Below are 55,924 nucleotides of genomic sequence, written 5' to 3' on the forward strand. Positions count from 1 at the left end.
AGCTCACGGCGGTCGACGATCATGTCCACTGCGCCCTTGTCCTGCAGGAATTCGGCGCGCTGGAAGCCTTCGGGCAGCTTCACGCGCACGGTGGTTTCGATCACGCGAGGGCCGGCAAAGCCGATCAGGGCCTTGGGCTCGGCGATCACGATATCGCCCACGAAGGCGAAGCCAGCGGACACACCGCCCATGGTCGGGTCGGTCAGCACGGAGATATAGGGCAGACCCTTCTTGGCCAGACGTGTCAGCGCAGCATTGGTCTTGGCCATTTGCATCAGCGACAGCAGACCTTCCTGCATGCGGGCACCACCGGTGGCGGTGAAGCAGATGAAAGGCACCTTCTGCTCGATGGCGGTTTCCACGCCGCGCACAAAGCGTTCGCCGACCACGGAGCCCATGGAGCCGCCCATGAAGTCGAACTCGAAGCAGGCCACGACCACATTGATGCTCTTGACGGAGCCGCCCATGACGATCAGTGCGTCGGTCTCGCCGGTGTTCTCCAGCGCTTCCTTCAGACGCTCGGGGTACTTGCGGCTGTCCTTGAATTTCAGCGGGTCGACAGGAATGACTTCCTGTGCGATTTCATAGCGGCCTTCGGCGTCGAGGAAATGGTTCAGACGTGCGCGCGCACCGATGCGGTGGTGGTGGCCGCAGGTCGGGCAGACGTTCTGGTTCTTTTCCAGATCGGTCTTGTACAGAACGGTTTCGCAGCTGGGGCACTTGATCCACAGACCTTCGGGAATCTGCTGGTGGCGTTCCGTCGGATTGGTCTGCTGGATTTTTGCAGGCAGAAGTTTTTCAAGCCAAGACATGGTGTTTCCTTTTCAGTTTCCACTGCACTGCACGCTACTCGCAACCCGTGAGAGCAGCGTGGTACAGGCACTGGCGCAATCTCATCAGAGACAGCGATCAAGGGCCACCCCGCCGCGAAGCTGTCGTCCCCCTTCAAGGGGGACGCGGCGCAGCCGCTCAGGGGGTGGCTAATTTCTAGGGGTGCATTATGCGTCGAGAGCCTTTCGCACACCACGCAGAAAGTCTATTGCCAGAGGCACGATCTTCTCGTGGGGCTGGTTGTCGAGCAGGTCAATGATGCGGCTGCCGATGATGACGGCGTCGGCCACCTGGCCCACGGTCTGTGCGGTCTGGGCATCGCGAATGCCGAAACCCACGCCCACGGGCACGCTGACATGCTGGCGAATGCGCGGCAGCATGGCCTCCACGGCCGAGGTGTCCAGAGCGCCCGAACCGGTCACGCCCTTGAGCGAGACATAGTAGACATAGCCGCTGGCCACGCGGGCCACCTGTTGCATGCGCTCGTCCGTGCTGGTGGGAGCCAGCAGGAAGATCAGGTCCATGTCGCGGGCCTTGAGCTTGGCTGCAAACTCTTCGCATTCCTCGGGCGGATAGTCCACGATCAGCACGCCATCGACGCCGGCTGCGGCGGCATGGTTGACGAAGGCATCTTCGCCATGGATCTGATCGTAGCGCTCCACGGGGTTGGCATAGCCCATGAGCACCACGGGCGTGGTCTGGTCCTTTTTGCGGAACTCGGCCACATAGGCCAGCACCTGGCTCAGGCCCACGCCGTTGGCAATGGCCTTGTCGCCTGCACGCTGGATGGTGGGGCCGTCGGCCATGGGGTCCGAGAAGGGCACGCCCAGCTCGATCACGTCGGCACCGGCTTCCACCATGCCGTGCATGAGAGGAGGGGTGATGGCAGCGAACGGGAAGCCTGCTGTCACATAGGGAATCAAGGCCTTGCGGCCTTCTTCCTTGAGCTTGTTGAAGGTGGCGGTAATTCGGCTCATAACTTGTTGCCCCCTGCGGCAGCCTTGGCTGCATCATGTCCGGGAGCGCCCTTGACGGTGAGGCCGCGCATGGAAGGGCGGTCGAAGTATTCGGCACCCGACAGGTCGGCCACGGTGCCGATGTCCTTGTCGCCGCGGCCGGAGAGGCTGACGAGAATGGACTGGTCGGCGCGCATGGTCTTGGCCAGCTTCATGGCATAGGCCACGGCGTGGCTGGACTCCAGAGCCGGGATGATGCCTTCGGCGCGGCACAGGTAGTGGAAGGCGTCCAGTGCTTCCTGGTCGGTAATGCCTACGTACTGGGCGCGACCGATTTCCTGCAGCCAGGCATGTTCAGGGCCCACGCCGGGGTAATCCAGGCCGGCGCTCACCGAGTGGGTCTCGGTGATCTGGCCGTTTTCGTCCTGCAGGATGAAGGTGCGGTTGCCATGCAGCACGCCCGAGCTGCCTTTTTGCAGCGAAGCCGAGTGTTTGCCGGATTCCAGACCCTCGCCCGCCGCTTCCACGCCGAACAGTTTAGTGTTCTCGTAGGGGATATAGGGGTAGAAGATGCCCATGGCATTGCTGCCGCCGCCCACGCAGGCGACCACGGCATCGGGCTGTGTGTCGGCGCCCAGGAACTCGGGCATCTGCGTCAGGCACTCGTCGCCGATGACCTTCTGGAAGTCGCGCACCATCATGGGGTAGGGATGGGGGCCGGCCACGGTACCGATGATGTAGAAGGTGTTGTCCACATTGGCCACCCAGTCACGCATGGCTTCGTTGAGCGCATCCTTGAGCGTTCTGGAGCCGGACTCCACGGGCACCACGGTCGCACCCAGCAGCTTCATGCGGTAGACATTGGGGCTTTGGCGCTTCACGTCCTCGGCACCCATGTAGACGATGCACTCGAGGCCGTAACGCGCGCAGATGGTGGCCGTTGCCACGCCGTGCTGGCCGGCGCCTGTCTCGGCAATGATGCGCGGCTTGCCCATGCGCTTGGCGAGCATGGCCTGGCCGATCACATTGTTGATCTTGTGTGCACCTGTGTGGTTGAGGTCCTCGCGCTTCAGATAGATCTGCGCGCCGCCCATTTCGCGGCTCATGCGCGAGGCGTGATAGACGGGCGAGGGACGGCCTACATAGTGGGCCAGCTCGGACTGGAATTCGGCGATGAATTCGGGGTCGTTCTGATACTTTGCGTAGGCCTCACGCAGCTCGGTAAGGGCGTGTGTCAGGGTTTCGCTGGCGAAGCTGCCGCCGTAGCGGCCGAAATGGCCGTGGACGTCGGGATACTGGTATTCAAACATGTGTCAGTCTGCAAAATTTGGGCATCAGCTGCGCGTACGGCAGCAATGAAGCGGTGAATCTTGTGGGCATCCTTGATGCCTTTGAGGGGCTTGCCGTCGGGACCTTCGGCCTCGACACCAGAGCTCACATCAACGGCCAGAGACAACCCGCGAGGGCGCACTTGCAAGATGCCATCGGTCACGTTTGCAGGCGTGAGTCCACCAGACAAAACGAGGTGAGAGTCGACGCTTGTTGGCAGAAGTGACCAATTGAATGCCTTGCCGCCGCCACCATAACCATCGACATGGGCGTCGAGCAGGATGGCTTGGGCCTTTGAATAACGTTGGGCATATTCTACGAGGTCAAACCGGGCCGCATCGTCTCCAAGGGGTATGCGCGCCGCGCGCAACCAGGGCTGGACGCCCCGGGTGGAGGCTTCGCAATCCGCCGCCGATTCATCACCGTGAAATTGCACGCAGGCGTTTGGTATTAGGTCGCAGGCAGCTATCACATTGGTAGCTGTTTCATTCACAAAGAGCAAAACAGGTGTGACAAAGGGCGGCAGTCGCCGGGCCAGCTCGGCCGCGCGCTGCAGCGTCACGGCACGCGGGCTTGGCGCATAGAGCACGAAGCCGATGGCGTCGGCGCCGGCGGCCACCGCGGTGTCGACATCCTGCTCGCGGGTCAGGCCGCAGATCTTGATGCGGGTGCGGGAGGCAATGGAAGGCATGACTAATCCCTGGCGTTGCAGCAATCGTTGGCGGGTGGCCGCTCAGGGCAGCCAGGCAAACGGAGGGGTGTCGGCAGGCAGACCCCAGCGTGTATCGTAAATGGGGCCGAGAAAGTACAGGCCGTCAGGGGAGAAGGTGGGTGCGGCCACCTCGCGCGAGCGTGCCTCCAGCACCTGCTGCATCCATTCCACGGGCTTGGAGCCCTGGCCCACGTAGATCAGGCAGCCCATGATGTTGCGGATCATGTGATGCAGAAAAGCGCTGCCCTCGAACTCGAAGCGCCAGTAGCCGCATTCCATCTGCGCGTCGCGCATGGGGGCCTGGCCGGCGGGGCGGTAGTGGATGTCAATGCGGCGCAGGGTCTTGACCGGGCTCTTGGCTTGGCAGCCCGCGGCGCGAAAGGACGAAAAATCATGCTCGCCCAGCAGCAGATCGGCGGCTGCGCGCATGCGCTGCGCATCCAGCGTCTGAAACACCCAGCCGACCCGGCCCTGGTCTACGCTGGGGCGCACGGGAGACTGCAGCAGCACATAGGCATAGCGACGTGCGGTGGCACAGGCGCGGGAATGGAAGCCATCCGGGCCGTCGGCCACCTCGGCCGCCCATTGCACGGCAATGTCCTTGGGCAGAAAGGTGTTGGTGCCGCGCACCCAGGAGTTGGGCGCACGCTGCAGCTCGGTGTCAAAGTGCACGACCTGCATCAGGCCGTGCACACCCGAATCGGTGCGACCGGCACAGATGGTGGAGACTTCTTGAGCAGCAAAGCGGCCCAGGGCCGCTTCGAGTTTGTCTTGTACGGTGTTGCCATCGGGTTGGCTTTGCCAGCCGCGATAGGCCTGACCGTTGTAGCTGACGCCGAGAGCTATGCGCATGGCATGGCTCCCGGCGCGGGGTCTGAATGCATCAAATCAATCAACCAATCTGAGAGAGAAGGCTGTGAGCCTTGGCCTTGAGATCGCCATGTGCCTCGGCGATCACTTCCTCGATCAGTGTACGCGCTCCGTCGCTGTCGCCGATGGCATTGAACTCTTCGGCCAGGGCCAGCTTGGTGGCCAGCGGGTCCTCGGGCTCGGAAGGCGCCGGCACGGCATCGATGGTTGCGGTGTCGTCGGAGGTTCCCAGATCCAACGACAGGCCGCTGAGGTCGAAAGTCACCTCGGGCTGTGCAGGGGCGGCGGCGGGGCTGTCGCTCTCCTCGGCAGGCTGCTGCAAGGTCAGCGCTTCGATATCCTGCTCTGCGCCAGGGCCCTCCTGGCTGGAGGAGAGCTCCAGCGGGGTCGTTTCCTGTCCGCTTTCCGGCTCGGGCTGGGACTGCAAGGGCAGGGCGAAGCTGTCGAGGTCGAACTCGAGGGCATTCAGGGTGCCTGGCTCGGCGGGGGCCGGGGCAGTGACGGGAGCCGGAGCCTGAGAAGCCGTGGCGGGCAGGTTGAACGAAGCCAGATCGTCGAGGTTCAGGTTCAGGCCATTGTCTGCTGCGGGTGCCGGCTCGGACGCGGTGACAGGGGTGTCCCACTGTGCCAGTGCCGCGAAATCCTGCTCGTTGGGCAAGGAAACGGGCTCGGAGGCCACGGGCGCTGCGCTGGCTGCTGTGTCGGGCAGGCCTGCTGGCAGTTCCAGATCCATGTCGAAGTCCATGCCGGCAGGCTCCGTGGGAGGGCCTTCGCGGCTGGCCGCCGCTTCGGCGGCCTGTGCAGCAGCCAATGCCGAGCCGAAGCCTACGGCGGCGGCGACGCCGCCTTGCAGCGCGGTCGATGGATCGGTGGGGCTGAAGGCGTTGGGCGCAGCCGCTGCGCCTGCCTGGAGCTGGGGAGCGCCGCCCAGCTGGTAGGTCAGATTGTCGGGATCCAGGATGCGGCCCTGATCGGCCAGTCGCTGCCATTCGGGGCCCTTGCCCTGGGTCAGCGCAAAGACGTTGTTGGCAACCGAGGCGTAGGCCATGCGGTCATGGCGCTTGGCATAGATTTCAGCCAGCTTCTGGTGCAGCACCAGGCGGTTGGGGTCGGTGCGCAGTGCTTCCTTGAGGATTTCCTCGGCCTGCAGGTCGCGGCCGTAGGCCAGGTACACATCGGCTTCGGCCAGCGGGTCCACATCGCCGGCGTCGAGCTGGCTGGGAGAGTACTGCATGGACTGGCCCGACATCTGGCTGCTGCTGGTCGTGGTGTCCACGCGCTGGCCGCCGCTGGCGCCGAAGAAGGAGTCCGCCGACAGCTGGCTGTCGCCCAGCGTGCTGTCCGCGCTTGCCGCAGCGGCCTTGCGACGCTGAGAAACACGGTAGCCGCCATAGCCCAGCAGCAGGGCCAGCAGTGCCGCACCTGCCAGCGGGATGGTGGGGTCTTCCATCAGGCTGTCGATAAAGCTGGGCTCTTCGGGAATGGGGGCAGGTGCCGCCACAGGCTTGGGAGGGGCAATCGGTGCAGGCGCTGCAGGCTCGGCTGCGGCTTGCGCCTCTGGTGCGGGCGCGGCGTCGCCAGGCTTGCCGGCCTCGGCTGGTGCCGCTCCGGCTGCCGCAGCTGTGGCTGTCACAGCATCGGCTGCCACGGCCGGCGCCAGGGCTGGTGCTGCAGGTGTTGCAGCGGCATCGGCAACCGGAGCAGGAGCTGCCACATTGGCGGCACCGGTCGCGGGCACGGCGACGCCGGGGCCTGCCGCAGGCGCAGCGGCTGCCGGTGTGCCAGCCGCGGGAGCTGCAGCCGTTCCGGCAGGTTTGGTGGCGGCCGCAATCTGGCTCAGCTCGGCCATGTTGCGCTTGAGTTCATCGGCGCGCGCAGACTGGTCGGCAGCCTGCTTTTGCTGGGCCATCTGCTCGTCGGCTGCAACGCCCTTGACGGAACCCTTGGACAGGGTCAGCTTGTCGGGGGCGGCGGTAGCGGCCTTGGCATCTGCGACATGGGCCTGAACCTGGCCGGAGGCACTGCGCGATGCGGCTTCCACGGTGGCCACAGGTGCCACGCCTGCAAGTTGACGGCGGAACTGGTTGAAATCCTGAGACTGGGCCGCCATGATCTGGCGTGCTTCCTTGGCCGAGGTTGCCTGGGCCGCAGCCTGATCGGGCATCTGAACCACGACGCCGCTGCGCATGCGGTTGATGTTGCCATTGACAAAGGCCTGGGGGTTGCTGCGCAGCATGGCCACCAGCATCTGGTCGAGAGAGACGCCTGCGGGCTTGTGCGCCGCAGCAAGGCGTCCGGCGGTGTCGCCGGTTCTGACGCGAACTTCGTCACCACTGCCAGCAGGTGCTGCAGCGGCGGCCTGCCGCTTGCGCAGCGGCTTCGCCGCGGCTTCGTCCTGGTCGCGGTCATTGCGCAGGTCCCGGCCAGTGGTGCCGACAGGGCTGGAGGCAGTCCGTGTGGTCACGGCGGCACGTGCTGGCGCAGGTGCAGGCACTGCGGCAGGCGTGGCCTGAGCCGCAGTGGTGGGCACAGGAGCAGGGCGGCGCGTTGCCGGGGGGTCAAGCAGCAAGGTGTAGTTGCGCTGCAGCTTGCCCGATGCCCAGTTGGCATCGATCACCAGATCGACGAAGGGATCGTTGACCGGCTGAAAGCTGCTGAGCTTGAGCACGGCCGTGCCGTTGGCGCGCTTTTGCACCTGCACGCGCACCGAATTGGCCGTGCCTGTGAATTCCATGCCCTGGGCGCGGAAGGCGGCTGGCGATGCAATGGCCGCCTGCAGGCTGTCGGCTTCGGCAGCGCTGAGCTGAGGGATTTCAACCTCGGCACGCAGAGGCTCACCCAGAGCCGACTGCACCGTGATGCGCCCCAATGCCAATGCCCATGCATCGGTGGCCGAGAGGCTTGACAGTGCGAGGGTGGCTGCGGCTAGCGCAGAGAGTTTCCAGCGTTGCATAGGGCTCAGACTTGATTCGTGCAGCCTACAGCCCTCTTGTTCTTGATCGGGTTTGTGGCTGCGGTGCACATAAAAAATTGGAAATTCCAGCAGGCGGCAAAGGTCTCTCGGGCCGGCGGACACAGTTTGCATTGTCAACGACGCTATTGCAATGTGAGCAAAAGCATGGCTGGCAAGGCGCTGAATTGTTGTCGATTGGCAACGAGATGAAACCTAATGTAGCTTGGCTGACGGTTTGCATTCGCCCGAATAAGCGGGCAATTGTCGCCCAAGCCCGGAGCCCGGGGATGAAAAAAGCGCCAGTCATCACGCGGATGACCGGCGCTTTGCTGCGCTGGATCAAGCCGTCAGGCGGCTTGATGGCGGCCGGTATCAGGCTGCCAGCAGGATGCGCAGCATGCGGCGCAGGGGCTCGGCAGCACCCCACAGCAGCTGGTCGCCGATCACGAAGGCCGAGACGTACTCGGGGCCCATGTTCAGCTTGCGCACGCGGCCCACAGCCACTTCCAGACCGCCGGTGGTGGCAGCAGGAGTCAGCTCCTTGACGGTCTCGGCGCGGTCGTTGGCCACGAACTTGACCCAGGGATTGCCGGCCTTGATCAGGGCTTCGATCTCTTCCAGGGGCAGGTCCTTCTTCAGCTTCAGGGTCAGAGCCAGGCTGTGGCAGCGCATGGCGCCAATGCGCACGCACAGGCCGTCGACGGGGATGGTGGCTTCGGTGCCGAGAATCTTGTTGACTTCGGCCTGGCCCTTCCATTCTTCCTTGGACTGGCCGTTGGGCAGCTGCGCGTCGATCCAGGGGATCAGGCCGCCGGCCAGAGGTGCGCCGAAGAATTCGGTGGGCACATCGTCACGGATGGTCTGGGCCACCTTGCGGTCGATTTCCAGAATCGCCGAAGCAGGCGTCGCCAGCTCGTCGGCGACGGCGGCGTGCACCACGCCCATGCCCTTGAGCAGCTCGCGCATATGGTTGGCGCCACCGCCCGATGCGGCCTGGTAGGTCATGGAGGAGACCCATTCCACCAGACCGGCCTTGAACAGACCGCCCAGACCCATCAGCAGGATGGAGTTGGTGCAGTTGCCACCGATCCAGTTCTTGCCACCGGCAGCCAGCTTCTGCTGGATCAGGTCGTCGTTGACGGGGTCCAGCACGATGACGGCGTCGCTTTCCATGCGCAGCGAGGAGGCGGCGTCAATCCAGTGACCGTTCCAGCCGGCGGCGCGGATCTTGGGGAAGACTTCCTTGGTGTAGTCGCCACCCTGGCAGGTGATGATGATGTCGCACTTGGACAGCTCGGCGATGTCGTTGGCGTCCTTCAGCTCGGTGTGCACCGTGGCCATGGCCGGAGCCTTGCCACCTGCATTGGAGGTGGAGAAGAACACGGGCTCGATCAGCGCGAAGTCGCCTTCGGCCTGCATACGATCCATCAGCACGGAGCCGACCATGCCGCGCCAGCCCACCAAACCTACCAATTGCTTGCTCATTTGAAACGCCCTTTCAGTTTTGAAAACAGTAGCTTGAGACTGCTTCGGCCGGCTCGTCAGGGCCGGAAGGGGCGCGCGACGAACCGGGCTGGGTCAGCCTGTAATCGTCTTAATGGTGATTGCGCGCGCATTCACACCGGCAGTCTTTGCGGGTGTGACGATTTCGGGAGCGAAGGTGCGTGCGGCAAACATAAGAGTTGTCATTCTAGCGACTAGAGAAAAAGCTTGAAGAACTAAAAGTGCTTGAAACTCTAGTCAAAACGTCGAAATAAATGATTTATTTTTGACGTTTTGTTTTATTTGGTGCCGAAATTTGCGTCAAACCCAAAGCCGCCGCTTGCGGGCGGCGGCTGGGCTTCAGCGGTTTCGGTGCCTCAGACGCCGGCCAGCGCCTTGACCACGGCATCACCCATTTCACGGGTGCTGACCTTGGTCGTGCCTTCGCTGTAGATGTCGGCAGTGCGCAGGCCGTCGGCCAGCACTTTTTGCACGGCAGCTTCGATCTTCTGGGCGGCTGCTTCCTGGCCCAGGCTGAAGCGCAGCATCATGGCGGCCGAGAGAATGGTGGCCAGGGGGTTGGCGATGCCCTTGCCGGCGATGTCGGGAGCCGAGCCGTGGCTGGGTTCGTACAGGCCTTGCTTCTTATCGTTCAGGCTGGCGCTGGGCAGCATGCCGATGGAGCCGGTCAGCATGGAGGCTTCGTCGGAGAGGATGTCACCGAACATATTGCCGGTCACCACCACGTCGAAGCGCTTGGGTTCCTTGACCAGCTGCATGGCGGCGTTGTCCACATACATATGGTCCAGGGCCACATCGGGGTACTGCTTGGCGACTTCGCTGACCACGTCCTTCCACAGCTGGAAGGTTTCCAGCACATTGGCCTTGTCCACGCTGGTCACGCGCTTGCTGCGCTTCTGGGCGGCCTGGAAAGCGACATGGGCGATACGCTCGATCTCGGGACGGGTGTAGCGCATAGTGTCGAAGGCTTCCTCGGCACCGGGGAAATGGCCGTCGGGAGCCACACGGCGGCCGCGCGGCTGGCCGAAGTAGATGTCGCCGGTCAGCTCGCGGATGATGAGGATGTCCAGGCCTGCCACCAGCTCGGGCTTGAGGCTGGAGGCGTGGGTCAGTTCCTTGTAGCAGATGGCGGGACGGAAGTTGGCGAACAGGCCCAGGGCCTTGCGCAGGCCCAGAATGGCCTGCTCGGGACGCAGGGGGCGGTCCAGCGTGTCGTACTTCCAGTCGCCCACGGCACCGAACAGGATCGCATCGGCTTCCTGGGCCAGCTTCAGCGTGGCGGGAGGCAGGGGGTGGCCGGCAGCTTCGTAGCCGGCACCGCCCACGGGAGCGGTTTCCATCTCCAGGCCCAGATTCAGGGCCTCGAGCACCTTGACGGCTTCCGCGACGATTTCGGGACCGATGCCATCACCGGGCAAAACTGCAATCTTCATGATGTTCCTTTGATTAATTTGATAGCTGTTAGCGCTCGTTATTCATAGATTTCAGATTGAATTAATGCTGATGTTCATGAATAGAAGGCGCAAGCAGCTCATTTATGGGTAGCAACCTAAAAACAAGCACGCCCCAAACAAGGGGCATCAAGCAAGGGCCGCCCCGCAGCGAAGATGCCGTCCCCCTTCCGATGCAACGCATCGAGAAAGGGGGAAGCCGCGCAGCGGCTCAGGGGGTTACTTCTGAATCAACGTATGCGCCAGCCAGGGCTTTTGCGCCAGGCGCTCGGCTTCGAAGGCCTTGATCTTGTCGGCGTGGCGCATGGTCAGGCCGATATCGTCGAAGCCGTTGAGCAGGCAGTACTTGCGAAAGGCGATGACGTCGAAGGCGATCTCTTCGCCCTGCGGGCGGACGATCACCTGGCGCTCCAGGTCGATGGTCAGCTCGTAGCCGGGGAAGGCCGCGACGTCGTTGAACAGCTGGTCGATCGTGGCCTCGGGCAGCACGATGGGCAGCAGACCGTTCTTGAAGCTGTTGTTGAAGAAGATGTCGGCAAAGCTGGGGGCCAGGATGGCGCGGAAGCCGTACTGGTCCAGGGCCCAGGGCGCGTGCTCGCGGCTGGAGCCGCAGCCGAAGTTCTTGCGCGCGATCAGGATGCTGGCACCCTTGAAACGGGGCTGGTTGAGCACGAAGTCGGGGTTGGGCTTGCGGTCGGCCTCGGGCACGCCGGGTTGGCCGGGCTGGTCCAGATAGCGCCACTCGTCAAACAGGTTGGGGCCGAAGCCGGTCTTCTTGATGGACTTCAGGAACTGCTTGGGAATGATGGCGTCGGTGTCGACGTTCTCGCGGTCCATGGGGGCGACAAGGCCCTTGTGCACGGTGAATTTTTGCATGGCGTGAATTCCAGGGATCAAGGGTTCAGCGAGCGGCTCGTTCGATGGCGCTGCCCGCACTTTGCACGTCCTGGCCCAGGCCCTTGACGGTGTTGCAGGCGGCCATGGTGAAGGCCAGGCCGATCAGGAGAATCGTGACGGAAGGCTTCATGCTCTGTCTCGCTGAAGAAATGGTTTAGGAGAACTTGCGGATGTCGACAAAGTGGCCGTGGATGGCTGCCGCAGCGGCCATGGCGGGGCTGACGAGGTGGGTGCGGCCACCGGCGCCCTGACGGCCTTCGAAATTGCGGTTCGAGGTCGACGCGCAGCGCTCGCCGGGCTCCAGGCGGTCGGCATTCATGGCCAGGCACATGGAGCAGCCGGGTTCGCGCCATTCAAAGCCGGCGGCCTTGAAGATCTGGTCCAGGCCTTCGCGCTCGGCCTGTTCCTTGACCAGACCGGAGCCGGGCACCACCATGGCCAGCTTGATGTTCTTGGCGACCTTCTGGCCCAGGTTCTTGACCACGGCCGCGGCTTCGCGCATGTCTTCGATGCGGCTGTTGGTGCAGGAGCCGATGAACACCTTGTCGACAAAGATGTCGTTGATGGGCTTGCCGGGTTCCAGTGCCATATAGGTCAGCGCACGTTCGATGGCGCCGCGCTTGTTGGAGTCCTTTTCCTTGTCGGGATCGGGAACGGCGGCATCGATGCCCAGCACCATCTCGGGGCTGGTGCCCCAGGTCACCTGCGGCACGATGTCGGCGGCGTTCAGCTCCACCACACGGTCGAACTTCGCGTCGGCGTCGGAATGCAGTGTCTTCCAGTAAGTGACGGCGGCATCCCATTCGCCACCCGTGGGCGCCAGGGGGCGGCCCTTGATGTAGTTGATGGTCTTGTCGTCCACGGCGACGAGACCTGCGCGAGCGCCGCCTTCGATGGCCATGTTGCAGACCGTCATGCGGCCTTCCACGCTCAGGTCGCGGATGGCTTCGCCGGCAAACTCGATGGTGTAGCCCGTGCCGCCGGCGGTGCCGATCTTGCCGATGATGGCCAGCACGATGTCCTTGGCGGTGATGCCGGGTGCGACCTTGCCGTTGACCTGCACCAGCATGTTCTTGGCCTTCTTGGCCAGCAGGGTCTGGGTGGCCATCACGTGCTCGACCTCGGAGGTGCCGATGCCGTGGGCCAGCGCGCCGAAAGCGCCATGGGTGGAGGTGTGGCTGTCGCCGCAGACCACGGTCATGCCGGGCAGGGTCGCGCCTTGCTCGGGGCCCATGACGTGAACAATGCCCTGGCCCTTGTCCATGAAGGGAAAGAAGGCCGCCGAACCGAACTCGGCGATGTTGCTGTTCAGCGTGGTGATCTGTTCCTTGCTGATGGGGTCGGCAATGCCGTCATAGCCGCGCTCCCAGCCGTCGGTGGGCGTGTTGTGGTCGGCCGTGGCCACGACCGAGCTGACGCGCCACAGCTTGCGGCCGGCCATGCGCAGGCCTTCAAAGGCCTGGGGGCTGGTGACTTCGTGCACCAGATGGCGGTCGATATAGAGGACGGAGGTGCCGTCTTCCTCGGTGTGAACGACGTGCTCGTCAAAAATCTTGTCGTAGAGGGTGCGTCCCATGGTGGTCTCGTGAGGTTGGTTTGTTGGGAGGATTCTGTGTTCTGTGGCGGACCTGAGCAGTGCTTCAAGCCTTGGCGCTGGCGGGGCAGAGGTGATCGACCAGCAGACGGGTGGTCACCGGCAGCGCTTCAAAGTCGCGCGCCACCACGCAGAGTTCGCGGTGCGCCCAGTCGTCGGTGAGCCGCACGGCGCGCAGATGGCCCACGCCATGCATCAGCTCGAATGCGCGGTCGGGCAGCAGACCCAGTCCCAGTCCGTTGTCGATCATGCGGCACATGGCGTCCAGGCTGGTGACCTGGATGCGCTGGTGCAGCGGGTGGCCGGCCTGAGCCGCGGCAGAGCGCATGGCCAGGCTGATGGAGGAGCCCGCATGCAGGCCGACGATGTCCCATTCCAGCACTTCCGTGAAGGCCACGCTCTCGCGATCGGCCAGGGCATGGCGCTCGGGCACGACGACGACCAGCCTGTCTTCGCGATAGCTGCGGTATTGCAGCGGCACATTGCCCTGGCTCAGTTGCACGGTGGCCTGCTGGCCTTCGCTGCTTCTGATATTGCCCAGCGTGCAGATGCCGATATCGGCCGTGCCCTCGGCCACCGCACTCAGCACGTCGGGGCTCAGGTGTTCCTGCAGGTCGATCTTGATCTGGCTGTGCTCGCGTGCAAACGCCCCCAGGTCCTCGGGCAGAAACTGCACGATGGCCGACATATTGGCATGCATGCGCACATGGCCGCGGACGCCGTCGGCGTATTCGGAGAGCTCGCCCTGCATGCGCTCCAGCCCGTACAGCACATTGCGGGCATGGTGCAGCAGGCTTTCGCCAGCCGGCGTCAGCGTCACGCCGCGGCTGTGGCGATAGAGCAGGGCGGTATCCACCGTCGCTTCCAGGTCGGACAGGCGCTTGCTGACGGCCGAGGCCGCAATGAACTCGCGTTCAGCGGCGCGGCCAATGCTGCCCAGTTCGCACACGGCGACGAACAGCTGAAGCGAGGTGAGATCGATGCGGCGCGCAAAACTGCGCTCTGAATTCTTCATGGGGTAGGCTCAAGTCTTCTCGTTTCGAGAAGTTTTCAGCATTTTTACCGATTAATTCATGTGAATCCATCTTTGAATGAGATGTCTTGGTTGGCGATGGGTAAATTTTGGCGATGGGTGATTTCTTGTTTTGCGATGGTTGGGCGTGAGCTGGAGCAGCAATGTTGCATTTGCCGGTTTCGCGTACTTGCATTTTCATAGCGCAGGCTCTAGATACTGGAATCGTGCAAGCCCGATCCGGCCATGGGGCGCGGGAGGTCTTCCCGGCGTCAGGGCCCCGCATTTTTTACAAAGTAAATCGTCAGTAAAGCAGTCTGGAAGCGCCGCTATTCGCTGCAAAAATGTGAGTTATGAGAGTTCCGAACCATCCGATGTCCGATAGTGAGCCTTCCGAGTTGCCAGCCCTGGCTTCGGCCGGGGCACCCCTCTTGAACCGCAGCCGCTGCTGGAGCCATGCCTGCCTGCTGGCGGCGGCCCTGGCTCTGGGTGGTGGCATGGCCTTGCCGGCTGCCGCCAAGGGCAAGACCCCGGCCAAGTCCAGCGCGGCCGCGCCAGCCAAATCGTCCAAGTCCGCCAAGAGCACGACTTCAGGCGCTGCCAAATCTTCAGCAGCCAAGGCCGGCAAGAAAGGCCGTGCCGGTCGCCATGCGGCAGCGGCCGGGGCTGCGGCAGCCGGTGCTGCAGCGGCCGCTCCGCTGGGCCGCGAGCATTGGACGCCGGATGCCAGAAACAATCAGGCCGAGGATGCCAAGGAGCTGGCCGCCATGCGTGCCGAAGCCCAGACGGGCGATGCCAAGGCCCAGTATCTGCTGGGCTCGCGCTATCGTTTCGGCAAGGGCGTGAACCAGGATCTGGCCCAGGCCGTGCACTGGTATCGCCAGTCGGCCGAGCAGGGCTATGCGCCTGCGCAATCCGATCTGGGGGTGCTCTACGCCAATGGGCGGGGTGTGACGCTGGACGAGGCGCAGGCTGTGAGCTGGTACCGCAAGGCGGCAGATCAGGGTGACGGCATTGCGCAGAACAATCTGGGGCTGATGTATGCCGAGGGGCGTGGCGTGGCCGCAGACGATGCGCAGGCCGTGAAATGGTTCGAGCGCTCGGCCAAAAGCGGCGAGGCTGCTGGCCAGTACAGTCTGGGCGTGATGCTCTCCAGCGGCCGCGGCGTCAAGGAAGACGGGCGTGCCGCCCTGCAATGGTTTGAGCAGGCGGCCGAGAAAGGCCATGCCGATGCCCAGTACAACGCCGGCATGATCTATGCCGTGGGTGCCCTGGTGCCCCAGGATCTGACGCGCGCTGCACGCTGGCTGGAGAAGTCTGCCGGCCAGGGCAATGCGGCGGCGCAGTCGTCTCTGGGTTTTCTCTATGCCAACGGCCAGGGCGTGGCGCAGGATGCAGGCCAGGCGGCGCGCTGGTTCGATCGCGCGGCCAAGCAGGGCTACACGCTGGCGCAGTCGAATCTGGCGGCCATGTATGCCAGCGGCCAGGGCGTGCAGAAGGACATGGGCAGGGCCTATTTCTGGCTGACCATCGCCCAGGTCAAGGATCCTTCGCTGCAAAGCCGCATGCAGACGGCGGAGCAGGCATTGAGCCCGTCGGAGCGGTTGAAGGTACAGCGCGAGGTGCGTAGCTGGAAGCCGGGCAAGGAGTGATTTCCGCCCTCTGAAAAAAAGCCCATCAGGCGCATGGCCGATGGGCTTTTTTGTTGAGCGTCAGTGCTTAGCTGAAGAAGCTTTTCAGGCGATCCGTCCAGCTCTCGCCGCTGGGCGAATGCTTGGAGCCGCCCTTCTTGAGCGATTCATCCAGATCCTTGAGCAGCTTGCGCTGGTACTCGGTGAGCTTGACCGGGGTCTCCACCACGATGTGGCAGTAGAGATCGCCTGGGTAGCTGGAACGAATGCCCTTGATGCCCTTGCCGCGCAGGCGGAACTGCTTGCCGGCCTGCGTGCCTTCGGGGATGTCGATCGCCGCTTTGCCCTGCAGCGTGGGCACTTCGATCTCGCCACCCAGGGCAGCGGTGATGAAGCTCACGGGGACATTGCAGTGCAGATCGTCGCCGTCGCGCTCGAAGATGTCGTGATCCTTGACGCGAATCTCGATATAGAGGTCGCCTGCCGGGCCGCCATTGGTGCCGGGCTCGCCGTTGCCGGCCGAGCGGATGCGCATGCCGTCGTCGATGCCGGCGGGAATCTTCACTTCCAGCGTCTTCTGGCGCTTGACCTTGCCCTGGCCGCCGCAGGAGGTGCAGGGCTCGGGAATGATCTTGCCCGTGCCACGGCAGTGCGGGCAGGTCTGCTGCACGCTGAAAAAGCCCTGGCGCATCTGCACCGTGCCCATGCCGTTGCAGGTGGAGCAGGTCTTGGTGCTGGTGCCGGGCTTGGCGCCGCTGCCGCTGCAGGTGTCGCAGCTGTCCCAGCTCGGAATGCGGATCTGGGCATCCTTGCCCTTGGCGGCTTCTTCCAGGGTGATTTCCATGGAATAGCTGAGGTCGTTGCCACGGTAGACCTGACGGCCGCCGCGACCGCCGCGGCCGCCGCCGCCGTTGAACATATCGCCAAAGATGTCGCCAAAGGCCTCGGCAAAGCCGCCGAAGCCCTCGCCGCCGCCCATGCCACGGTTGGGGTCCACGCCGGCATGGCCGTACTGGTCGTAGGCCGCGCGTTTCTGGCTGTCGGAAAGCATCTCGTAGGCCTCTTTGACCTCCTTGAACTTTTCCTCGGCTTCCTTGGCCTTGTCGCCCTGATTGCGGTCAGGGTGGAACTTCATCGCCAGCTTGCGATAGGCCTTCTTGATGTCATCGTCCGAGGCGCTTTTGGCAACGCCCAGAACTTCATAGTAGTCACGTTTGGACATGTGAGTTTTCGGTCGGATGGAACAGGAACGCCGCGCCAGCTCCTGAGAGCCCGGCGCGGCGGCAAGCGGTCAATGGTTTGAGGCCAGGACCTGCCCGCGCTTAGTCCTTCTTGACTTCCTTGACTTCGGCGTCAACCACGTTGTCGTCAGCGGCAGCCGAGGCGCCGGCACCGGCGGAGGCACCTGCTGCGGCAGCAGCGGCTTCGGCACCGCCAGCGGCCTGTGCGTCGGCGTACATCTTCTCGCCCAGCTTCTGGCTGGCAGTCATCAGGGCCGTGGTCTTGGCGTCGATGGCGTCCTTGTCCTCGCCCTTGAGCGCTTCTTCCAGTTCCTTGACGGCGGCTTCGATGGCGCCCTTTTCGGCAGCATCCAGCTTGTCGCCATGTTCGGCCAGGCTCTTGTTGACGCTGTGAACAGCAGCTTCGCCCTGGTTCTTGGCAGTCACCAGTTCCAGCTTCTTCTTGTCATCGGCGGCGTTCAGTTCCGCATCCTTGACCATGTTCTGGATTTCTTCTTCCGACAGGCCCGAGTTCGCCTTGATGGTGATCTTGTTTTCCTTGCCGGAAGCCTTGTCCTTGGCCGACACGTTCAGGATGCCGTTGGCGTCGATGTCGAAGGTCACTTCGATCTGGGGCACGCCACGACCTGCGGGCGGAATGCCTTCCAGGTTGAACTCGCCCAGCATCTTGTTGGCGCTGGCAATCTCGCGCTCGCCCTGGAACACCTTGATGGTCACGGCAGGCTGGTTGTCTTCAGCCGTGGAGAAAGTCTGCGCGAACTTGGTCGGGATGGTCGTGTTCTTGCTGATCATCTTGGTCATGACGCCGCCCAGGGTTTCGATACCCAGGGACAGGGGAGTCACGTCCAGCAGCAGCACGTCGGAGCGCTCGCCACCCAGCACCTGGCCCTGCACGGCAGCACCCACGGCCACGGCTTCGTCGGGGTTCACGTCCTTGCGGGGATCCTTGCCGAAGAATTCCTTGACCTTTTCCTGCACCTTGGGCATGCGGCTCATGCCGCCGACCAGGATCACGTCGTGGATGTCGGACACCGAGATGCCTGCATCCTTGATGGCGGTGCGGCAAGGCGCAATCGTGCGCTCGATCAGATCGTCCACCAGCGACTCCAGCTTGGCGCGGGTCAGCTTGATGTTCAGGTGCTTGGGACCTGTGGCATCGGCGGTGATGTAGGGCAGGTTGATGTCGGTCTGTGCGGAGTTCGACAGCTCGATCTTGGCCTTTTCAGCGGCTTCCTTCAGGCGCTGCAGAGCCAGCACGTCCTTGGACAGATCAACGCCTTGTTCCTTCTTGAACTCGTCGATGATGTAGTTGATGATGCGCTGGTCGAAGTCTTCGCCGCCCAGGAAGGTGTCGCCGTTGGTCGACAGCACTTCGAACTGCTTTTCGCCGTCCACGTCGGCGATTTCGATGATGGAGACGTCAAAAGTGCCGCCACCCAGGTCATACACGGCCACCTTGCGGTCGCCCTTGCCCACCTTGTCCAGGCCGAAGGCCAGGGCAGCAGCGGTAGGTTCGTTGATGATGCGCTTGACTTCCAGGCCGGCGATGCGGCCGGCATCCTTGGTGGCCTGACGCTGGGCGTCGTTGAAGTAGGCGGGCACGGTGATGACGGCCTCGGTCACGGGCTCGCCCAGGAAGTCCTCGGCGGTCTTCTTCATCTTGCGCAGCACTTCGGCGCTGATCTGGGGGGGAGCCAGCTTCTGGTCGCGCACTTGCACCCAGGCGTCGCCGTTGTCGGCCTTGACGATCTGGAAGGGCATCAGGTCGATGTCCTTTTGCACCTCGGCTTCGGCGAACTTGCGGCCGATCAGGCGCTTGGCAGCGTAAATGGTGTTCTTGGGGTTGGTGACGGCTTGGCGCTTGGCGGATGCGCCCACCAGGATTTCGCCGTCTTCTTGATAGGCGACGATGGAGGGGGTGGTACGGGCGCCTTCGCTGTTTTCGATCACGCGGGTGTTGTTACCCTCCATGATGGCGACGCAGCTGTTGGTGGTGCCCAGGTCAATACCGATGATTTTTCCCATAATTCTCTCCGTAATCTGTTGAATGTTTGCTTGATTCGTCACTTGTGGGCACTGCGGCTGGCTTCAAGAGCCATCACTCACAATTTTTGCCCTGACGGTGGGGTTATTGGTGTCTTTGCAGCTCAGCCCTGGGCCACGGTCACCAGCGCGGGGCGCAGGATGCGGTCGGCGATCACATAGCCCTTTTGCAGCACGGCCACCACGGTGTTGGCGGGTTGGTCGGCGGGAACCATGGAGATGGCCTGGTGATGGTGAGGATCGAACTTCTCGCCCGCAGCCGGGTTGATGGCCTGCACCTTGTTGCGTTCCAGGGCCGAAGTCAGCTGGCGCAGCGTGGCGTCCGAGCCTTCGCGCAGCTGCTCGGGCGTGGCGTTCTGGATGGCCAGGGCGGCATCCAGGCTGTCGATCACGGGCAGCAGGCTTTCGGCAAAGCTCTCGATGCCGAACTTGCGGGCCTTGGTCACTTCTTCTTCGGCGCGGCGGCGCATGTTCTCGGCGTCGGCCTTGGCACGCAGGTATTGATCGGCCAGTTCGGCGCTCTTGGCCTTGAGTTCTTCCAGCTCGGCCTGCAGACGACCCAGTTCGTCCGACGCATTGGCTGCCAGGGCCGCTTCCAGTTCCTCGGGGCTGGCGTCGTTGATGGTGTTGGGGTTTTGGTTCTCGGTCATAGTTGGTGAAGGTTTCTCAAAACTTAAGACAATCTGTCTTCCAGATGCGCTCCGGCAGGTCTATTTCAAGACCTGTGCCGCCCGACAAGGGCGAAGGGCGCAGCGGCTGAAGTGAGCCTGCAGGATTTGCGGAGCATTCTAGGAGAGTAAGTGCTTGTGATTTCAGTACCTCTCGCCTTGATTGACCAATGCTAATCGCAGGTTTATAGGCCCCAGAGTGTACAGATAGTCTGCCACTCGGCTAGAATCTAACGTTTTGCCTTGCCGCACCGCTACAGACGCAGTGGGCGGCGTTTACCCAAAAGGAGTCGTTATGCGTCATTACGAAATCATTTTGTTGATCCATCCGGATCAAAGCGAACAAGTTCCCGCGATGCTGGAGCGCTACAAGGGCATGATTGCTGCTGGTGGCGGCAAGGTGCACCGCGAAGAAGATTGGGGCCGTCGTCAGCTGGCTTACATGATCAACAAGCTCGCTAAGGCTCACTACCTGTGCCTGAACATCGAAGCCGACCAGGCTGTGATGGCTGAACTGGAACACGCCTTCAAGTTCAATGATGCCGTGCTGCGTCACCTGACTGTGCAGAAGAAGAAGGCTGATACAGCTGCTTCCGCCATGATGAAGAGCGTTGAGCGCGAAGAAGCCCGCAAGGCCAACCAGGCTGAGCACGCTTAATAGCATCAGACACTGAAGGAGTGGAAAACCGCGTTGTATTGACGGGCCTTCTCGCAGAGCAAGCTGCTTTGCGCTACACGCCCGCCGGATTGCCGGCCCTGGATTTGCGAATTGAACACAGTTCGCAGCAACAAGAGCTGGGCAGTGCGCGCAACGTGAATGCATCTGTCAAGGCTGTTGCCTTTGGCGCCCTGGCTGAAAAGCTGGCCCGCCAAGCACCCGGTAGCCAATGGACCTTTCAAGGTTTTCTGGCCACGCCGCGCAATAGCAAGATGCTGGTTTTACACATTCAGGATATTCAACAAAATTAATTTTCAAGAGGTCCAGCAATGGCCACGTTCAAGAAATTCAACAAGGACAAGCGTCCTAAGCGCAACACCCAGTCGCTGCTGTTCAAGCGCAAGCGTTTCTGCCGCTTCACAGTCGCCGGCGTCGAAGAAATCGACTACAAGGATGTCGACACCCTGCGTGACTTCATCGCCGAAAACGGCAAGATTGTGCCCGCACGCCTGACCGGCACGCGCGCCATCTATCAGCGTCAGCTGAACACAGCCATCAAGCGCGCTCGCTTCCTGGCTATGCTGCCCTACTCTGACCAGCACAAGATCTAAGGAGCACGACTATGCAAATCATTCTGCTCGAAAAGGTTGTGAACCTGGGTAACCTGGGCGATATCGTCAAGGTCAAGGACGGTTACGCTCGTAACTTCCTGATCCCCTCCGGCGCTGCACGTCGTGCAACAGCTGCTGCCAAGGCTGAATTCGAAGCCAAGCGCGCTGAGCTGGAAAAGGCTGCTGCCGAGAAGCTGGCTGCCGCTCAAGAACTGAGCGAAAAGCTGAACGGCGCCAACGTGAAGATCACTCAGAAGGCCGGCGTTGACGGTCGTCTGTTCGGCTCCATCACCAACGCCGACATCGCTGAAGAACTGGTCAAGGCCGGTTTCGCAGTGAACAAGTCGCAAGTGCGCATGCCCAACGGCCCCATCAAGACCGTTGGCGACGCCACTGTGGTGGTGGCTCTGCACACCGACGTGGCTGCAGAAGTGGCTGTCTCCGTGTACGGCGACCACTCCTAATTCAGGATCTGTTCTGAATTGGCAAAAAGCCGCCTTCGGGCGGTTTTTTGTTTTCCGGTAATTGTTTGTCTCGCCAGCGTTTTTCTCGTCGCCCGCCGTGACGTTGCCACCGCCTCCCGCTACGATGGAGGACTTGTCTCTAGGAGTCTCATGTCGTCAGTAATGCCCCCGCTTGATCTGCAAGATGATGCATTCGCCCCGGTTCCCACTGCTGATCAGCAGGTGGCGCAACTGCGTGTGCCGCCGCACTCCATGGAGTCGGAATCTTCGGTGCTCGGTGGTCTGCTGCTGGACAACAATGCCTGGGAGCGCGTGGGCGACCTGCTGAACGACGGCGACTTCTATCGGCACGAGCACAAGCTGATCTTCGAAGCCATCGGCAAGCTGATCAATGCCAGCAAGCCGGCCGACGTGATCACGGTCTACGAGCATCTGCAGGGCATGGGCAAGGCCGAGGAAGTCGGCGGCCTGATGTATTTGAATCAGCTGGCGCAGTATGTGCCCAGTGCCAGCAATATCCGCCGCTATGCGGAAATCGTGCGTGAGCGTGCCATCTTGCGCAAGCTGGTCACGGCCAGCGACGACATCGCGACCAATGCCTTCAATCCTCAGGGCAAGACCGTGGAGCGCATCCTCGACGAGGCCGAGCAGAAGATCATGGCGATCGGCGAGGAGGGGGCGCGCAACAAGCAGGGCTTCCAGTCGCTGGACACGCTGGTGGTGGATCTGCTGGACCGGGTCCAGGAGATGGCCGACAACCCCATGGATGTGACCGGCGTCCCCACGGGCTTTGTCGATCTGGATCGAATGACCTCGGGCCTGCAGGCCGGCGACATGGTGGTGCTGGCGGCGCGTCCCTCGATGGGCAAGACCTCGTTTGCCGTGAATATTGCCGAGCATGTGGCGCTCAATGAAGGCTTGCCGGTCGCCATCTTCTCCATGGAAATGGGCGCGGCCCAGCTGGCGGTTCGTATCGTCGGCTCCATCGGCCGCGTCAACCAGGGCAATCTGCGTACCGGCAAGCTCAGCGACGACGAGTGGCCGCGTCTGACCGAGGCCATCGAGCGCCTGCGCACGGTGTCGCTGCATATCGACGAAACGCCGGGCCTGTCTCCAACCGAGCTGCGTGCCAATGCACGTCGTCTGGCGCGCCAGTGCGGCAAGCTGGGCCTGATCGTGGTCGACTACCTGCAGCTGATGAGCGGCTCTGGATCGGCCGCCAGTTCCGACAACCGCGCGACCGAGCTGGGCGAAATCTCGCGGGGCTTGAAGATGCTGGCCAAGGAGCTGCAATGCCCGGTGATTGCGCTGTCCCAGCTCAACCGCTCGGTGGAGCAGCGTACCGACAAGCGCCCCATGATGTCCGACCTGCGTGAATCGGGCGCCATCGAGCAGGACGCGGACATCATCATGTTCATCTACCGCGACGACTACTACAACAAAGAGAGCAAGGAGCCCAATATTGCCGAGGTCATCATCGGTAAGCAGCGTAACGGGCCGACGGGCACGGTGAAGCTCTTCTTCCAGAAGAACCAGACGCGTTTCGAGAATCTGGCGCAAGGCTACGGTACGGACGAATACTAAAAAGCATAGCTTCTAGCGCTTGTAGCGTATGGATTTCAGAACTCTATGAATATGAAATCTATGAATAACGGGCGCTAGCAGCTATCAAATTGAATGTGGATATAAGAAAAGCCCGCAAGGCACAGACCTTGCGGGCTTTGTTTTTGAGTGATTGCGGCGCTAGCGTGTGAACAGGTAGATGCCAAGACCGATCACGCACAGTCCCAGCACGCCGCAGGCCCAGGCCAGGCGCTGTGCGCCTATGCGCAGCGCCCCCACGGTCGCGACGATCTGGGCATTTTGCTGGGCCAGCTTCTCGATGATCTCCAGCGACTGGCGTTGCGACTGCTCCAGCTGGGCGATGCGCTCTTCCTGTTGCTGGATCAGCAGCAGCGCCTGCTCGCCGGCGGAAGCCGGTGGCGAAATGCGCTGCCTGGCGCTGTCCGCGCTGGCATCCTGCTCGCGCGCTTCTGCCTGGGCCTCTTTCTTCTTGAGCATGCCCTGGGCAGCCTTCACCACCTGGGGCGTGGCCTTGATGACCTCGCCCCAGGGCACGAGCTTGAGCGCCGCGATCCAGCTGGTCACTTACAGCACCTCGCTGGCGAAGTCCGCCAGGCGCGAGCGTTCGCCGCGCGCCAGCGTGATGTGGCCGCTGTGTGGCCAGCCCTTGAAGCGGTCCACCACATAGGTCAGACCCGAGCTGCCTTCGGTCAGGTAGGGTGTGTCGATCTGGGCCAGATTGCCCATGCAGATGATCTTGGTGCCGGGGCCGGCACGGGTGATCAGGGTCTTCATCTGCTTGGGCGTCAGATTCTGGGCCTCGTCGATGATGACGTACTTGTTCAGGAAGGTACGACCGCGCATGAAGTTCATGCTCTTGATCTTGATGCGGCTGCGGATCAGCTCATTGGTGGCGGCGCGCCCCCATTCGCCGGCATTTCCGCCGTCGCCCTTGGCCAGGAACTCCAGGTTGTCGTCCAGAGCGCCCATCCAGGGACCCATTTTTTCCTCTTCGGTGCCGGGCAGGAAGCCGATATCCTCGCCCACGCTCACCGTGGCGCGGGTCATGATGATCTCGGTGTAACGGCGCTCGTCCAGTACCTGGGCCAGGCCGGCGGCCAGGGCCAGCAGGGTCTTGCCGGTGCCGGCCGTACCGGTCAGCGTGACAAAGTCGACTTCGGGGTTGACCAGCAGGTTCATCGCGAAGTTCTGTTCGCGATTGCGTGTGGAAACGCCCCAGACGGCATTCTTGGGATTGCCGAAGTCGCGCAGCGTCTTGAGCACGGCCGTCTTGTCGCGGATCTCGGTCACGCGCATGTAGAGGCTGGGTTCACCCGGCGCCTCGTAGTAGACGAACTGGTTGATCATCAGCTGGTCGACGATGACGCCGCTGACGCGGTAGTAGGTGATGGCGCCTTCCTGCCAGCTCTCCACATTCTTGCCGGCCTTGGTCCAGAAGTCGTGGGGCAGGGCGAGGGCGCCCGAGTACAGCAGATCGCCGTCTTCCAGCACCTTGTCGTTCTGGTAGTCCTCGGCAGCCAGGCCCAGTGCGCGCGCCTTGACGCGCATATTGATGTCCTTGGACACCAGCACCACTTCACGGGCCTTGTGCTGCTCGCGCAAGGCGGCGACCACGCCCAGAATCTGGTTGTCGGCCTTGCCCTGGGGCAGGCTCTCGGGCAGGGATGCATCCAGAGGGTTGGTCTGGAAGTACAGCGTGCCGGTGGCGCTGCGCTGACCCGTGGCATTGAGCGGCAGGCCTTTTTCCAGACCGTCGGCGGGCTGGGAGGCAACCAGGGAGTCCAGCGTGCGGCTGACCTGGCGGCCGTTGCGCGCCACTTCGGTCATGCCCTTCTTGTGGTTGTCCAGTTCTTCCAGCACCACCATGGGCAGGAAGATGTCATGTTCCTCGAAGCGGAACAGGCTGCTGGGGTCGTGCAGCAGCACATTGGTGTCCAGCACGAACAGTGTGGTCGGGCCGGTACGCGTATTGCGGGCGCGGCGGGCAGGCTTGGCAGCCGCTTCGGCGGGTTTGGCGGAGGCTGCGGCAGCTGGTCCTGTCTTGGCTGCGGCAGCCGTTGCTGCGCCAGCCGATGCTGCCGCAGTGGGTGTTGCAGCAGCAGTTGTCGTGGCGGTCTTGCGCGGCTTGGCGGAGGCGGCGGGCTTGCTGGTGCTGCGGCGCGGCTTGGTGGCAGCGGGAGCGGTCTCTGGAGCTGCGCTCAGGGCGGCTCCGGTGGAGGGGTTCAGATCCTCGTCAAGCTCTGCAGTCTTGGCAGACTTGCGGATGGACGAAAAGGCTTCTGCGGGGAGCTTTGCGGCGCGGTGGCCGGGTGCGGGGGGCAGGGGCATAGTGGACGAACCGTTCTCAACAAGATTCAAAAAGCACAAAGCCGCCTGGAAACCGAGGCGGCTTTGGTGGGGTGAACAGAGAATACTGCGTAGCACTGAGGCATGCCCCATTATGCATAGGCCGCGAGGGCCTGAACGCAGTATTTCCTGTTTTGCCTTGTTTAAAGACTTTGAAATACTTTGCGTGTAGATAATTGCAAGGTTTTCAGTCCCGGGTGGGGCTCAGGCCACCTTCTTGTCCTGAGTCTTCAGGCTTTTGACGGCCTTGAGCACTTCGTCCACGTGGCCGGGAACCTTCAGGCCGCGCCATTCCTGCATCAGGATGCCGTCGGCGCCGATCAGGAAGGTGGAGCGCTCGATGCCCTTGACCTTCTTGCCGTACATGATCTTGTTCTTGACCACGCCAAACATGTGGCACATCTTCTCTTCGGTGTCGGCAATCAGCTCGAACGGCAGTTCCAGCTTTTCCTTGAAGTCGTTGTGCGAGTTCATGTTGTCGCGCGACACACCGAACACGGTGGCGCCAGCCTTCACGAAATCCTTGTACTTATCGCGGAATTGCATTGCTTCCGTGGTACAACCCGGCGTGTTGTCCTTGGGGTAGAAATACAGGATCAGAATCTGGCCGTTGTGCGAGGTGTTGGACACCTTGACGCCGCCGGTGGCGTTGGCTTCAAATTCTGGGAGTGGTTTGTTGACAACGATCGCCATGCGCTTGTATCTCTCGGGTGTGTTCGTTGAAATGCCGAGGGCGTCGGTGGTATTTTTGTTTTTATCAATCGATCGCCCCCAACCGCAACCTGCGATTTTACCCTGAAATACGTATTTCTCTCAATGTAAGCTCAGAAGTCTATGCTAGCAGCAGGGCTGCGACCACGTTACGGCCTTCGCTGGCCAGGACGTTATAGGTGCGGCAGGCCGAAGCAGTGTCCATGCTCTCCAGGCCAATGCGTTTGGCGATCAGCGGCTTGAGCCAGGCCACAGGCGGAAAGCGGTTCTTGCTGCCGCTGCCGAAGAGCACGACTTCCGCATCCAGCTTGGCAAGTTCCTCGAAATGCTCGGCCGTCAGGTCTTCGAAGCGGGGGCAGTTCCACTCGGTCAGCAGGCCGCGGGCCCCGACCAGCAGACTGGTTTCATGGTTTTGCTTGTCAACGGCGATCCAGCCCGGGCCATAGCCGGTGATGGTTTGCGCATCGGATTTGTCTGCATGAAATTTCATGATGAAGAGTGTGCGTAATCGGCGCACTGGACGGGTGCGATGGCTGCTGTCTCCATACAGAGAGGGTGGGGACATTGCTGCAGCGCGGAACTGTGCTTAAATTATAGGTTTCACCATGGCACTTAATGCGCCCTGGCGTGCCTGAAATCCTTTTGTATTGATTCGCATGAAAACCGTTCAAAAATCCGCCAAATTAGCAAACGTCTGTTACGACATCCGCGGGCCGATCATGGACGCGGCGAAGAAGATGGAGGACGACGGCCAGAAGATCATCAAGCTCAACATCGGCAATCTGGCCGTGTTCGGCTTCGACGCTCCCGAGGAAGTGCAGCAGGACATGATCCGCAACCTGCCCAACTCGGCAGGCTACTCCGACAGCAAGGGCATCTTCGCGGCGCGCAAGGCCGTGATGCACGAAACCCAGCGCCAGGGCATCAAGGGCGTGACACTGGACGATATCTATCTGGGCAACGGTGCTTCGGAGCTGATCAGCCTGGCCACCAACGCGCTGCTGGACAACGGCGACGAGATGCTGCTGCCTGCGCCCGACTATCCGCTGTGGACGGCTGCCACCAGCCTGTCCGGCGGCACGCCCGTGCATTACATGTGTGATGAGTCCAATGGCTGGATGCCCAATATGGACGACATCCGCGCCAAGATCACGCCGCGTACCAAGGGCATCGTCGTCATCAATCCCAACAACCCCACGGGTGCGCTGTACTCCAAGGAGCTGCTGCTGCAGATCGTGGAGCTGGCGCGCGAGCATGGTTTGGTCATCTTCGCGGACGAGGTCTACGACAAGGTGCTGTACGAGGATGCCAAGCACACGCCGCTGGGCAGCCTGTCCATCGATGTGCTGACCATCACCTTCAATTCCCTGTCCAAGGCCTACCGCTCCTGCGGCTACCGTGCCGGATGGATGGTGATCTCGGGTGACAAAAAGCCCGCCAAGGATTACATCGAGGGCCTGAACATGCTCTCCAACATGCGCCTGTGCGCCAATGTGCCCGGCCAATGGGCGGTGCAGACGGCACTGGGCGGTCACCAGAGCATTGATGCTCTGGTCCAGGAGGGCGGTCGCCTGCGCGTGCAGCGCGATCTGGCCTGGGAGCTGATCAACGCCATTCCCGGCGTGAGCTGCGTCAAGCCTCAGGGCGCGCTGTACATGTTCCCGCGCCTTGATCCCGTCGTCTACCCGATCCAGGACGACCAGGAATTCTTCCTCGAAGTGCTGCAGGAAACCAAGGTCATGCTGGTGCAGGGCACGGGTTTCAACTGGCCCGAGCCTGATCATTTCCGCATCGTGTTCCTGCCTCATGAGGCAGATCTGCGCGAGGCCATCAACCGGCTGGCAGCCTTCCTCGAGAAGTACCGGAAGCGCCATGGCACGGACAAGCCCAAGGCAGTGCCGGCAGAAAAGGCACTCAAGCCTGCCAAGGCTGAGAAAGCCGCGTAACTCATCTTTTTGATAGCTGGTGGCGCTTGATTTTCAAGCGCTTCAGCGCTTTTTTGACCTTAGAACTTATGAAACCCATCCAAGTAGGCCTGTTGGGCATTGGCACCGTAGGCAGCGGTACTTTCAATGTGCTGGAACGCAATCAAGACGAGATTCGCCGTCGTGCGGGTCGCGGCATTGAAATTACCATGGTCGCCGACTTGGATACCGAACGCGCCAAGAGCGTGGTGGGTGACAAGGTCAAGGTGGTCGGCGACGCACGTGAAGTCATCGCCAACCCCGATATCGATGTGGTGGTCGAGCTGATCGGCGGCTACGGCATTGCCAAGGCCCTGGTGCTGGAAGCCATCGCGGCCGGCAAGCATGTGGTGACCGCCAACAAGGCCCTGCTGGCAGTGCACGGCACGGAAATCTTCAAGGCTGCGGCCGAGAAGGGCGTGATGGTGGCCTATGAAGCCGCCGTGGCCGGTGGCATTCCCATCATCAAGGCCCTGCGCGAAGGCCTGACCGCCAACTCCATCCAGTGGGTGGCCGGCATCATCAACGGCACGACCAACTTCATCCTGTCCGAAATGCGCGACAAGGGCCTGGACTTCGACGTGGTGCTCAAGGAAGCACAGCGTCTGGGCTACGCCGAAGCCGACCCCACCTTCGACATCGAGGGTGTGGACGCTGCCCACAAGGCCACGCTGATGAGCGCGATTGCCTTCGGCATTCCCGTGCAGTTCGACAAGGCCTATGTGGAAGGCATCACCAAGCTGGCCGGTGCCGATATCCGTTACGCCGAGCAACTGGGCTACCGCATCAAGCTGCTGGGCATCACCAAGCGCACGGACAAGGGCATCGAGCTGCGTGTGCACCCCTCGCTGGTGCCTTCCAAGCGTTTGATCGCCAATGTGGAAGGCGCGATGAACGCCGTGGTGGTGAACGGCGATGCCGTGGGCACCACGCTGTACTACGGCAAGGGCGCCGGGTCCGAGCCCACCGCTTCCGCCGTGGTGGCCGACCTGGTGGATATCGCCCGCATGGACGGCTCCGATCCTGCCCACCGCGTGCCTGCCCTGGCCTTCCAGAGCAGCAGCCTGGCTGCCGCTGGCAGCGAGCTGCCCGTGCTGCCCATGGCCGAGGTCGTGACCAGCTACTACCTGCGTATCCGCGTGGCTGACGAAGCCGGAGTGCTGGCCAAGATCACCGGCCTGCTGGCCGGTGCCGGCATCAGCATCGATGCGGTGCTGCAGCGCGAGGCCGACGAAGTGGGCGGCGAAGGCTCGACCCAGACCGACCTGATCATCCTCACGCACGACACGCGCGAAGGGGATATGGACAAGGCTCTGGCGGAAATCCAGGGCCTGCCCACGGTGCTGGCTCCCATCACCCGCATCCGCAAGGAAGAGCTGAACTAAGGACTTGAGCATGTACCGTCGCACTCAAACCGGTTTATTCCCTGTTCAGTGCGATGTCGGTATTGCAAACTCCTTCAAAGGCTGGCGCCCTATGGCGCTAGCCTTTTTGCTTTGGGTGGCAGCGGGTGCGCAAGCGGCGCCCGTCGATGTCTATCGTGGCACGCTGGGTGGCTCGGCGGTGGTGATGGAGCTGGGCCAGCCGGGTGGGGATGGTGAACGCCAGGGGCGCTATTTCTATCTGCGGCATGGAGTGGATATTCCGCTCCGGGGCGCGCTGAATGCGCTGTCTGAGGCACGTCCTTTGAATAACGACTGGGCGCGTGAAAGCGGTGGCGAGCCTCCCGTGTTGACCGACTCCCAACAGCGCCGCATCGTTTGGCAACTGCGCCAGCAAGGCAGTGCTTTGGCTGGTGAGTGGGTGGATGATATTCATGGAAAAAAACTGCCGCTAGCCCTTACCCATATTGCGCAGTACGACCCTGAAAAGATAGCGCCATTCGGTGTGGAGGCCGTGACGTTGGCGATTGTGCAAGGTGCGGGCAGCGGTATTGCATCGGGCGTTGCCATCTCGGCACAGGCCACGCCCTACGACTATCTGAAAGTGGCCGAGCAAAAGCTGGAGCAGGGCAAGGAAGTGGTGGTCAGCCCCAATCTGGCCTGGAGGCCGGTGCGTGACGCGCGTACCCAGTTCTGGTATCCGCGCCTCACGCGCCATCCGGATAGCAAAATTCTGGCTCAGACCAATACCGTTCTGGAGCAGCGCCATTGGGGCATGAGCCTGGAGGCGCTGGCCTGTGTGGGTTCGATCTACCAGAACGCTGGCCCGGCGGCAGGCTCATTGGGGGACTTCAATAACGAGTCGATCAAGGTGACTTACCTCTCAAGCGCCTTGATGAGTGTGGTGGAGTCCGGTTCAACCGGTTGTGGCGGCGCGCACCCCAACAATCATTACGACCCCTTTGTGCTGGATTTGCTGCGGGGCGGCTATATGGACTTCACCCGCCTGCTCAAGGACGCGAAATATGGCGAGTACAAGCTGGAATACGGTGATCGGCTTTCGCGTTTTCTGAGCAAGGCAGTGAGCCGGTATTCCGAGGATGACAAGGAGTGCACCGAGCTCCTGCCTCAGTACATGGCGCTGATGTTCGACAATCCCGACAAGATGAGTTTTGTGATTTCAGGCATAGGCCATGCCATGGGAGTGTGCCTGGGCAGTGGAGTCAGTGTCCCGTTCAAGGAGCTGAAGCCCTATATCAAGCCGGGGGCGCAGCGCTATTTCCAACCCTGAGTCCCCGTTCAGGGCGATATGAGGCAATGGCGTTGGCCGGTCTCTGCATTCGCGCGCAGTCAAATCGGGCTTGCTGACCGATAATGGTCGGCTTGGCGGCACGACTTCTGTCCGTTTGGCTGCTGGTTCCGAATTTTAGTTTTTGGCGAGTTTGAGATGCTGTATCTGTCCACCCGCGGCCATGCTGACCGCAAGCGTTTTTGCGACATTTTGCTCGAAGGTCTGGCTCCCGATGGCGGCCTGTACCTGCCCGTCGAGTATCCCCGGATCGACGATGCCAAGCTGAGCCAGCTGCGCGAGACGCTGGCCACCAAGGGCTATGCGGCCCTGGCCTTCGAGATTCTGTCGCTCTATATCGACGACATTCCGGCCGAAGATCTGCGCGCCCTGTGTGCCAAGACCTATACCAAGGAAGTTTTTGGCAGCGACGCCATCGTGCCCGTGCGCCAGCTGGACGGCGTGCTGCACATCGAAGCCCTGTCCAACGGCCCCACGCTGGCCTTCAAGGACATGGCCATGCAGTTGCTGGGCAATCTGTTCGAGTACGAACTGGCCCGTCGCAACGAGGAACTGAATATCCTGGGTGCCACCAGCGGGGACACCGGCAGTGCGGCCGAATACGCCATGCGCGGCAAGCAGGGCGTGCGCGTCTTCATGACCAGCCCCCACGGCCGCATGAGCCCCTTCCAGCAGGCGCAGATGTTCAGCCTGCAGGACGAGAACATCCACAACATCGCCATCGAAGGTGTGTTCGACGACTGCCAGGACATCGTCAAGGCCGTCTCCAACGACCACGCCTTCAAGGCCCAGTACAAGATCGGCACCGTCAACTCCATCAACTGGGCACGTCTGCTGGCCCAGGTGGTCTACTACTTTGCCGGCTATCTGCAGGCCACCCGCTCCAATGACCAGAAGGTGAGCTTCACCGTGCCTTCGGGCAACTTCGGCAATATCTGTGCAGGCCATGTGGCGCGCCAGATGGGCCTGCCGATTGCCAAGCTGGTGGTGGCCACCAATGAGAACGATGTGCTGGACGAGTTCTTCCGCACCGGCGTCTACCAGGTGCGAGGCTCGGCCAATACCTACGAGACATCGAGCCCCTCGATGGACATCTCCAAGGCCAGCAATTTCGAGCGCTTTGTGTTCGATCTGGTGGGCCGCGACGGCGTGCGCACCAGGCAGCTGTTCGCCGAAGGCGTGGCCAAGGCGGGCAAGTTCGATCTGAGCACAGATCCCGCTTTCCAGGATGCGGCCGGCAAGTACGGTTTTGTGAGTGGCAAGAGCACCCATGCCGACCGTCTGGCCACCATCAAGGACACTTTCGAGCGCTTTGATCAGATGATCGACACCCATACCGCCGACGGCGTGAAGGTGGCGCGCGAGCATCTGGGCGCCGAGCCCATGCTGGTGCTGGAAACCGCTCTGCCCATCAAGTTTGCGGCGACTATCGAAGAAGCACTGGGCCGCCAGCCCGACCGTCCCGCCAAGTTCAACGGCATCGAAGACCTGCCCAAGCGTGTGGTCGTCATGGCTTCCGATGTGGACCAGGTCAAGGCCTTTATTGCCGAAAACTGCAAATAAAGCCTTGCGGCGTTAAGCTTGAAAAGCACCTGTGGCTTGGCGACAGGTGCTTTTTTCTTTGAATAAAATAGTCGTCATTCGCTTATCCATAAAGCGCTGTTAGCTATCAAAATTATATTGAAATCAATATGAAGGTCATAGGCTTTGCCGGATATTCGGGCGCGGGCAAGACGGCCCTGGTCGAGGCGCTGGTGATGCTGATGAGGCAGCGCGGGCTGCGGGTCTCGGTCATCAAGCATGCCCATCATGACTTTGATGTGGATCGCGAAGGCAAGGACAGCTGGCGTCACCGCAAGGCGGGAGCCTATGAAGTGCTGCTCGCATCCGACAGGCGAATGGCGTTGATGCGCGAATATGAGCAGCCCGCGCAGCCCAGCGTGCACGACATGCTGGCGCAGCTGGACCCCAGTGTGGACTGGGTGCTGGTCGAAGGCTTCAAGCATGGCGAGCTGCCCAAGATCGAGGTCTGGCGTCAGCAGCAGGACAGGCTGGACAAGGGCAAGAGCCTGGAGCCGCTGTTTGCGCACGACCCTCGGGTGCTGGCCGTGGCCACCGATGCTGCCCGGGATCTGCCGCAAACGCCTGTCCAGCCCGTGCTGGACCTGAACCAGCCCCAGCTTGTGCTGCAATGGCTGCTGGCGCATTCGGATTCTCTGCAATACAAGAACTAAGGAAAGACACAGCAATGCAAGCATCACAGACGCCCCGCAAGCCGCTCAAGCCTCTGGACGAGGCCCTGCAGGAGCTGCTGGCCCATGCCCGGCCCCATGCCGGCGCACAGCTGGTGGACACCTTCGATGCCGATGGCCGCGTGCTGCTGCAGGCCGCCGTCTCACCGCTGCAGGTGCCGCCTCAGGACAACTCGGCCATGGACGGCTATGCAGTGCGCACCGCCGAATGCGTGGGCGGCACGGCGGTGCTGCCGGTGTCGCAGCGCATTCCCGCCGGCACCTCGCCTGAGGCCCTGGTTGCAGGCTCCGTCGCCCGCATCTTCACGGGCGCGCCCGTGCCGGCCGGGGCCGATGCCATCGTCATGCAGGAAGATTGCGAGTTGCTCGAGGACGGCCGCGTGCGCATCAAGGCCGAGCCTCGTGCCGGCCAGTGGATTCGCCGCGCGGGTGAGGACATCACGCAGGGAGCGACTGTGATCGAGGCTGGCACCCGCCTCACGCCGGCCCACCTGGGTCTGGCCGCCAGCATGGGCTTTGCCCGCCTGCAGGTGGCACGCAAGCCGCGTGTGGCCTTGTTCTCCACCGGCGATGAACTGGTCATGCCCGGCACCGTCGCTCCGCAGGATATGCCGGCGGGCAGCATCTACAACAGCAACCGCTTCTTCTTGCGTGCATTGCTTCTGCGCATGGGCTGCGAGGTGACGGATCTGGGCATTGTTCCCGACGACCGCGAGGCCACGATTACCGCACTGGCCGATGCCGCCATGGACCACGACGTGATTGTCACCAGCGGCGGCGTCTCCGTGGGCGAGGAAGACCATATCAAGCCTGCCGTGCAGGAGCTGGGGCAGCTGGATCTCTGGCAGATCAACATCAAGCCCGGCAAGCCTTTTGCCTACGGTCGTGTCAATCGCGAGTCCGGCACAGGCTTTGCGCATTTCATCGGGCTGCCGGGCAACCCGGTCTCCAGCTTTGTCACCTTCCAGGTGCTGGTGCGCCCCTTCCTGCTGCGTCTGCAGGGCGTTGAGAACGTGCTGCCGCGAGCCATCTCGGCGCGCGCCGATTTCGAGTGGCCAAAGGGCGACAAGCGCAGAGAGTTTCTGCGGGTGCGCTACAACGAGGGTGGCGGGCTGGAGTTGTTCAGAAACCAGAGTTCGGGGGTGTTGACTTCCACGGCCTGGGGCGACGGTGTGGTGGACAATCCCGCAGGCACCACGATTGCCATGGGAGACAGCGTGCGCTTTATCCCGTTTGCCGAACTCATGGCCTGATGGAGTTGGAGATGAAGACCGTTACGATTCGATATTTCGCCTCGATTCGGGAGGCCCTGGGCACAGGCAGCGAAAGCCTGCAGACTCCGGCAGCCACAGTGGGAGCATTGCGCGAGCAACTGATGAGCCGCAGCGATGCGGCTGCGCAGGCGCTGGCTGCCGGCAAGGCTGTGCGCATGGCGCTGAACCAGGATATCTGTGATGCAGATGCCGTGCTCAGCAATGGCGACGAAGTGGCGTTCTTCCCGCCTGTGACGGGCGGCTGATGAGCCTTGCCGCCTGTTGCCTCACACACCGCTGCTGTGCTGTTTCCAGCTCCGGAGTCATATACCCATCTCTAATGCCATGACCGAAACCGCCGATCCGTCCACGCCCGAAGTCAATCCCGAGATCAGCGCCCGCACCCGCAAGGCGTTGGCCGAAGCGCGCGAGCGCGGCGTCAAGCTGGGCACGGCCGGCGCGGCCAATATCCGCGCCACGGTGGAAAAGCGCAAATCGGCAGCCGATGCCTTTGCCAGACAGCATGAAGCGCTGTTTGCCGCGTTGCAGGAACAAGGACTGACCCATCGCGCCATGGCGGCCGAACTCAATGCACGGGGCATTGCGGCGGCCAAGGGCGGCGAGTGGACCCATGGTCAGGTGCAGCGCATTCTGAACCGCTATGCGGACTGGAAGGCTGCCGACTCGGCCCAGGCCTGAAGCCGTCAGACCGATCCTCGAGCCGTGCGGCGTCTGCTGCACGGCTTTTTTGATGGGGCAGCAGAGAGTCTGTCAGGCCACGCGGCGCGCAGGCGACAGCCCGGGGTTCAGGCGGCCTGCCGCACGCAGGCTTGCTGCCTTGTGGCTGCCAGTGCCAGCAAGCCCAGCACGATCAGCATCAGACCATAGCCATAGGTGGTGGGCACCAGCCCCAGGCTCTGGGTCAGCAGCCCTGCGGCGATGGCAGGCAGGCTGAAGGCCAGATAGCTCAGCACATAGATGGTGGACAGCAGGCCACCGCGTTCATGCGGCTCGGCCAGCGGCAGCACGCTGCGCAGCGCGCCCTGAAATCCCACGCCAAAGCCCGCGCCGGCAATGACGGAGGCTGCAACCATCAGCGTCAGGCTGTGGCTGGCCACGCCCAGCAGCAGTATCACGATGCCCAGTGGCAGCACCGAGCCGCCAAAGCGCAGCATGCGCTGGGCCGTCCAGTGGCGCAGCAGCCAGATGGCCGCCGCGGCACTCAGGGTGTTGATGCACACGGCCAGTCCCGCCATCAGGGTGGAGCCGGTGATCACCCGCAGCAGGGTGGGGCCTAGAGACAGATAAAAGCCCGCCAGCGCCCAGGCGGCGATATCCAGTGGCGCCATGCGCAGGAAGGCCGGGCGGATATGCGCGGGAAGGCGGATGCGAGGGCGCATGGAGGCCAGGGCTCCGCTGCGGCGGCTGACGGTTTCAGGCATCACGGCAATGGCCCAGGCCGATGCCGCAAAGACCAGCAGCAGCCACCAGTAGATCTGGTGCAGCCCGTCATGGCCGTGGCTGGCCAGCTGGTTGGCGCCGAACACGCCGGCTGCCATGCCGATCATGGGAGATAGCGTGTTGATCAGCGCACCGCGTTCGCGGTCCATATCGAGCAGGGCCGCGCCCAGGGCCGCACTGGCCATGCCGGTGGCAAAGCCCTGCACTACGCGAGACCAGAGCAGGGCTTGCGCATCCTGTGCATGGGCAAACATCAGCATGGAAACTGCCTCCAGTCCCAGGGCGGCAAGAATGACGGGGCGTCGCCCCAGGTAATCGGACAGTGCGCCCATGGTGAGCAGGGCGACGAGCAGGCTGAAGGCGTAGACCGCGAAGATCAGGGTCAGCATGCCCGACGAAAAGCCCCAGGCCTGCTGGTAGAGGCGATACAAGGGCGTGGGAGCGCTGGATGCCGCCAGAAAGCTGGCCAGGGTCAGGGCGACAGCAGCCATATTGCGGGTGCTGGACACCGCAGTCAGGGATACAGAGGATGTGGACATGGAAAAGCAGGCTCCGCTACCATAAAAGCAAAATTTTTGCGTTTGCGTATTCTGCGTTAATTTCTCATTAACGCAAATATTTAGCTTTAATGACCATGATTGCAAAAGACCCAGTCCAATCCCGGCCGGGCGGGCGCAGCTCCCGTGTACAGGCCAGCGTGCATCAGGCGGTGAGGAAACTGCTGGAGCACATGCCGCGCGAGGAGCTGACCTTCCCCCTGATAGCCACCGAAGCCGGCGTGACGCCTTCCACGCTGTACCGCCGCTGGGGCGATTTGCCGCAACTGCTGGCCGACGTGGCGCTGGAGCGCATCCGTCCCATTGCCGAGCCTGCGGACACGGGTAGCCTGCATGGCGATCTGCAGGCCTGGACCGAGCAATACATCGAGGAAATGGGCTCGCCTCTGGGGCGCACCTTGCTGCGCGATACCTTGGTGGCGACCCAGGAAGATCAGGTGACCTGCGCCTGCGTGGACATCATCCGCGACCAACTTTGCATTGTGCTGAGTCGGGCCGGGGCGCGTGGCGAGTCGGGTCCTGATGTGGACACCATGCTGGACCAGCTGGTGGCACCCATCGTTTATCGCATTCTTTACGGTCTGCAGCCCGATGTGGCTTTCGGGCGCAAGCTGGTCGAGCACCTGACGTCCGAGCAGGCCTGAGGCGCTTGCTCTAGAATCGCGGCTCACAGGTGCAAAGGGGCGCCTGCCCGCACAAGAGGCTCTCACCCTTGCTTTAGGCAGCGTGTTCACGCTCGATCGATGTTCTGTCAGACCATGGTTGTTCTAGGGGCCCAGCGCGGGAGGCTCCGATGCAACCTGGAGCACTGTCATGACTTCACCTCTTCTTCCCCAGGCGCGGCGCGCGCTGACGCGGGACTACAAACAGGCGTTTCCCGCCATGGGTATCTACGCGGTGCGCTGCGATGCCGCCGACTTGTTGCGCCTGGGTGCCAGCCGCAATGTGGACGCAATGCTCAACCGCCTGCGGTTCGAGCTGAGCAATGGCTCCCGGCGCGATGCGGCACTGGCCCAGGCCTGGGCCCGCCACGGCGCACAGGCATTCCGTTTTGAAGTACTGGACCGCGTGAAGGAACGCGACGACCCCTTGTTCGACTATGACGCCGAACTTCAGGCCCTGCTGTCCCTGTGGCAGCAAGAGCTGCAAGGGGTGCAGCCATGAGCAGCGAAGCCGTGAATGCCATGAGCCCAGGCCAAGCACTGCCCGCGGGTGCTGCCGCCATTGACCCGTCGGGTTCGGCCATTGGGGCAAGTTCTGTTTCCGGATTCCTGTCGCAGCAGGCCCTGGTCGACGAGATCAAGGTGCGCGCCCGTGTGCGCTTGAGCCGTGCGCGTCGCGAGGGTACTGGGGGCTCGGCCACCTTGCGCGACCACTTGCATCAGGCGGCGCGCGAGGTCGGCTTTGCCGGCTGGGAGCAGGCGCGTCGGGTGCTGGGAGTGCTGGCGGCACCGGGAGATGACATGGGCAGCTTCTGGCATGTGCCGCGTAGCGGCATTCTTCTGCACATCTGGTTCAGCGAGCATGCGCAGGCGCGCAGCGTGCTTGCACAGCAGGCGGATGGCTTTTTGCTGCCTTATCGGCGCCAGTGCTTCATCGTGCAAGCGCCGTTCATCGAGGCCTTGGGCTTGAGTCCGGCCGACCCGGCCTGGGCCGTCATCGGGCGCGATCTTGTCGCTGCCTATGGAACGCCTGCCTGGCGGGCCTTGGCCTGGCAGCGTCTGCATGCGCCTGCCGGAGCCTTCTGATCTAGCTCCGGAGTTTGAAGCGAAAAATGCTGATCTAAAGCGCTAGAAACCGGTTTCGTCCGGGCTTTCAGGCCCGGTCTGCAGGAGCGGAGAACTGCGGTGCACGCCATTCCAGCAGCTCGGCCAGACGCTGCACGATCCAGCCTGCCTCCGGCGCCGTGACGACCGAGCCCTCCGCGGCCAGGCCCGCATGCATGCCCAGCAGCACCTGTTCTTCGGAGGAATTGCCCGAGTGATAAAGCGTCTGTGCCTGCTCGGTCAGATGGCTTGCCAGGTCTTCGCATAGCTCATAGCGTGCGACGACCTCGGCAATCGGGGCGGACAGCTTGCCGCTGCGCGTGCGAAACAGCTCGGCAAAGCTGGGTGGCGGCTGAATCTGGCTGGTGTCGTCCATAGGGCCTTGACCTTTAGCTTGGCTCGAACAGGCGCTCGAAACGCTCGATGTCCACGGCCAGCTCGCAGGTAATGAGCTGGCCCGATTTGTTGTCGCGCTTGCGGTGGGCGGCAAACAGCGTGGCCTTGCCCTTGAAGTTGTAGTCGGGCAGGTGGATCAGCTCGTAGGGATAGGGCACAAAGAGCTGGAACTCGAAGATCATCCGGTGCTCGTTGCGCGGAGAGGGGTACAGCGTGTACTCCGGCAGATTGATGGTTTGTGTGGCCATGGCGCAATGCTAATGCGCCGGACATGCCCATGCTGGCCTGCGACAATGCAGGCATGACTGCCGCACGTGTATCCATTCAGACCCAGGACTTTGACCTCTCGGCCGAGATTGCCGCCTTGCGCGCCGGCGATGCACGCGTGGGCGCGGTCTGCAGCTTTGTCGGCACGGTGCGCGACCGCAACGAGGGTGATGCCGTCTCCAGTATGGAGCTCGAGCATTATCCAGGCATGACCGAGAAGTCGATCGAAGCCATCATCGACAAGGCCGTGGCGCGCTTCGGCATCTATGGCGCGCGCGTGATTCACCGCATCGGCCTGCTGCAGCCCATGGACCAGATCGTGCTGGTGGCCGTGACCAGCGCCCACCGCGGCAAATCCTTCGAGGCCTGCGAATACATCATGGACTATCTGAAGTCCGAAGCTCCGTTCTGGAAGAAAGAGCAGACCGGGCAGGGCGCTCGCTGGGTGGATGCGCGTGTCAGCGACGAGCAGGCATTGGCGAGATGGCAGTGATTCTATGAATTGATAGCTGCTTTCGCATTTATTCATTGAGTTTCAGTCGAAAAATCATCTGAAATGAAGTGCATAAGAGCGGTAGGCGCTATGCTTTTTGTAGACCGTTCGGCTGCAGCCAGCGTGGCGGCCTGAAGACCAGCACATTGCCGACCATCACCAGGGCCAGGCCCAGCAGTCCCACTGCAGTCCATTCATAGCCTTCCACCACGGCCGAGATATTGAGCGCCACTATGGGAAACAGCACCGTGGCATAAGCGGCTTTCTCGGGGCCCAGTCGGCCCACCAGTGTGAGGTAGGCGGTAAAGGCAATCACCGAGCCGGGAATGGCCAGATACAGCAGTGCGCCTGCATATTGCGGGCTGGTATCAAAGCGCCATGGCAGACCGGCGATCAGCGCATACGCCACCAGCAGCAGCGTGCCGGCCAGCATGCCCCAGGCATTGGTGTGCAGCGGCTTGTAGCCCAGGCCCTGCAGCGATGCAGAAAGCATGTTCCCGCAGGAAAAGCACAGCGTTCCACCCAGCGCCCACAACAGACCTTGCCAGCTGGCGTGCTGACCTTGTTGCAGCTCCGGCCAGAACAGAATCACCAGACCCGTCAGGCCCAGAGCGCTGCCTGCGAGCACATTGGGCGCAAGCCTGCGGCCGTAAATGACTCGCGCCAGAAATGCATTCCAGATGCTGGCACTGGAAAACACCACGGCAGCCAGGCCGCTGGTCAGGGTCTCGCTGGCGTGCATGAAGCAGACAAAGTTCAGGCTGAAAAGGCATAGTCCCTGGCCCAGCACGCGTGGAATGGCTGCGCCCCGGGGGACGCGCCACTGGCGGGTCAGCAGCAGCCAGGCAAAAAGCACCAGGGCGGCAAGACCAAAGCGGTAGGCGATGGACAGCTCTACGGGTACGCTGCCCAGCTGCATCTTGAGAGCGATCCAGGTGGAGCCCCAGATCAGCACGACCAGGGCATAAAGAGGTAAAAGCATGGCAAGTCTTGGTGCTTGGAAGAACCAGATCTTGCGCGCCTGGATTGGCTCTTCGTTGCACATTCCTGCGGTTTTGTGGCGCTGCAGCAAGCGCGGCCAGATGGCTGGCGCCACAATGCAGGCATGCCCGCCAGCGCTGTATCCGCCCCATCGCATCTGAGTCATGTACTGGCTCGGTCACGCGCCCGGATCAGCCGCAGAGCGGGTTTGAGTCAGTCGCTGGAATTGGCAATCTGGACCAATCACGATGATGAGGTGCACTACCGCCAGCAAGGCCATCACACGCTGTCTGTCTATCTGGCCGGAGGTCGGGGATCGCAACTCAAGGACGATGCACTGGCCCGGGGTGAAGCAGGGCGCTTTTGCGTTCTCCCGGCCGAGCATGAATCGCGCTGGCTGGTGCGCGAGCCTGTGCAGTTTCTGCACCTATATGTCTCTGATATTGCCTGGGCCGACCGTGTGGTGCGCCTGCTGGATGCCGAGCCGCGCAGCATTACGCTGACACCGCAGATTTATTCCCAGGATCCAATCTATGCGCAATGGTCGCAGTCGCTGTGGCGACTGGACTGGAGTGGGGCTCACGACATATGGCAGGCGGACTGCCTGAGCCAGCAAGTGCTGGATCGGCTGGTGCTGCAATCGGCGGCGCCCTGGCAGCGGCACAAGCTGCTGAAACCGTTGGGTGGCCTGTCATCCACGGCCCGGCGCAAGGTGCTTGACTATGTGGAGGCTCATCTGGCCGACAGCAAAGCCCTGAGCTTGCCTGCGCTGGCGCAGGTCGTGGCCTTGTCCGAATATCACTTTGCCCGTATGTTCCATCAAAGCATGGGTTGCACCGTGCATGACTGGGTCATGCAGAGGCGTCTGCAGCAGGTCTGTGCCCGCCTTCAGGGCAGCGCAGGCGGTGCAAGAGGACGCACGCCGCAGCTTGCATGGCTGGCCGCCGAAACGGGGTTTGCCAATGCCAGTCATTTGCTGCGCAGCTTTCGCAAGCACTATGGGCTTACTCCTACGCAACTGGCTCGGTGCTGGCGCGATGCTTGAACTTGATATACCGCAAGCAGGGCGGTTGCGGATCTGCTTTTTGCTGTTTTTTGCGCATTCGGGTCTTGAAACCCCCTGTTTGACTATCAGATAAATGGCAATGAATCTGATTGGAGCGAAAGCGACAAACCATGCGAATTGACAAACTGACGACCAAATTCCAAGAAGCCTTGGTCGACGCGCAGTCCCTGGCGCTCGGTGCTGATCAATCCACCATCGACCCTCTGCACCTGCTGGTGGCCATGCTGCGCCAGGACGACGGCCCGCGTGCACTGCTGCAGCGCGCCGGCGGCAATGTGCAACAACTCAAGAACCTGGCAGAACAGGCCATGGCTGATCTGCCGCGCGTGCAGCAGCAAGGCGACGTGCAGGTCGGCTCCGAGCTGGCCCGCCTGCTGCAGGCCTCGGAGAAAGAAGCTCTCAAGCGCGGTGACCAGTTCATCGCCAGCGAGCTGTTTCTGCTGGCGCTGGCCGATGCCGCAGGCTCGGCCACGCGTGCCGGTGCCTTGCTCAAGCAAAGCGGCGTGAGCAAGTCCAGCCTGGAAGCGGCCATCAATGCCGTGCGAGGAGGCCAGAACGTGGACAGTGCAGAAGCCGAAGGCCAGCGCGAAGCGCTCAAGAAATACACGCTGGACCTGACCGAGCGTGCCCGCAGCGGCAAGCTGGACCCGGTGATCGGCCGCGACGATGAAATCCGCCGTGCCATTCAGGTGCTGCAGCGCCGCAGCAAGAACAACCCCGTGCTCATCGGCGAGCCCGGCGTGGGCAAGACTGCCATTGTCGAAGGCCTGGCCCAGCGCATCGTGGCCGGCGAGGTGCCCGAGAGCCTGCAGAACAAGCGCGTGCTGTCGCTGGACATGGCCGGTCTGCTGGCTGGTGCCAAGTACCGCGGCGACTTCGAGGAGCGCCTCAAATCCGTGCTCAAGGAAATCGCACAGGACGAAGGCCGCATCATTCTTTTCATCGACGAAATCCACACCATGGTGGGTGCCGGCAAGGCCGATGGCGCCATGGACGCCGGCAATATGCTCAAGCCCGCACTGGCGCGCGGCGAGCTGCATTGCGTGGGTGCGACCACGCTCGATGAATACCGCAAATACATCGAAAAGGATGCAGCGCTGGAGCGCCGCTTCCAGAAGGTCATTGTGGATGAGCCTTCGGTGGAGGACACGATTGCCATTTTGCGCGGCTTGCAGGTGAAGTACGAGGCGCATCACAACGTCGATATCACCGACCCCGCCATCGTTGCCGCTGCGGAGCTGAGCCATCGCTACATCACCGACCGCTTTCTGCCTGACAAGGCTATCGACCTGATCGACGAGGCTGCGGCCAAGATCAAGATCGAAATGGACTCCAAGCCCGAGGTGATGGACAAGCTCGAGCGCCGCATGATTCAGCTCAAGATCGAGCGCGAAGCCATGAAGCGCGAAAAGGACGAGGCTTCGCAAAAGCGTCTGCAGCTGATCGAGGAAGAGCTGGAGAGCTTGGAGCGCGAGTACGCCGACCTCGAGGAAATCTGGAAGGCCGAGAAAGCCAGCGCACTGGGCTCGGAGCAGATCCGTAAGGAAGTGGATCAGCTGCGTATTCAGATCGAGGAGTTCAAGCGCAAGGGCGATTTCAACAAGGTGGCCGAGCTGCAGTACGGCAAGCTGCCCGCACTCGAAAAGCAGCTGCATGAGGCCCAGGCCAAGGAAGAAGGCCAGGATGGCGCGCCGGCCAACAAGCTGCTGCGCACCCAGGTCGGAGCCGAAGAGATTGCCGAGGTGGTGAGCCGCGCCACGGGCATCCCCGTGGCCAAGATGATGCAGGGCGAAAAAGACAAGCTGCTGCACATGGAAGACAAGCTGCACGAGCGTGTGGTGGGCCAGGAGGAGGCGATCTCGGCTGTGGCCAATGCCATCCGGCGCTCGCGTTCGGGCCTGTCAGATCCCAACCGCCCCACCGGCTCCTTCCTGTTCCTGGGCCCCACGGGCGTGGGCAAGACCGAGCTGTGCAAGGCGTTGGCAGGATTCCTGTTCGACAGCGAGGACCATCTGGTGCGCATTGACATGAGTGAGTTCATGGAAAAGCACTCTGTGGCACGCTTGATCGGTGCGCCTCCCGGCTATGTGGGTTATGAAGAGGGCGGCTACCTGACGGAAGCCGTGCGCCGCAAGCCCTATAGCGTGCTGCTGCTGGACGAGGTGGAAAAAGCCCACCCCGATGTCTTCAACGTGTTGCTGCAGGTTCTGGACGATGGTCGATTGACCGACGGCCAGGGGCGCACGGTGGACTTCAAGAACACCGTGATCGTGATGACCAGCAATATCGGCTCGCATCTGATACAGGCCATGGTTGGCGAGGATGCCGATGATGTGAAGGAAGCGGTCTGGGGGGAACTTAAAAACCATTTCCGACCCGAATTCTTGAACCGTATCGATGAAACCGTGGTCTTCCATGCCCTGGATGCCAAGAACATCGAGGCGATTGCCAGGATTCAGCTGAAGTTGCTGGAAAGCCGTCTGCAGAAGATGGAGCTGAGCATGCAGGTGTCCGAGCAGGCCCTGGCCGAGCTGGCCAAGGTGGGCTTCGATCCCGTGTTTGGTGCCCGTCCGCTCAAGCGCGCCATCCAGCAGCGTATTGAAAACCCGCTGTCCAAGTTGTTACTCGAAGGAAAGTTCCCGCCCAAGAGTACGATAGCTGTGACAGTCGACCCGGTGAATGATCCCGGGGTGTTCCGGTTCGAGTCCGCAGGCATTGCCTGAGGTCCCGAACCCTAGAAAGAGGTATTGCTTTGAACGATTTCGCCGCCACTGCAACCCGTTGGGCCATCCGCATCATGCTGATGCTGGTGGGCCTGGTGTTCTTCCTGTGCCTGATGGCCGTGGCCTGTCTCATCGCCCTGGCCTGGGGCGTGCGCGCCCTGTGGGCCAGACTCACGGGCCAGCCCGTGGTGCCAATGAGCATGGGTGCCATGAGTCCTTTTGCCGGTTGGCAGACGGTGTACCGCTCGGGAGCCGAGTGGATGGCGCAATCGTCGGGCAATGCCGATGCCAAGAAGGATGGGCGTGAAACCCGCGGGCGCCGCGGCGTTCTGCCCGGTACCGGCGATGTGACCGATGTGCAGCCGCGCGAGGTGCACGAGTCGTGATGACAAGCCCTTGCGCAGGCTTCATACTTTGGAGCCAGTGAGGCAGCAAAGGGCCGCAGGCTGGTTTCGCGGTCAACACACAAGAGCCTGTGCAGTGTTGCATCAGGCTCTTTTTTTACGCTGTGTTTACGCAGTCTCGCGGTATGGTCGGGATTGTGATCTTGGGATTTTCAGACAGGCATGAACTACATGGACTTGCACCGCATTTTTGACTTGCAGTACCAAGCCAGCCGCACGCAGGTCGATGTACCTTTGCTGGTGCGCCGGGAGAGGCTGCTGCGTCTGCAGAAGCTGCTGGACCAGAACGGTCCTGCCTTGTGCGCGGCGGTGGAGCAGGACTTTGGCGTGCGCTCCGAGCGCTGGACCGAGATGCTGGATCTGATGCTGGTGCGCAATATGCTCAGGCACACGCTCAAGCACCTGCCCAGATGGAGCAAGCGCCAGCGCGTGCGCACACCGCTGATGCTGCAGCCCGGCAAGGCCTGGGTGGAGCGCCAGCCTCTGGGCGTGGTTGGCATCATCTCGCCCTGGAATTATCCGCTGCAGCTATCGTTGGCGCCGGCCATCACGGCGCTGGCGGCGGGCAATCGGGTGATGCTAAAGCCCAGCGAGCTGACACCGCATACCTCGGCCAAGATGGCCGAGCTGGTCGCCCAGTTCTTCGCACCCGAAGAGTTCTGCGTGATCGAGGGCGATGTGGCCGTGGCCACGCAGTTCTCGGGTCTGCAGTTCGACCATCTGCTGTTCACCGGCTCCACGGCCGTGGGGCGGCGTGTGGCGCAGGCAGCGGCCGTGCACCTGACGCCCACCACGCTGGAGCTCGGGGGCAAATCGCCCTGCATCATTGCGCAGGACTGCGATATGCAGGCCGCTGCGCTCAAGGTGGCCTACGGCAAGCTGGTCAATGCAGGGCAGACCTGCATCGCTCCCGACTATGTGCTGCTGCCGCGCGGCAAGGAGCAGGAGTTTGCCGAGGCCTACCAGGCGGCGGTGCAGCAGCTGTACCCGCGCATCTCGGGCAACCCGGACTACACGGCCATCATCAGCAAGCGCCATCTGGCCCGGCTCAAGCAGATGCTGCGTCAGGCGCAAAGCCTGGGAGCGCAGGTGCACTGGATGCATGAGGCCGCAGCCCCCGCGGTCGATGGCGACACCACGGCCTGGGGCGAGGCGGTGGAGCGTCAGTTCGCTCCGGCGCTGGTGTTTGGCGCCACGGGTGAGATGCAGCTGATGCAGGAGGAAATCTTCGGCCCCATCCTGCCCGTGATCTCCTACGAGCATATCGAGGACGTGATCAATGCCATCAACGCCAGCCCGCGCCCGCTGGCGCTGTACTGGTTCGGCAATGGCGAGGCCGAGCGCGATGCTGTGCTGACGCGCACCGTCAGCGGAGGCGTCTGCGTGAACGACACCTTGCTGCATGTGGCGCATGAGAACCTGCCGTTCGGCGGTGTCGGCGACAGCGGCTGGGGTGCGTATCACGCAGAACAGGGATTTTTGCGCTTTGTGCACCAGAAGGCGGTTTTCGTGCAGTCGCGCTGGGCGGCGACGTCCCTGCTGTACCCGCCATTCGGGGAGAAATTCGACCGGGTGATGGAATTCATGCGGCGCTGGCTCTGAATTTCCTTGACTGCGATTCAGGGACTGAGCGCTTGCATGCTGTGGTGAGCGCTTGCCATATTGTCATCAAATGTGACGCAAACCATTGATGGTTGCGGGCTTGCTGCTCTGCTTAGTGGAGCGCATAGCACATAGATTGCGCCATAGCAAGAAATAGCGAACAGCCGCAGTTGAGCAAATGGCTAACCACTGCACCGCGTGCCAAAACTCTGAATCTGTAGACAATTACGCCCTTCTATTCTTACATGTTTCCGCCCCGGTTTTTCCATGTCTAGTATCCAGGTCCGTCCCGCTACTCTTCGCGATGCAAAAGCGATTGCCCAGATCCATACTGCTTCCGCACTGGAGGCTTATCGAGGTCTGGTTCCCGATGATCAACTGAAGGCCATGTCCTCGGTTGAAAAGCGCCAGGCTTACTGGCGCGAAGCTATTGAATACTGCGAGCCGCAGGTCCAGGTCGCCATCGACGGCGACAAGATCGTCGGCTTTGTCGGCTTTGACCGCTCCCGTGATGAAAAATCCCGCCAGACCACCGGCGAGATTTGGGCCATCTATGCTGCCCCTTCCCACTGGAACCAAGGCGTTGGCGTTGCCCTGTGGGACGCTGCCCGTGACGGTTTGCTGGAAGAAGGCTGCACCAATGTGACTGCCTGGATTCCGCTGCGCAACGAGCGTGCCCTGCGTTTCCATGAAATGGCTGGCTTCAAGCGTGAAATGTCCACGGCCAAGACGGCTGTGATCGGCAGCATCAAGATCGAAGAAGTGCGCGTCAAGCGCCCTCTGAACGGCTGATCACAGCGGTTCAACCCTCACTGAAAGACAGGTCGTGACGTCTCTCCACAGCAAGCTCGCGGCCTCAGTCTGCGCTCCCGCATCTGCTTTCGATCTGCTGCAATGGCAGGAGCAAGCCCAGGCCCATACGGCCTTGTGGCGCAGCGAAAGCAGCCTGCCCAAGCCTCGCCGCATCGAAGTTGCCGATGACACCATGCCCGCTGATACGGCGTTTCGCCATATCAGCGAAGGTGCGTCACTGCTGTGGCGCGGTGATTTTCAGAATGCGCGTCAGCTGTTGCTGGCGCTGGGCCGCCGGCTGGACAAGAAGTCGCGCCGCAAGAGCCCGGCAAAGGGCCCTGCTGCGGCAGGCTTTCCCCACGCGTTTCATCTGTACCGCCAGTCCCAGGCCCAGCGTGCACGCATGCTGGGCAGCATTCTGATCGAGCTGGATGTGCAATGGCATTGCGCCTTGCGCCGGGCTCCGGACTGGCGCCTGGCCTGCTTCGAGGCCTGGGGCGCCGTTGCGGCCGAAGCCCCTGCGCAGTCCGTGCTGGTGCCGCTGCGCGATCTGCTGGGTGTGGTCGGCGCCCATGAATGGCGCAAGAAGGGGGTGGAGATTCCCGCCCTGGATGGCGCTCGCATTCATGCGCACTACGGTGTTTTCTCGCCCGTGCGCGGCGAGTATCTCGATCTGGTGGCGCGTGCGAGCATTCCCGCTTCTGGTCTGCAACAGGCCTGGGATATCGGTGTCGGTACGGGCGTGCTCTCGGCATTGCTGCTCAAGCTCGGCGTGAAGTCGGTGGTCGCCACCGATACCAGCGAGCGTGCGCTGGCCTGTGCCACCGAGAATCTGCAGCGTCTGGGTCATGCTTCCCGGGTGGAGCTGCAGCGTGCCGATCTGTTTGCGCAAGGACAGGCAGGCCTGATTGTCTGCAACCCGCCCTGGCTGCCGGGCAAGGCGGCATCGGTGCTCGATCAGGCCATTTATGACGAAGATAGCCGCATGCTGCGCGGCTTTCTGCAAGGGCTGGCTGCACACCTGCTGCCGGGTGGCGAAGGTTGGCTCATCCTGTCGGACCTGGCCGAGCATCTGAAGTTGCGTACGCGTGACGAGTTGTTGGGCTGGATTGAAGCGGCCGGCCTCAAGGTACTGGGCCGCGATGACGTTCGCCCGCATCATGGCAAGGTGCAGGACCGCGAGGACCCCTTGCACACTGCGCGCGCGGCCGAAGTGACCTCGCTCTGGCGTCTGGCTGTTGCCGCTTGACCGCGGGCTTCGTCCGTCGGCCGTCAGAAAGCTAGGCCGTCGCGCCTTGCAGTTCCTGGCTCGACGGATCGGCGGCCTCGCCATGCGCCAGCAGGGCGGCCAGCCTTTCGCGCAGCGACTGGGCGCGCTCTTCGCCCGCATATTCCTCTACCGCTGTCAGCAGGCTGAGGCCGGCACTGCGCAGACTGTTCAGGTCTCTGGCTTCGCGCAGCTGGGTGCGCAATGTCTGGGCCAGTGCCTCATGGCGGTTGGCAAACAGGCGCTCGCACATATCGAATAAATACATGCGCGTGCCCGCCATATTGATGGCCGGCACCGTGCTGGAGGCTTGCTCGGCTGGCGCCAGGGCTGGTGAGGCAGGGCTTGCGCCGAGGGTGGCGAGAGCCGCCGCAGGGTGGAGGGCCATGCCGCGCTCCCTGGAGGCGCTGGATGAAGCCACCAGCTGAAGATATCCCTGCTCCACCAATTGCTGGGCCAGTGCGGCATGATCGCTGCCCAGCATGGTGGCAAGTTCTTCCATGCTCTTGCCGCCGGCCAGCAACAGCAGGGAGCGCGCGCGCTGCGGCAGCTGGCGCGATCCGGGCTGAAGTTCCTCCTGGGCCTTGGCGGTTTTCTGCAAAATCATGGCTGGTTCTGTCTGGCGCATTACAAGTGCGGATGCGCTATTGCATGAGCTGACGATGACACTGGTGTGAATCTGCGCCAATTCGCAGTGGATCGGCCAGTCATTACTGCCCAAGCTTGCCAATTGCTTCTGAATTAATAGCTGTTGGCGTTTTCTGAATAAGCGCTATAGGTCAATCTGATTTGAATCTGAAATGAGACTGCTGCTCGCGCCCATGGAAGGGCTGCTGGATTTTGTGCTGCGCGATGTGCTGACCCGGGTGGGCGGCGCGGATCGCTGCGTGTCCGAGTTCATTCGCATCAGCGGCTCGCTGCTGCCGGACAAGGTCTATCTGCGCACCATGCCAGAGCTGCGTAACGGCGGCCGGACGCTGGCCGGAGTGCCGGTGCGGGCGCAGTTGCTGGGTTCCGATCCCGTCAGCATGGCCGAAAACGCGGCCAATCTGGCACGTCTGGGGCCCGAGGGCATCGATCTGAATTTCGGCTGCCCGGCCAAGGTCGTCAACCGCCATGGCGGTGGTGCATCGCTACTGCAGGACCCCATGCAGATTGCCCGTGTGGTCGAAGCTGTGCGCAAGGCGGTTCCGGCGCAGCTGCCGGTATCGGCCAAGATGAGGCTGGGTTTCAACGACCGGGCGCTGATGACCGAGTGCGCCCAGGCCATGGAAAGCGGCGGAGCCTGCGAAATCGTGGTCCATGCACGTACCAAGCTGGATGGTTATCGCCCCCCGGCCTACTGGGAGGAGATTCCGCGCATCCGCGAGGCGGTGGGCGTGAATGTGGTGGCCAATGGCGAGATCTGGACCGTGGAGGAGGCCTTGCGCTGCCGCGAAGTCTCGGGTTGCGACGACCTGATGCTGGGACGCGGCATCGTGGCCGACCCGGGTCTGGCACTGGCGGTGCGCCGCGCCGTGGAGCAGGGTAGTGGCACGGTGGCGGCGGGCATTGATTGGCTTGAGCTGGTGCCCCAGGTGCAGCGTTTCTGGCATATGGTCTGCGAGGATCTGGAGCCGCGCCAGCGTGCGGGCCGCCTCAAGCAGTGGCTCAATCTCATGCGCAGACGCTTTCCCGAAGCTGAGCTGGCCTATCAGGAAGTGCGCACCCAGACCGATCAACGCGCCATCAGCGATTGGGTGCAGGCGCTGCCGCTGCGCGATCTGCAGCAGGAATGGGCCTGGCCGCAGTCCGTGTCTAAAGCAGACTGTCCGGAGCCAGAGGCCCGAGCAGCTGCAGCATGAGGCGCAGTCCGAGGCTGGCATCGGGCTCCGAGTAGGAGTCCGCTAGCCCGCTTTCCTGGGGGGCACGCCAGACCAGCTTTCCCTTGGGGTCCAGATCCAGGCGCCAGCTGTTTTCGGGCAGGCTTTCGTCGATGCTGTCGCCGGCCAGCTGGCTGAAGCGGCGGCTGGCGATCAACACGGCGATCTCGGTATTCTGCAGCTGTGAGCGCATGTCCAGATTCATGGAGCCCACGGCGACCAGACGCCCGTCTATGACCAGCAGCTTGGTGTGCAGCATGGCTCGCGAAGCCCCGGCGCTGCCCCCGCTGGAGCCTGTGGTGCCTGCGCGCAATGCCGAGCGTACATTGGCCGCTTCGCTTCGCATTTCATAGAGCTCGATGCCCATCTCCAGCAGGGCCTTGCGATGGCGCGCATAGCCGGCATGGGCCAGCGGCGCATCGTTGGAAGCCAGGGAGTTGGTCAGCACCCGGATGCGGACACCTTTGCTGCGCGCTGCGCGAAAGGCATCCATGATCTCCTGCCCCGGCACGAAATAGGGCGAAACCACCAGCAAGTCCTGTCTGGCGGAGCGGATCAGGGCCAGCAGACCGTCGACCACCGACTCGGCATTCAGCGCCGGGGTGACGGAGGGGGGCGGACTGGAGGTTTCGCCAGCCTTGAGCACGGCTGCCCCGACGGACTCGCTGGCGGCAGAGCGTTCCGCTCCTTCGACGGGGATCTTGGTGGGGCTATCTGCCAGCACCATGGCCTGGGCCCAGATCCACGGGACCTGGCTCAGATTCAGGGAGCTGTCTTCGGGTGCGTTGGCGCCTTCGGCCGGTTCGGCTTTGCTGCTGGCGTCTTCCTGGTCGAACTGCGTCTTGAGCTTGAGCAGGTCTGGCTCGCTGATCAGCGACTGCACGGGGTAGGCGCGCACATTGTTCCAGTAGCGGTCAAAACTGAGCGACAGGTCTTTGACGACGGGGCCGGCGGCCAGAACATCGAGATCGACAAAATTGCCGACATTGGAGGCGTCAAAGTAGGCGTCGCCCAGATTGCGTCCGCCAATCACGGCCAGGGTGTTGTCGGCCACGAACAGCTTGTTGTGCATGCGCTGCTGCGCACGCTGAAAGTCGGTCAGCAGCGTCCAGGCCCGGCCGATGGTGGAGGCGCGCGAGCCGGCCAGCGGATTGAACATGCGCATCTCCACATTGGGCACAAAAGCCAGGCGCATGACCTGCGCGTCCGGCCCGGTGCTGTGGAAGTCGTCCAGCAGCACGCGTACGCGCACGCCGCGCCTGGCAGCCTGCACGACGGCGCGCAGCAGTCGCCCGGTGCTTTGGTCTGCATGGATGGCGTAGTACTGCAGATCCAGCGTCTTCTGTGCGTTTTCCACCAGCGCCATGCGGCTGCTGAGCGCATGCTTGGGGCCGGAGATCAAGGCAAAAGCCGAGGCATCTGGCTTTGCCTTGGTCGGGCGAGCCTGAGAGACGAACAGGCCCAGCTCGGTGCTTTGGGGCTGGCTCAGTGCCGTGCTGACGGGGCGCTCCACATCCTTGGGTAGCGACGCCGCGCAACCCGTGAGCAACATCGCGGCAATAGTGCCGGCAAGCAGCGCCAGATGCGTTTGCGGCCCTGATGGTTGCAGTCGTGACGATGTGGAGATAGAAGCCGTCATTGCTGCTTTGTAACCCATGATGACCGAGTTCACATGTCGGACACAGACGGCGCTAGAGCTGCTCTCGGCCCTGGACTCTGGCAACAATGCGCAGGTCTGGTCCCAGGCGGGCGATATCATGGAACACCAGTGGCAGGCCTTGGTCCAGGCTGTCGAGCGGGCCGAAGTTGGCAATACCCATGGCTCTTGTGCCCAGCAGTTTGGGGGCTTGATAGAAGAGAAGCTCATCGACCAGGCCTTCGCGAATCAGGGAGCCGTTGAGTTTGAAGCCCGCTTCCACATGCAGCTCATTCGTGCCGCGCTGGGCCAGATCGCGCAGCATGGCCGCCAGATCCACCTTGCCTGCTGCGTTCGGCATACCAATAACCGTAGCGCCTAGCGCTTGCAATTGCTCGATCTTGGATTGATTTGTGCTGCAAGTGTAGATAAGGCAACCGTTAGGTGCTTTCAAAACATGAGCGTCCAGCGGGATGTCCAGCTTGCTGTCCACCACGGCAATGCGTGGCTGACGTGGCGTGTCTACATCCCGCACATTCAGGCGCGGATTGTCTTCGAGCACCGTGCCTATGCCGGTCAGAATCGTGCAGGCACGGGCACGCCAGGCATGCCCGTCGGCGCGAGCGGCCGCCGAGGTGATCCACTGGCTTTGACCGTTGTGCAGGGCCGTGACGCCGTCCAGCGAGCTGGCTGCCTTCATGCGTACCCAGGGCGTGCCGCGAATCATGCGGCTGAAGAAGCCGATATTGAGCTCGCGTGATTCGGCTCCGCCGGGGCCGATCTCCACCTCAACACCCGCAGCGCGCAGTCGCTCGAAACCCTGGCCGGCCACTTGCGGATTGGGGTCCGTCAGCGCACCCACCACCTTGCCGATGCCGGCTGCGATCAAGGCGTCGCAACAGGGGCCGGTGCGGCCATGGTGCGAGCAGGGCTCCAGCGTCACATAAGCCGTGGCGCCGCGCACATCGTTGCCTTTGGAAGCCGCATCGCGCAATGCCATCACCTCGGCGTGCGGGCCGCCGGCCTGCTGGGTAAAGCCCTGGCCGATGATGCGGTCCGAGGCATCGACGATCACGCAGCCGACGCGCGGATTGGGTGAGGAAAGAAAAAGCGCCTGAGCAGCCTGCTCAAGCGCCTTGTTCATGAAATGGGCAGAGGGTGTCATGCCCAGGATGGTAATGCAGAGGTGCCGGGCTTACTTGCCCCAGCAGTCGGTGTTGTAGCCCGTGTCTCCCTGCACCTTGCTGTTGGCGCCTGTAACACCTGCCTGGTTCAAGGTAAGAGTCTTGCATTTGTCAACGGCTTGACCTCCTTGAGGGGCTGCTTGGATGACATAGGCCGATGTGCTGGAGCTTGCGAAGCTGAAGGTATACCTGCTTGTACCGTACTGGGCCAGCATCTTGTCCATGGCTGTCTTCTGTGTGCTGTCACCGGTGATCGGGTAGACGCCGTTGGCAGTTGCTGCGCGCTCCATCCATAAAGCCGCTTGCTGCAAGCCGGCTTTGGCTTCATTTCTAAATCCCCGCCGCGTGTACTCTGCGTAGCTGGGGTAAGCAATCGCAGCCAGAATTCCTATGACGGCAACCGTAATCATTAATTCGATGAGAGTGAAGCCCTTTTGTTTTTCCATGCGGTTCATTGAGCGATTCCTTATTGAAGCTGTCGCCAGTTCAGAGAGGTCACTGGATTGCTGAGCTTTCCTGTATTGGAGGTTTGCTGAGTGCCAATATTAATCTTCCCTGCCCGGGTGCCAAAAGATATTTCTCTTGGAGAAGACGTGGTTCTATTCGTTCCGCTATCAGCGGTATTATAAAGGCCATCTCCATTCGTATCCAGAAGTTGCTGAGTCGGCTTAAGCCCGAATTCGATACCTAAAAGGCTGCGCCATGCTTTGGCTGGAGTGGAGGTTGGCTCGCATGTTTCACCTTCTACATTTCCGCCGGAGGCTGGTACATCTGAAAGAATATCTATGATGTTGCTTGCTGCTGAATAAAATTTTGGATTCCTAAGAACTCGCTCGCCAGTTTCCGGGAAATTAAAATACCAACCCTTGCTGTTAAGATAATTGAGCTCGGATTGAGTTCCCATACCCCAAAAATTCTGACCTTGGCTATTTCCGGTGCCTGCTGTTGCGGTGTTTGAGAATGTTCGTGCAACCAGATTTGACTTTGCTACTACAGTCGGGGTTGCTGCATTTGTATCGATAATTACCTTTCCGGCCGTGCATGATGTTTGATCGGCCGCGCATAGCTTATACCGTGTATTGTCAACTACAGAATAGAAGCTTTGGATAGATGCGTCTGTTCTATCTCCTTCGGTCACATTTATTCCGGTGCCAAAGGCGACCATGAGTCCTGCCGTGCTTTCACTGACTCTAACCAGTGGTGCTGTAGTGATAGGTTGTAAGGTTGTCGCGTTATTGGCTGTATAGCTCGCTGTAAAAAGTGGCTGACCTGAAAATGCAATCCCCCAATTCTGCGGATTTGAACTAGAAAGATCAAATTTCCACAAATTTCCCCTAAGGTCTCCTGCGTAAATGATGTCAGGCGTACCGTCGCCATTTAAGTCAACCAGACGAGGAGCGGATAGGCCATTGCTGCTGGCATTGGTTCCTGATGATGCTGCGGTGATTTTTACCAGTTCCTTTTGTCCATCAAGATACTGGACAAGTAGAACAGGGCGTTCATTGGCGCTATTTATGCCATTGCCCATGACAACAGCCCATCGGTCATTGTTCATTTTGACAATTTGCGTCGAAATCTGAGGGCTGTACTCACTCACGACTGGAGTACTGAAAATATATCCAATATCTGCATCCGTTGTCGCAGTTTTATCCAGGACAACGATACTTCCCGCATTTGCCGTTGAGAAGTTACTGGCATATCCATTGTTGACGGTGGAGCCGGGCTGGGTTACATCGAGAACAAAATAGCCTTTTCCGCCGGCGCCAAGGCTTCCAACAAGCATGGTGCGCCATCGATCGGCAAAATCCGAGCTCGTGGAATTGACGACAATGTCACCGGTAAATGCGGAGCCATCTACATAATATTGGTGCGTATAAGAGCTGTTAGCGAGCTGCGGAAGTCTGGATATTATTCCTTCTGGGATATAGGAAATCTTCTCTTGACCATCTATTGCGGAAAATCCATGCAGCATTCCGTCATTTCCGCCGACATAAAGCATGGGTATCCGTGTTTTATAGCGCGCTGCAAATGCGGAGTATCCTGATTGATTGTAGCCTTGACTTGGAGAACCCGTATACCATATAGCCGAGTTGACGATGTCGCCTTGAATGGAGTTACGTGTCCTGAAATTGAAATTCTGAACAGTCCCGCCATTGTTGGTGATATCTCCACGTATGAAATCCGCTATGGCTGTTCCAAGGCTTGTTTTGTTTGCGGTTGTCGCATTGGTTCCCAGAGACGTGGTCAAGCTGGACTTCTGTGCATCCGATAGGTTTGCGTAGTTAAAGCTGATACCGCTGCTGCCATTGGTTGTCAATACCAATCTACTTGCTATCTGACCTGTACGGGCATCAAGCTTGTCTGCCGTGGTAGGTAGGCGGTTGTTTATATTGTTTCCCCAAGCTGAGTTTGCGGAAAGGACTCCCGTATCCGTTGCCGCAATCTGGGAATAAATAGCTCCTTTCCATCCACTTGCGTCGTAGGTTGCTGTATAGAGCTTGGCATCCTGCGTGCTAATGGAGCTCGATGAGCTTGCATAGCCCGTTAGGGGTTGGGACGTGTCTTCAATAATATTGCTAACAATGTCCTTGAACGCATTTTTTAGATCGTCACTGGTCGAGGCGGGAATGAACTTGCCGCGCCCATTGATGGCCATATGCCATAACTCTTTTTTTCTATTATTTTCGTTTGCGTTGTACCCGGAGGTTCTGTTGTAAACACCATCGCAAGAAAATGTCCCGGTGTCGGAAGGTGTGTTATCAGATTTGCAGAGCGGGCTTGGCCAAGATAAATCTCCTGTAATCAATTTGCTGTAATCGCCAGAGAAGGTGTCTCCTCCCCAGGTCGGGGTGCCTGTCCAGGTCGCTGCGCTATTAAATCCAATGGTATATGTTGTTAAGCTTTGCCATGTTGCTGGATTATTCTTTGGATTCCAGTATTCTTCAATTTCAATATTCTGATTTCTGGAGTTCTTGAATATTTCTGAGCCACTTTTTTTTATGATTGGTTTGACTTGATTTGGGATATCGTCTCTCAGGTCGGTTGCCCAATAATAAAATGAAAGATCGGCTAAGGTATTTATGCCATCTGTTGAGCAACTGGTTCTGTTGGAGCAGGTTTGACTGGTTGAACCCCACAAATCTGAGTATATTTTTGTTTGAGTGGAGCTTGCTACGTACGATTTTTGATCTGCAAATGTTGCATTTGTCCCGTCAATATTACCCGGGGATATTGTCTTGTAG

53 protein-coding genes (1 of these 53 cut by a window edge) are annotated in these 55,924 nt (G+C 61.5%); 25 read left to right on the plus strand and 28 right to left on the minus strand.

Going from position 1 to position 55,924, the window contains the following annotated elements:
* From accD to ACLBXN_RS02820, 12 genes are all read right to left on the minus strand, one after another.
* A partial coding sequence (accD, locus tag ACLBXN_RS02765) for an acetyl-CoA carboxylase, carboxyltransferase subunit beta (RefSeq protein ID WP_447611051.1) occupies positions 1-812 on the minus strand: 812 nt, incomplete at its 3' end.
* Between the two features lie 186 nt (positions 813-998).
* Positions 999-1,808, minus strand: coding sequence for a tryptophan synthase subunit alpha (gene trpA / locus ACLBXN_RS02770; RefSeq protein ID WP_034364947.1), 810 nt, complete (start codon positions 1,806-1,808; stop codon positions 999-1,001).
* Positions 1,805-3,097 carry a tryptophan synthase subunit beta gene (trpB, locus tag ACLBXN_RS02775; protein WP_043007186.1) on the minus strand — a complete coding sequence of 431 codons (1,293 nt, stop codon included), beginning with the start codon at positions 3,095-3,097 and terminating at the stop codon, positions 1,805-1,807. Before trpB ends, trpA begins: the two co-directional genes overlap by 4 nt.
* Positions 3,022-3,807 carry a phosphoribosylanthranilate isomerase gene (locus ACLBXN_RS02780; RefSeq protein ID WP_447611052.1) on the minus strand — a complete coding sequence of 262 codons (786 nt, stop codon included), beginning with the start codon at positions 3,805-3,807 and terminating at the stop codon, positions 3,022-3,024. The genes trpB and ACLBXN_RS02780 overlap by 76 nt, the downstream gene beginning before the upstream one ends.
* Positions 3,808-3,849: 42 nt before the next feature.
* Positions 3,850-4,680, minus strand: a complete 831-nt coding sequence (gene truA, locus ACLBXN_RS02785) for a tRNA pseudouridine(38-40) synthase TruA (RefSeq protein ID WP_043007190.1) — start codon at positions 4,678-4,680, stop codon at positions 3,850-3,852.
* A gap of 40 nt (positions 4,681-4,720) precedes the next feature.
* On the minus strand, positions 4,721-7,651 hold the full coding sequence (locus ACLBXN_RS02790) for a FimV/HubP family polar landmark protein (RefSeq protein WP_447611053.1): 2,931 nt from the start codon (positions 7,649-7,651) through the stop codon (positions 4,721-4,723).
* Positions 7,652-8,023: 372 nt separating this feature from the next.
* Positions 8,024-9,136: an aspartate-semialdehyde dehydrogenase gene (gene asd, locus ACLBXN_RS02795; protein WP_447611054.1), complete on the minus strand. Its 1,113-nt coding sequence runs from the start codon at positions 9,134-9,136 to the stop codon at positions 8,024-8,026.
* Between the two features lie 374 nt (positions 9,137-9,510).
* Positions 9,511-10,587: a 3-isopropylmalate dehydrogenase gene (gene leuB / locus ACLBXN_RS02800; RefSeq protein WP_034353433.1), complete on the minus strand. Its 1,077-nt coding sequence runs from the start codon at positions 10,585-10,587 to the stop codon at positions 9,511-9,513.
* 237 nt (positions 10,588-10,824) lie between these two features.
* Positions 10,825-11,481 carry a 3-isopropylmalate dehydratase small subunit gene (gene leuD, locus ACLBXN_RS02805; RefSeq protein ID WP_447611055.1) on the minus strand — a complete coding sequence of 219 codons (657 nt, stop codon included), beginning with the start codon at positions 11,479-11,481 and terminating at the stop codon, positions 10,825-10,827.
* Positions 11,482-11,506: 25 nt separating this feature from the next.
* Positions 11,507-11,632 (minus strand): entericidin A/B family lipoprotein, encoded by a 126-nt coding sequence (locus ACLBXN_RS02810; protein ID WP_043007199.1) that lies wholly within the window; start codon positions 11,630-11,632, stop codon positions 11,507-11,509.
* A 24-nt stretch (positions 11,633-11,656) separates the two neighbouring features.
* Positions 11,657-13,078, minus strand: a complete 1,422-nt coding sequence (gene leuC / locus ACLBXN_RS02815; RefSeq protein ID WP_407715271.1) for a 3-isopropylmalate dehydratase large subunit — start codon at positions 13,076-13,078, stop codon at positions 11,657-11,659.
* 64 nt (positions 13,079-13,142) lie between these two features.
* On the minus strand, positions 13,143-14,111 hold the full coding sequence (locus ACLBXN_RS02820; protein ID WP_043007203.1) for a LysR substrate-binding domain-containing protein: 969 nt from the start codon (positions 14,109-14,111) through the stop codon (positions 13,143-13,145).
* Between the two features lie 371 nt (positions 14,112-14,482).
* Between ACLBXN_RS02820 and ACLBXN_RS02825 the strand changes: the two genes are divergently transcribed.
* Positions 14,483-15,760, plus strand: coding sequence for a tetratricopeptide repeat protein (locus ACLBXN_RS02825; protein WP_447611057.1), 1,278 nt, complete (start codon positions 14,483-14,485; stop codon positions 15,758-15,760).
* Positions 15,761-15,827: 67 nt separating this feature from the next.
* Here the strand turns inward: ACLBXN_RS02825 and dnaJ are convergent, their stop codons facing one another.
* The 3 genes from dnaJ to grpE form a co-directional block, all read right to left on the minus strand.
* Entirely contained in the window at positions 15,828-16,961 is a 1,134-nt protein-coding gene (gene dnaJ / locus ACLBXN_RS02830) for a molecular chaperone DnaJ (RefSeq protein WP_211457552.1), read from the minus strand.
* A 100-nt stretch (positions 16,962-17,061) separates the two neighbouring features.
* Entirely contained in the window at positions 17,062-19,005 is a 1,944-nt protein-coding gene (dnaK, locus tag ACLBXN_RS02835; protein ID WP_447611058.1) for a molecular chaperone DnaK, read from the minus strand.
* Positions 19,006-19,127: 122 nt separating this feature from the next.
* The gene (gene grpE, locus ACLBXN_RS02840) at positions 19,128-19,673 is read right to left on the minus strand and encodes a nucleotide exchange factor GrpE (RefSeq protein WP_167005694.1); all 546 of its coding nucleotides are present in this window, start codon (positions 19,671-19,673) and stop codon (positions 19,128-19,130) included.
* 313 nt (positions 19,674-19,986) lie between these two features.
* Here grpE and rpsF point away from each other — a divergent pair, with 313 nt between their 5' ends.
* The 5 genes from rpsF to dnaB all read left to right on the plus strand — a co-directional run bounded on the left by rpsF (position 19,987) and on the right by dnaB (position 23,008).
* The gene (gene rpsF / locus ACLBXN_RS02845) at positions 19,987-20,349 is read left to right on the plus strand and encodes a 30S ribosomal protein S6 (protein WP_003057922.1); all 363 of its coding nucleotides are present in this window, start codon (positions 19,987-19,989) and stop codon (positions 20,347-20,349) included.
* A gap of 20 nt (positions 20,350-20,369) precedes the next feature.
* Entirely contained in the window at positions 20,370-20,660 is a 291-nt protein-coding gene (gene priB / locus ACLBXN_RS02850) for a primosomal replication protein N (RefSeq protein WP_003076580.1), read from the plus strand.
* An 18-nt stretch (positions 20,661-20,678) separates the two neighbouring features.
* On the plus strand, positions 20,679-20,960 hold the full coding sequence (rpsR, locus tag ACLBXN_RS02855) for a 30S ribosomal protein S18 (RefSeq protein ID WP_003057920.1): 282 nt from the start codon (positions 20,679-20,681) through the stop codon (positions 20,958-20,960).
* A gap of 11 nt (positions 20,961-20,971) precedes the next feature.
* On the plus strand, positions 20,972-21,424 hold the full coding sequence (gene rplI / locus ACLBXN_RS02860) for a 50S ribosomal protein L9 (RefSeq protein WP_003057918.1): 453 nt from the start codon (positions 20,972-20,974) through the stop codon (positions 21,422-21,424).
* Positions 21,425-21,574: 150 nt separating this feature from the next.
* Positions 21,575-23,008 carry a replicative DNA helicase gene (gene dnaB / locus ACLBXN_RS02865; protein ID WP_043007211.1) on the plus strand — a complete coding sequence of 478 codons (1,434 nt, stop codon included), beginning with the start codon at positions 21,575-21,577 and terminating at the stop codon, positions 23,006-23,008.
* 159 nt (positions 23,009-23,167) lie between these two features.
* On the opposite strand, the gene ACLBXN_RS02870 is transcribed toward dnaB, so the two are convergent.
* From ACLBXN_RS02870 to ACLBXN_RS02885, 4 genes are all read right to left on the minus strand, one after another.
* On the minus strand, positions 23,168-23,572 hold the full coding sequence (locus ACLBXN_RS02870) for a hypothetical protein (protein ID WP_211457549.1): 405 nt from the start codon (positions 23,570-23,572) through the stop codon (positions 23,168-23,170).
* Positions 23,573-25,336 (minus strand): PhoH family protein, encoded by a 1,764-nt coding sequence (locus ACLBXN_RS02875; protein ID WP_447611060.1) that lies wholly within the window; start codon positions 25,334-25,336, stop codon positions 23,573-23,575.
* 222 nt (positions 25,337-25,558) lie between these two features.
* Complete coding sequence (locus tag ACLBXN_RS02880; protein ID WP_003057908.1) at positions 25,559-26,047, minus strand: peroxiredoxin; 489 nt, start codon at positions 26,045-26,047, stop codon at positions 25,559-25,561.
* Positions 26,048-26,186: 139 nt separating this feature from the next.
* On the minus strand, positions 26,187-26,555 hold the full coding sequence (locus ACLBXN_RS02885) for an Mth938-like domain-containing protein (protein WP_447611061.1): 369 nt from the start codon (positions 26,553-26,555) through the stop codon (positions 26,187-26,189).
* A gap of 166 nt (positions 26,556-26,721) precedes the next feature.
* On the opposite strand from ACLBXN_RS02885, the gene ACLBXN_RS02890 reads away from it, so the two are divergent.
* From ACLBXN_RS02890 to ACLBXN_RS02925, 8 genes are all read left to right on the plus strand, one after another.
* Positions 26,722-28,011 (plus strand): pyridoxal phosphate-dependent aminotransferase, encoded by a 1,290-nt coding sequence (locus tag ACLBXN_RS02890; RefSeq protein ID WP_447611062.1) that lies wholly within the window; start codon positions 26,722-26,724, stop codon positions 28,009-28,011.
* A 68-nt stretch (positions 28,012-28,079) separates the two neighbouring features.
* A complete protein-coding gene (locus tag ACLBXN_RS02895) occupies positions 28,080-29,414 on the plus strand; it encodes a homoserine dehydrogenase (RefSeq protein WP_003064309.1) in 1,335 nt (444 codons plus the stop codon).
* Between the two features lie 91 nt (positions 29,415-29,505).
* Positions 29,506-30,702 carry a hypothetical protein gene (locus ACLBXN_RS02900; RefSeq protein WP_447611064.1) on the plus strand — a complete coding sequence of 399 codons (1,197 nt, stop codon included), beginning with the start codon at positions 29,506-29,508 and terminating at the stop codon, positions 30,700-30,702.
* A gap of 156 nt (positions 30,703-30,858) precedes the next feature.
* Positions 30,859-32,283, plus strand: coding sequence for a threonine synthase (gene thrC / locus ACLBXN_RS02905; RefSeq protein ID WP_447611065.1), 1,425 nt, complete (start codon positions 30,859-30,861; stop codon positions 32,281-32,283).
* Between the two features lie 128 nt (positions 32,284-32,411).
* Positions 32,412-32,954, plus strand: coding sequence for a molybdopterin-guanine dinucleotide biosynthesis protein B (gene mobB, locus ACLBXN_RS02910; protein WP_211457545.1), 543 nt, complete (start codon positions 32,412-32,414; stop codon positions 32,952-32,954).
* A gap of 14 nt (positions 32,955-32,968) precedes the next feature.
* On the plus strand, positions 32,969-34,225 hold the full coding sequence (locus ACLBXN_RS02915) for a molybdopterin molybdotransferase MoeA (protein ID WP_447611066.1): 1,257 nt from the start codon (positions 32,969-32,971) through the stop codon (positions 34,223-34,225).
* An 11-nt stretch (positions 34,226-34,236) separates the two neighbouring features.
* Positions 34,237-34,491: a molybdopterin converting factor subunit 1 gene (gene moaD / locus ACLBXN_RS02920; protein WP_039049984.1), complete on the plus strand. Its 255-nt coding sequence runs from the start codon at positions 34,237-34,239 to the stop codon at positions 34,489-34,491.
* 79 nt (positions 34,492-34,570) lie between these two features.
* Positions 34,571-34,924: a recombinase family protein gene (locus ACLBXN_RS02925; protein WP_447611067.1), complete on the plus strand. Its 354-nt coding sequence runs from the start codon at positions 34,571-34,573 to the stop codon at positions 34,922-34,924.
* Positions 34,925-35,031: 107 nt separating this feature from the next.
* Here ACLBXN_RS02925 and ACLBXN_RS02930 read toward each other — a convergent pair whose 3' ends face one another.
* Positions 35,032-36,225, minus strand: coding sequence for an MFS transporter (locus tag ACLBXN_RS02930; RefSeq protein WP_447611068.1), 1,194 nt, complete (start codon positions 36,223-36,225; stop codon positions 35,032-35,034).
* 95 nt (positions 36,226-36,320) lie between these two features.
* Here ACLBXN_RS02930 and ACLBXN_RS02935 point away from each other — a divergent pair, with 95 nt between their 5' ends.
* The 3 genes from ACLBXN_RS02935 to ACLBXN_RS02945 all read left to right on the plus strand — a co-directional run bounded on the left by ACLBXN_RS02935 (position 36,321) and on the right by ACLBXN_RS02945 (position 37,991).
* On the plus strand, positions 36,321-36,887 hold the full coding sequence (locus tag ACLBXN_RS02935) for a TetR/AcrR family transcriptional regulator C-terminal ligand-binding domain-containing protein (protein WP_447611069.1): 567 nt from the start codon (positions 36,321-36,323) through the stop codon (positions 36,885-36,887).
* Between the two features lie 169 nt (positions 36,888-37,056).
* A complete protein-coding gene (locus ACLBXN_RS02940; RefSeq protein WP_034378730.1) occupies positions 37,057-37,407 on the plus strand; it encodes a GIY-YIG nuclease family protein in 351 nt (116 codons plus the stop codon).
* Entirely contained in the window at positions 37,404-37,991 is a 588-nt protein-coding gene (locus ACLBXN_RS02945; RefSeq protein ID WP_447611070.1) for a hypothetical protein, read from the plus strand. The genes ACLBXN_RS02940 and ACLBXN_RS02945 overlap by 4 nt, the downstream gene beginning before the upstream one ends.
* Before the next feature lie 67 nt (positions 37,992-38,058).
* Here the strand turns inward: ACLBXN_RS02945 and ACLBXN_RS02950 are convergent, their stop codons facing one another.
* Together ACLBXN_RS02950 and ACLBXN_RS02955 are read right to left on the minus strand one after the other, a co-directional pair.
* On the minus strand, positions 38,059-38,385 hold the full coding sequence (locus ACLBXN_RS02950; RefSeq protein WP_447611071.1) for a hypothetical protein: 327 nt from the start codon (positions 38,383-38,385) through the stop codon (positions 38,059-38,061).
* A 13-nt stretch (positions 38,386-38,398) separates the two neighbouring features.
* Positions 38,399-38,653, minus strand: a complete 255-nt coding sequence (locus ACLBXN_RS02955; protein ID WP_003057869.1) for a hypothetical protein — start codon at positions 38,651-38,653, stop codon at positions 38,399-38,401.
* A 53-nt stretch (positions 38,654-38,706) separates the two neighbouring features.
* On the opposite strand from ACLBXN_RS02955, the gene ACLBXN_RS02960 reads away from it, so the two are divergent.
* On the plus strand, positions 38,707-39,165 hold the full coding sequence (locus ACLBXN_RS02960; protein WP_043006337.1) for a molybdenum cofactor biosynthesis protein MoaE: 459 nt from the start codon (positions 38,707-38,709) through the stop codon (positions 39,163-39,165).
* 88 nt (positions 39,166-39,253) lie between these two features.
* Here the strand turns inward: ACLBXN_RS02960 and ACLBXN_RS02965 are convergent, their stop codons facing one another.
* The gene (locus ACLBXN_RS02965) at positions 39,254-40,147 is read right to left on the minus strand and encodes a DMT family transporter (RefSeq protein WP_447611072.1); all 894 of its coding nucleotides are present in this window, start codon (positions 40,145-40,147) and stop codon (positions 39,254-39,256) included.
* A gap of 207 nt (positions 40,148-40,354) precedes the next feature.
* Here ACLBXN_RS02965 and ACLBXN_RS02970 point away from each other — a divergent pair, with 207 nt between their 5' ends.
* From ACLBXN_RS02970 to ACLBXN_RS02995, 6 genes are all read left to right on the plus strand, one after another.
* On the plus strand, positions 40,355-41,191 hold the full coding sequence (locus ACLBXN_RS02970; protein WP_447611073.1) for a helix-turn-helix domain-containing protein: 837 nt from the start codon (positions 40,355-40,357) through the stop codon (positions 41,189-41,191).
* Between the two features lie 131 nt (positions 41,192-41,322).
* Positions 41,323-43,935: an ATP-dependent chaperone ClpB gene (gene clpB, locus ACLBXN_RS02975; RefSeq protein ID WP_447611074.1), complete on the plus strand. Its 2,613-nt coding sequence runs from the start codon at positions 41,323-41,325 to the stop codon at positions 43,933-43,935.
* 29 nt (positions 43,936-43,964) lie between these two features.
* Positions 43,965-44,321, plus strand: a complete 357-nt coding sequence (locus ACLBXN_RS02980; protein ID WP_447611075.1) for a hypothetical protein — start codon at positions 43,965-43,967, stop codon at positions 44,319-44,321.
* Positions 44,322-44,501: 180 nt separating this feature from the next.
* Complete coding sequence (locus tag ACLBXN_RS02985; protein ID WP_447611076.1) at positions 44,502-45,941, plus strand: coniferyl aldehyde dehydrogenase; 1,440 nt, start codon at positions 44,502-44,504, stop codon at positions 45,939-45,941.
* 267 nt (positions 45,942-46,208) lie between these two features.
* Positions 46,209-46,733, plus strand: coding sequence for a GNAT family N-acetyltransferase (locus ACLBXN_RS02990; RefSeq protein WP_034348967.1), 525 nt, complete (start codon positions 46,209-46,211; stop codon positions 46,731-46,733).
* Positions 46,734-46,767: 34 nt separating this feature from the next.
* Positions 46,768-47,982, plus strand: a complete 1,215-nt coding sequence (locus ACLBXN_RS02995) for a methyltransferase (protein WP_447611078.1) — start codon at positions 46,768-46,770, stop codon at positions 47,980-47,982.
* A 31-nt stretch (positions 47,983-48,013) separates the two neighbouring features.
* On the opposite strand, the gene ACLBXN_RS03000 is transcribed toward ACLBXN_RS02995, so the two are convergent.
* Entirely contained in the window at positions 48,014-48,628 is a 615-nt protein-coding gene (locus ACLBXN_RS03000; RefSeq protein ID WP_447611079.1) for a hypothetical protein, read from the minus strand.
* Between the two features lie 172 nt (positions 48,629-48,800).
* On the opposite strand from ACLBXN_RS03000, the gene ACLBXN_RS03005 reads away from it, so the two are divergent.
* Complete coding sequence (locus tag ACLBXN_RS03005) at positions 48,801-49,844, plus strand: tRNA dihydrouridine synthase (protein ID WP_447611081.1); 1,044 nt, start codon at positions 48,801-48,803, stop codon at positions 49,842-49,844.
* On the opposite strand, the gene ACLBXN_RS03010 is transcribed toward ACLBXN_RS03005, so the two are convergent.
* The 4 genes in view from ACLBXN_RS03010 to ACLBXN_RS03025 are tightly spaced (at most 52 nt apart) and all read right to left on the minus strand, a layout consistent with a single transcriptional unit that may run on beyond the window.
* The gene (locus ACLBXN_RS03010) at positions 49,798-51,501 is read right to left on the minus strand and encodes a phospholipase D-like domain-containing protein (RefSeq protein WP_447611082.1); all 1,704 of its coding nucleotides are present in this window, start codon (positions 51,499-51,501) and stop codon (positions 49,798-49,800) included. The two genes, ACLBXN_RS03005 and ACLBXN_RS03010, sit on opposite strands and share 47 nt — an antisense overlap.
* A gap of 52 nt (positions 51,502-51,553) precedes the next feature.
* Positions 51,554-52,663 carry a bifunctional diaminohydroxyphosphoribosylaminopyrimidine deaminase/5-amino-6-(5-phosphoribosylamino)uracil reductase RibD gene (ribD, locus tag ACLBXN_RS03015; RefSeq protein ID WP_447611084.1) on the minus strand — a complete coding sequence of 370 codons (1,110 nt, stop codon included), beginning with the start codon at positions 52,661-52,663 and terminating at the stop codon, positions 51,554-51,556.
* Between the two features lie 30 nt (positions 52,664-52,693).
* Entirely contained in the window at positions 52,694-53,137 is a 444-nt protein-coding gene (locus tag ACLBXN_RS03020) for a type IV pilin protein (protein ID WP_447611086.1), read from the minus strand.
* An 11-nt stretch (positions 53,138-53,148) separates the two neighbouring features.
* Positions 53,149-55,924, minus strand: partial view of a pilus assembly protein gene (locus tag ACLBXN_RS03025; protein ID WP_447611088.1) — the 3' portion only. Its footprint extends 611 nt past the window's final position; the window shows 2,776 of its 3,387 coding nt (coding positions 612-3,387); its start codon lies off the right edge, out of view; it ends in the stop codon at positions 53,149-53,151.

It is taken from the genome of Comamonas sp. C24C (genome assembly GCF_053345995.1).

Bases quoted from the DNA above. Each gene is read 5' to 3' on its own strand.
- trpA (WP_034364947.1), bottom strand. From the start codon at position 1,808: ATGAGCCGAATTACCGCCACCTTCAACAAGCTCAAGGAAGAAGGCCGC.
- trpB (WP_043007186.1), bottom strand. From the start codon at position 3,097: ATGTTTGAATACCAGTATCCCGACGTCCACGGCCATTTCGGCCGCTAC.
- ACLBXN_RS02780 (WP_447611052.1), bottom strand. From the start codon at position 3,807: ATGCCTTCCATTGCCTCCCGCACCCGCATCAAGATCTGCGGCCTGACC.
- truA (WP_043007190.1), bottom strand. From the start codon at position 4,680: ATGCGCATAGCTCTCGGCGTCAGCTACAACGGTCAGGCCTATCGCGGC.
- ACLBXN_RS02790 (WP_447611053.1), bottom strand. From the start codon at position 7,651: ATGCAACGCTGGAAACTCTCTGCGCTAGCCGCAGCCACCCTCGCACTG.
- asd (WP_447611054.1), bottom strand. From the start codon at position 9,136: ATGAGCAAGCAATTGGTAGGTTTGGTGGGCTGGCGCGGCATGGTCGGC.
- leuB (WP_034353433.1), bottom strand. From the start codon at position 10,587: ATGAAGATTGCAGTTTTGCCCGGTGATGGCATCGGTCCCGAAATCGTC.
- leuD (WP_447611055.1), bottom strand. From the start codon at position 11,481: ATGCAAAAATTCACCGTGCACAAGGGCCTTGTCGCCCCCATGGACCGC.
- ACLBXN_RS02810 (WP_043007199.1), bottom strand. From the start codon at position 11,632: ATGAAGCCTTCCGTCACGATTCTCCTGATCGGCCTGGCCTTCACCATG.
- leuC (WP_407715271.1), bottom strand. From the start codon at position 13,078: ATGGGACGCACCCTCTACGACAAGATTTTTGACGAGCACGTCGTTCAC.
- ACLBXN_RS02820 (WP_043007203.1), bottom strand. From the start codon at position 14,111: ATGAAGAATTCAGAGCGCAGTTTTGCGCGCCGCATCGATCTCACCTCG.
- ACLBXN_RS02825 (WP_447611057.1), top strand. From the start codon at position 14,483: ATGTCCGATAGTGAGCCTTCCGAGTTGCCAGCCCTGGCTTCGGCCGGG.
- dnaJ (WP_211457552.1), bottom strand. From the start codon at position 16,961: ATGTCCAAACGTGACTACTATGAAGTTCTGGGCGTTGCCAAAAGCGCC.
- dnaK (WP_447611058.1), bottom strand. From the start codon at position 19,005: ATGGGAAAAATCATCGGTATTGACCTGGGCACCACCAACAGCTGCGTC.
- grpE (WP_167005694.1), bottom strand. From the start codon at position 19,673: ATGACCGAGAACCAAAACCCCAACACCATCAACGACGCCAGCCCCGAG.
- rpsF (WP_003057922.1), top strand. From the start codon at position 19,987: ATGCGTCATTACGAAATCATTTTGTTGATCCATCCGGATCAAAGCGAA.
- rpsR (WP_003057920.1), top strand. From the start codon at position 20,679: ATGGCCACGTTCAAGAAATTCAACAAGGACAAGCGTCCTAAGCGCAAC.
- rplI (WP_003057918.1), top strand. From the start codon at position 20,972: ATGCAAATCATTCTGCTCGAAAAGGTTGTGAACCTGGGTAACCTGGGC.
- dnaB (WP_043007211.1), top strand. From the start codon at position 21,575: ATGTCGTCAGTAATGCCCCCGCTTGATCTGCAAGATGATGCATTCGCC.
- ACLBXN_RS02875 (WP_447611060.1), bottom strand. From the start codon at position 25,336: ATGCCCCTGCCCCCCGCACCCGGCCACCGCGCCGCAAAGCTCCCCGCA.
- ACLBXN_RS02880 (WP_003057908.1), bottom strand. From the start codon at position 26,047: ATGGCGATCGTTGTCAACAAACCACTCCCAGAATTTGAAGCCAACGCC.
- ACLBXN_RS02885 (WP_447611061.1), bottom strand. From the start codon at position 26,555: ATGAAATTTCATGCAGACAAATCCGATGCGCAAACCATCACCGGCTAT.
- ACLBXN_RS02890 (WP_447611062.1), top strand. From the start codon at position 26,722: ATGAAAACCGTTCAAAAATCCGCCAAATTAGCAAACGTCTGTTACGAC.
- ACLBXN_RS02895 (WP_003064309.1), top strand. From the start codon at position 28,080: ATGAAACCCATCCAAGTAGGCCTGTTGGGCATTGGCACCGTAGGCAGC.
- ACLBXN_RS02900 (WP_447611064.1), top strand. From the start codon at position 29,506: ATGGCGCTAGCCTTTTTGCTTTGGGTGGCAGCGGGTGCGCAAGCGGCG.
- thrC (WP_447611065.1), top strand. From the start codon at position 30,859: ATGCTGTATCTGTCCACCCGCGGCCATGCTGACCGCAAGCGTTTTTGC.
- mobB (WP_211457545.1), top strand. From the start codon at position 32,412: ATGAAGGTCATAGGCTTTGCCGGATATTCGGGCGCGGGCAAGACGGCC.
- ACLBXN_RS02915 (WP_447611066.1), top strand. From the start codon at position 32,969: ATGCAAGCATCACAGACGCCCCGCAAGCCGCTCAAGCCTCTGGACGAG.
- moaD (WP_039049984.1), top strand. From the start codon at position 34,237: ATGAAGACCGTTACGATTCGATATTTCGCCTCGATTCGGGAGGCCCTG.
- ACLBXN_RS02925 (WP_447611067.1), top strand. From the start codon at position 34,571: ATGACCGAAACCGCCGATCCGTCCACGCCCGAAGTCAATCCCGAGATC.
- ACLBXN_RS02930 (WP_447611068.1), bottom strand. From the start codon at position 36,225: ATGTCCACATCCTCTGTATCCCTGACTGCGGTGTCCAGCACCCGCAAT.
- ACLBXN_RS02935 (WP_447611069.1), top strand. From the start codon at position 36,321: ATGATTGCAAAAGACCCAGTCCAATCCCGGCCGGGCGGGCGCAGCTCC.
- ACLBXN_RS02940 (WP_034378730.1), top strand. From the start codon at position 37,057: ATGACTTCACCTCTTCTTCCCCAGGCGCGGCGCGCGCTGACGCGGGAC.
- ACLBXN_RS02945 (WP_447611070.1), top strand. From the start codon at position 37,404: ATGAGCAGCGAAGCCGTGAATGCCATGAGCCCAGGCCAAGCACTGCCC.
- ACLBXN_RS02950 (WP_447611071.1), bottom strand. From the start codon at position 38,385: ATGGACGACACCAGCCAGATTCAGCCGCCACCCAGCTTTGCCGAGCTG.
- ACLBXN_RS02955 (WP_003057869.1), bottom strand. From the start codon at position 38,653: ATGGCCACACAAACCATCAATCTGCCGGAGTACACGCTGTACCCCTCT.
- ACLBXN_RS02960 (WP_043006337.1), top strand. From the start codon at position 38,707: ATGACTGCCGCACGTGTATCCATTCAGACCCAGGACTTTGACCTCTCG.
- ACLBXN_RS02965 (WP_447611072.1), bottom strand. From the start codon at position 40,147: ATGCTTTTACCTCTTTATGCCCTGGTCGTGCTGATCTGGGGCTCCACC.
- clpB (WP_447611074.1), top strand. From the start codon at position 41,323: ATGCGAATTGACAAACTGACGACCAAATTCCAAGAAGCCTTGGTCGAC.
- ACLBXN_RS02985 (WP_447611076.1), top strand. From the start codon at position 44,502: ATGAACTACATGGACTTGCACCGCATTTTTGACTTGCAGTACCAAGCC.
- ACLBXN_RS02990 (WP_034348967.1), top strand. From the start codon at position 46,209: ATGTCTAGTATCCAGGTCCGTCCCGCTACTCTTCGCGATGCAAAAGCG.
- ACLBXN_RS03000 (WP_447611079.1), bottom strand. From the start codon at position 48,628: ATGCGCCAGACAGAACCAGCCATGATTTTGCAGAAAACCGCCAAGGCC.
- ACLBXN_RS03005 (WP_447611081.1), top strand. From the start codon at position 48,801: ATGAGACTGCTGCTCGCGCCCATGGAAGGGCTGCTGGATTTTGTGCTG.
- ACLBXN_RS03010 (WP_447611082.1), bottom strand. From the start codon at position 51,501: ATGACGGCTTCTATCTCCACATCGTCACGACTGCAACCATCAGGGCCG.
- ribD (WP_447611084.1), bottom strand. From the start codon at position 52,663: ATGACACCCTCTGCCCATTTCATGAACAAGGCGCTTGAGCAGGCTGCT.
- ACLBXN_RS03020 (WP_447611086.1), bottom strand. From the start codon at position 53,137: ATGAACCGCATGGAAAAACAAAAGGGCTTCACTCTCATCGAATTAATG.